The organism is Flavobacterium undicola (assembly GCF_009909155.2).
Lineage (GTDB): Bacteria > Bacteroidota > Bacteroidia > Flavobacteriales > Flavobacteriaceae > Flavobacterium > Flavobacterium undicola.
On the sequence record NZ_JAAAPM020000004.1, the window covers coordinates 1 to 57,671 of the forward strand.

The window sequence follows — 57,671 nt, forward strand, 5'->3', positions numbered from 1 at the left end:
AATAAGCTTTGCAAGCTTCATCATTTGGCAATTCTTTTATAAAGTTTAGTATGCTTTGTCCTTCAAATACTTCCATAACGACTGTTTTTAAAGACATAAAAATACAGAAACTAAATGACTAACTCAAAAAATTTAAATTGATTTAAGAAAGGTAAATTTCTTCAATAGCTTTTGGAGGTGTTGAATTTCTATATGACCTGATGTTGTTTATTGCTTTTACTACTTTATTAAATTCTTTAATATATCCTTGAACATCTAAAGTAGTTCTTACTTCAGGGGATGGTTCGTGAACAGTTCCTTCTCCAGAAATTTTATTATGAACTTCCATTAAGGAATTATAATCAGCTTCATCTATTTCTCTCATGTCTCTCCATTCTTTTATCAAGTCATTATTTTTGTAAACTTGTCTTTTGATGTCATTTAAAACAAATCTTTCAAAAAAGTCATTTATAGATGTTCTTAAATGTTTATCAACTTCATTAATATTTCCATTCAAAAGATTTTTTCGAATTATTTCAAATCTTTTTTCCCAATTAAGTGTAATAAATATTACCTCTCTATCTATATGTCCAGGTTGGAGAATACTATTAAGAGTATAGTAATTTGAACATTTGTGTAAACTATTTGTGGATTTATTAAGACCAATGCATTGATTGGTTTCAGTTTCATTATCGCATAATTCACATTTCCCTTTATCAATAGGAGAGCCTCCTAAAGACTGCTGTACTAGTCTATGATAAAATTCGAAATTGTGTGTAAAAACTATAACCTGATGTGTTTTACTTAATTCAATTATTTTTTCAACGACTTTATGTATATTAACTTGGTCAAGACTGGTAATTGGATCGTCAAATACTAGAATATTATTATCATCGTATTTTAATTCAGTCAGCCAATCGCAAAATGAGTAAACTTTTGCTTCTCCTTCACTTAAAATTGAGTTAATTGCAAAGTTCTCTCCACCACTTTTAATGTTGACATCTATTTTACTTTTACCATCAGGATTTGAAAATATCCTATTGATTTTGTCTCGTTTTGGAAGTTCGAAGAAATCTAAGTTTTGATTAAAAGTAACTAAGTAATCTGCTTGTATTAATCGTTTTTCGACATTTCCTTTTTCTCTGGATATTTTAGTTTTATAAGTTGAAAAGAATCCAGTTTGTGCTTTATACATTGAATGATTTACTAAATCGGCTAAAATCTTTTTTAGTAATTCTTTTTGGTTAAAACAAAACTCTAAATCTAAGAGTTCATTTAATTCTTTTAATGCCTTTGTTTTTGTTTGCTCAATATCTCCTAACGCTTTGTTGGCTAAATAAAGTTCTGTTTTTAGGTTGTTTTTATCTGATAATGCAATAATTGATAGTAGTTCAGTAAGTTCTATATTTATAGTAAAGTCAGTTGTGATATTTAAATCATCTAGTTCATTTTTTAAAGTAGATAAATCAGAGTTTTTCAAGACATTTTCGTGAACATCTTTGATATTGACAATTGTTTTAAGCAAAACGGAATAGATTTCACCAATATTTTTGTACTCAAAGTCAAAGAATTCAAAACTAATTCTATCTATTTTAGTTTTGAATAACTCAATTTCGTTTGATAATGCCTCGATTTCGGTATTAACTTCATTACCAACAATAGAATGAATTTCTTGAATAAGTTTTAGATTTTCTTCGGGTAAGACTTGATTACAATAAAAACATTTATCTATATCATTTGGATAATTTATATAATTAAAAGCAAGTGCTGTTTCAGTAATCTTTTTTATTAATTCAATAAACTTGTCGTTATTTTCATTGGGATTAAATACTAATTGATATTGTTCAAATTTTGAAAAATCTAAACTCTCTTTCAATAGTTTTAATCGAGTGATTTTTATTTTTATGGTTTCTATTTCATCCAGTAATATGTTTTTCGTTTGACAAAATGAAACGATTTTATCTAAACTAATGATTTTTGATTTTAGTAGTTCAATTTTTGTTGTAAAATCAATAACAGATGTTGTTGACTTTCTTTGAGCTGTTTCTTTTTTTTTCGTATGATTCACCGCTAATTCAAGAGAAATAAGCTCTCTTAATTTTGTAGTCAGTAATTCAGAATTATTTTGATTTATTGTAAAATATGTCTTAATTGAATTTGGCTCATTGGAAACTAAGCCATTCGAAATAGTGGTTAAATTGGAAGAATATGAAGTTAAGATACTGGCAATTTTAGCTGTTGTTTTTTCTTCTACTTTTATTACTCCGTCTCTTAAAATGTCAAAATATCCTAACCTATATCTATCAACACTCCATCCAGCTTCTTTTTTGGATAAGGAACTTTTTAAGACTTCACTATCACAGAATTTAATTTTTGAATTGTGTTGTGTACCAGCTATCCAATCTACAGTTTCAATGTCACCTGAATTAATATTTGTGCCTTTTTTTTGAAGTTTTAAATGCTCTCTTTTTTTAGTAAAATCAAACTTTGCTTTTGACTCAGCGCTACTACCGTTGTATATATTTCCTTTGATGTTCTGATTACTGTGAAAAGCATCTTTTAAAGCTTTATAATATGTTGATTTTCCACTACCATTTTTTCCGTAAATCAGAGTAAATAATGGACTGAAATCAATTTTTTTATTATCATATAATCCACCTATATTTTGATTTTCATAAATACTTAAGATCGTCTTTTCAACAATAGTGTTAGTAGAATCTGTAATTAATATTTCAATATTTTCTAATTCAATTTCTGAAAGTATTTTATCAAAAGCCGTTTGGATATCTTCAAGTTCAAGTTTACCATTTTGACAAACCTTGTTTTTAAGTTCAGTAATCCATTCTTTTTTATCAAAGGATAACTTAGATAGATCTTCAATTGCATTTGCCATTTTAATTAAGTTTTAAATTTTTTTATCCATAATACTAATTTCTCTCTCTTTAAATCACATCCCAATGACATCAATTTCTTTCATAATTCTATCTGTCTCCGATAAAGCCACAATTATCTTCTGATAATGCAAAATATCCTCATAACTTAATTCTCTTTCTTTGCGGTCTTTGAGCCACTTTTGAGCAGGTTGATAGCCGCCAATGTAAAAGTTCCATGCTACCTCAGGAACATTTTCGAAATATTGAGTATTGTTTATATAAACCCTTCCCATAGGTTCAGGTGTGTCGTTATGTGAAATGGTATCGTTTTCAACTACAAAATTGCGTTGCTCGTACTTGGGTCTTGTAACTATGTTGTCGCCATCCTCAGGATATTGCGTGATATACTTTTCTACGGTTGGACTTTCTAATAAATGGATTTGTCGCAATTCCCCGCCCAGTTTAACCAATTGCCAAAAGGTTTGTGCATCAGTTGGATACGGAACACGGGGAAAATCAATTTTTAAAAACTCTTTGTATTTTTCTCTATAAGTTGGGGAATGCAAAACCGCATAGATATAATCCAGTAAATCAATGGGAGTAAAACTTTGTTTGAACTCTGTTCGGACTTCATTACTATTAGCAAAACAAACATTGCTATCCGTTTCTTTTTCATTAGTAAAAGATAATCCCAAACCATCCGCAATTTGTTTTACAATTTCCGCATTCAGGTTGGGCGTTCTTTCGGTAGTTTCTAATAAGTTTTGTTGGTTGTTGGTTTCGGGGTAGAGGTAGAGCGGAAAAGTGAGTCCTGCTCCAAATTGCCCTGCAGTGCCTGTATAATTAATATCATTTAAACCTTTACAAATGAAAAAACCAAATAACCCTGTTATAGCTTGCCTAGGTAAGAGTAAAGATAAGTTCTCTTTCAACATATGTTTCATTACAGTAAATCTATGTCTCTGAACTTTTTTTAAATCATAATTTATTGACCTTAAATCAAACGGTCTATGATAATAAGGTTGATTATTGTCGATAAATTTTTCAAAGCTTACTAAGTTTGCATCATCATGGGTTTTTATTCCACTTGTATTTACTGTAAATAATTGATTGGTTTTGAATCCTGATTCATAATGTGTTGACAGTTCAAAATTTTTATTAATAAAAAAGAAATTAGGCTCTTTGTAGTTCAATTTATTCCATTTAAAAGATTTTAAAGAATTTTCATTTAAAAAATTATATTTGAATTCTCTTTTTCCTTGTAAGTCATAATGAAAAATTTCGCCTAATTCATTTTGCTTTTTCTTATCCGTTTTCACAAAAATATTTATCGAAACACCTTGCATAATATCGAATACATTTTGGTCAGGAGAGCCATCGGAACAAACTTCTTTTTTCTTGGCGTTTCCGTGTAAATCTAGAATATAAATTTTATCAAAACTTTCTAATAAATGTTTTCGCATTTGGCGGTGAATTATTCCATCAATAAAACTATTGTTAGAAATATAAGCTAAAACTCCGCTACCATTTTTATCAATAAAATGTTGCCCAAAACGAATGAATTTAATGTAATCGTCAGAAAGAGGTTGTATGTTTCGCTCTTTCATATCTTTTTTATAATCGGCTGTTAGTTTTTCAATCCAAGGACTTTTGTTAGTGCTACTAACGCTATATGGAGGATTTCCAATAACTACCATCACAGGCGCATCTCGCTTTATAGCATTTGCTTGGTCAGATTCGTCGGACAACCACGAACTAAAAAGAGTTTGAGTGTCAGGATGTGCTTCTTCTAAACTGTTGGTCAGGAAAATACGAAAACGTTGGTCATCAGTAGGTTTGTATCCTGTTTCAGTTAATAACATATCCATTTTAAGGTGTGCCATTGCATAAGATGCCATCAATAACTCAAATCCATTTAAGCGAGGAATTAAGTCTTTAGTAACATATTTACTCCAAATGCCTTGTTGTCCTTCAAATTTTTTATGAATGTGCTTTACTACTTCAGCTAAGAAAGTCCCTGTTCCTGTAGCTGGGTCTAGTATTTGTACTTTGTGTACTTCAACTTCTGTTTCAACTTCTTTTAGTTTAGAGCGTCTATCAGCAGTTGCTTGTGTAACTGCTTTTTTCTTGATTTTAATTTTGCTAGTATCAGCTAAACCTTGTGGTAAATCAAATTCAGTTTTTAGGATGTCATCAACAGCACGAACAATAAAATTTACTACAGGTTGTGGTGTGTACCACACGCCACGGGCTTTTCTTAAAGCAGGATTGTATTCTCCTAAGAAAGTTTCGTAAAAGTGAACCACAGGATCTTCCTGTTTAGTGCTTTTACCAAAATTCTTCATAATCTTTGCCACATCCGAAGCAAGGAAAATATTAACCAGTTCATCCACTATCCAGGTCAAACGGATGTCGAGATCAAAACCTGCAATATCATGAAATAATTTTCTAAGAAATGGATTTGATTTTGGAATCAACTCTGCTGCTTCCATTCGTGAGAATGTAGGTAAAGTTGGGTCGTGGTATCGAGCTGCAAACATTCCATAAGCAATGGTTTGAGAGTAAATGTCGGCAAAGGCTTTGTTGTCTATATCGTGAATCAACATTTGTTGAAACGAAAGCATCTGTGATTTTAACTGTGAACGTTGCTCTTGTTCATCATCATTATTCAAAGAATTTTCAATAACGCTAGCCATCAATTTTGCTTTTCCTGCCATCATTTGTGCCAATTTAGTCGGCGATTTGATGCTTTGCGATACAGTTAATGCGAAATTTTTAATCAGTTCAGTAAACTGTTCAAAATTTTCGGTTATTGGCATAATAGAACCATTTTCAATTTGAGCAATTGCAATTTTGGTGGTTAATTCTCCTTCTTTATAAAAATGAAAACCCATGTAATCGGTAAAAATCAAATTGGACAAACCTGATTTGTAGCGATCAAATTGTTCCTTTAATGTTTTACTGTTCAAATCAACGCCTATATCTTTTGCTTCAATATACCCAACGGGTATATCTTTACGTGTCAATACATAATCAGGCGCACCACAGGCTACTCGAGCGGGTTCATTAGTTACTAGAACATCAGGCAAAATTGCCATTATTAAGTTTTGTAAATCGCCACGATAGGAATGTTCTCGTGCATTTCCTGTTTGAAATAAAGTATTTAATTTAACAATGTACTGTTCAATAGTCATAATGCGTTTGTGTGATTAGCTGAGAATTCAAGTTAAAGAACTACAGCGGAAAGTATGTGTATTAATGTTGTAATTCTGATTGTTTATGATGCTAATTTATAGTTTATAAATGTAAGAAATTGTATTTAGGAATCAACAATTTGTTATAAACAATCAGGTTTTTTTCGGAAGAGATTTAGGAGATTGAACTTTGAATAAATTATTAAATTGTATTATTGATTTTTAAAGAAAGAATATTAGTGTTAATTTAGTAAAAACATTTCCCTTATGATTGAATTTAACGAAAATTACGAAGAGATTTTAATACACTCATCTTATTACAAAGTCCTTGTAAAGCATATTGAAGAATTGTATCCCTTAGTGTATCAAGGCTTGTGTTTGTATTCGTTTTTGGAACAATACGTAGAGCCTAAAATAGTTGAAGTTTTAAAATTAGAGTTTGAATACAGGAAGCAAAATTATCCTCTTAGCGGATGTACCGAATTAGCCTATAAAGACATTTGTGATTTAATCAATGATGAACTTGAGGAATATGAAAGAGAAGAATATTTGAAACAATTTGATTTAGATTTAAATCCTGTTATCGATACTGAGTGTATCTAGATTTAAGCTTGATTTAAAAGTAAAAGAGGCTTTCTTTTTGAGAGAGCCTCTTTATGCATTGGAAGGATTTTAAAGATTAATTTTTATCAATGATTTTCTTTGATTTCCTGATGCCACTTTTTATAAAATTTTAAGCTTTTGGGATTCTGCTGAAAAAAGGTACTTAAATCCGAAATCTTACTTTGGAGTTCGAAATTTTTGTTTTGCAGCTCTATCAACTCACTTGATTTGATGCTTTTTTTGATGGCTACGTAAATTGAAATTCCTGTAGTAACAAAGAAACAAAAGTTTAAAATCAATAGATAATGGAAGCTTCGGCTATTAAATTTTTGCAATGGTTTCTGAAAGTTTTTACAACTTTCGTCGATTAGCTGTATGTGTTTTTGAGATTGTAAATTTATTTTTTCAAAATACTGCTCCTGATTAATTATTATATCAGTTAAATCAGGTTTGATATTAATACTGCCTATCTTTTTTTCAAAGTTTTGTTGTACTTGAGTGTTTTTTTTAAGATTAGAATTTAAAGTGGCAGTAGCTTGAATATATAATTCTATCCACTCATCTAATGTAAGTTGTTTTTTTTCCATGATCTTATCTTTTAAAATTCTTTTTCTTTTTTCGTTTTTTTAAATTTTCATAATCATCATTGCTTACTGGAATAGTTGATACCGATGAGTTGGAAAATATGGAATCATTATCAGTATTACTTGAAATAGCCTGGGTCTCATTATGACTGAATTTATGTTCATTTCTATTTAAGAATAGTTCATTTAATTTGAGGTTACGATCCACTTCGCTTGCCTTCAAATTTGTTCCGGTAGAAAAATCTAAAAATCTGAATCCTTGTATTTGCCCTTGTTTGTTAATTGTTGGGATTAATTCTATTGATTTTGTGAGTAAAAGTCTTTTGTAGTCGTTTAAGGTTCTAGGGTTTTGTTTTAATACATCTAAATGGGCTGTTTTAATACGTTGTTTTATGTCTTTATTTAATACGGCATTCTTGGATTCGTTTTTATGTTTTAATTCTCGTGCAGACGTTATTCCGTTTTTAAGAGCAACCCGATGTGCTGCATGTTGTGCTCTTTTTCCAATAAAGTTATCTTGGATTAGTTTGCCGTTTTCTTGAACCCGATTTAATAGCACATGGATGTGTTTATGTTCTTTTTCATTGTGAACAAAAGCTATGTATTGTTGTCTATTCGGGTCAAGATCTAATTCAGTTAGAAAATCTTTAGTAATTGCTACTAACTCTGTATCAGATAGTTTTTTGCCATCATCTACTGTTGGTGAAAGTACAATTGAAATAGTGTTGTTACTACATTTTAAATTCTGTTTCTGAATGATGTTCATGTTTTCATATAACTCTTTTGGTGTAGAACCACTTATGCCGTTTCGGGTTAACTCATATCCCTTTTTATCGTTTATTACGTAATTAAACAATGCTGTCCCTCCTGGACAAGCTGAAGCTTTTCCAATCATATTATTTTAGTTTGTTTAAATGGGTTTGTATTAATTTTGTGGTTTCAACACATGCTTCTTTTACACCTGTTGTGTCTCCTAGTTTGAATAAGTTTCCAATTCTTCTAAAGTAATCGGCATATTGATTCAAGTGTTTGTAAACTAATATTTCGTCTTCTGTAAGTTTATAGGAGAGTTGATATCCCATTGCTGTGTTTCGTAGGAATTCAGAAATGGTGTTTCCGCTTTTTAATGCTTTATTTTGAATTATGAGGTACTCAGTATGAGTTACTCGGAATTCTATTTTCTTTATTCTTTTCATCGTTCTGTTTTTTTTCTTTTGCGACCATCGGGAGTAAAAGCGAGTAGTTATTGTCAGGACAGTCTTGGTGGACGTCCTGACAATGACACATCTCGATCAATTTAATCAATTTAATCAATTTATCTTCATTCGATTGAGTCTGGTTTTAGTAAATAATTAAGTAATATGATTTGAAATCATTTCAGATTACAAGTAAATAAGCTTGGGTTTTATTTCCCTTTTGTTATTTGTCAGTGTTGAACAAAAGGGAAGCAAAAAGAGATTTCAAAAATCAGTCAATAATTAAAATTGGGTTTAGTTTAGTTTATTATATATATACATGGACTAAACTAAACCAGTTTTTAGTAATGGAAGTTTGGGTTGTATTTATATGTAGTTCCTTCCTTGATAATCATTCTTTTGTTTTCGAGAAACGTTTTTAAATCCTTTGCTTTGTTTTCACCAAATACATATCCTATAGAAGCATATTTCTCACGAAGACCGTTTATCAGTTCTTTATATTTTAAAGTTTTTAATTCTAAAAACAATGATTCTAAAGCTTCTTTGTGTTTTTCTTGTGAAACTTCTAGATAGTCGAAACTTTTTCTGTCTGATTTTGTTGGACGATAATTTTCTACTAATACAGGTAGGCTGGTTTCGTCTATTGTAAAAGCAAAAGGTTCAAATTCTATATCGCGAATATTTGAAGCGGAAACATAGCTGGTATTGGTATCGTGTTCGTCCTTTGTTATCTTAAGAATAGTTTCTGCTTTGTTGTTAAGTTCTGTTCCTAAATGTCCTCTGGTATTGTCCTCGGTTTTGTTTAGATGTAGTACGGTGTGTATATGTAGTTTGTACTCATCAGTCCATTGCATAAATTTCGTTATTAAATTAGTTGCTTCACTTGGACTGTTAATGTCATAAGCTAAATCTCTAACGCCATCAATTACAACTAAACCTAATCCTTCAGTATTTCTAATTGCTTCTTCTATAATCGCAATTCTGGTTTCAGGAGTAAATCTTCTGAGAGAAAGAAATTCTAAATTTTCAGGATGAATTTTGTTTGATATTTCGGCTAATTCTACGATTCTATTGAGTACTAGCTGGCAATGAAATGGACTTTGTTCAGTATCTATATAAAGTATTTTGCTTTTGCCTTCTGGAAAAGAGGATTTATAATTTAGCACTAAATCATTAATTAAGGCTGAGGCTACAATTGCTGTGATATTAAAAGTTTTTTTACTTTTTGCTTTTCCAGTTGAAGCACTAAAGTTTCCTAAAGTTCCAATTATAGAATCGTTAATTTTTAGAATAACTGGAGGGTATTCGAAATCATCAGTTATTCTCAGTCTTGAAGAATGCCAAAGTTGAGTTACATTGGAATCCATTTTATTGTTTTTTTCCATGCCTTTACTTTTTGTCTTTAATTTTTCTACCAGCTAATTCAAGAGCAAGTTCAGCATCAACAATTATTTTACGGCCAATTTGAGTTATTGCTTTGTCAATTCTTTTGCTCTTTTTTATGCGATTTGCAGTTGGGATACTACAATTGAAAAGCTTTGCTATACCCAACATACCATAGACATATTTTTTAGGTTTGTCTATCGTTTCAAAAGGTTGCTTATTATTTTGTTGGGGATTATTCTGAAGAAATAAAAACTCTTCTCCAGTCATTTGCCAAAGCGGCTTTTGTTTTAAATCTGTGATTTCCATTTTCTAAAATGTTATGTGAAACAATAGCCTTGTACTTCGGCTTGTTATGTTCGAACATGACAAATTTAGAGATGGGTGATGGTGTAGTGTATGTGGAGGTTGATAAATAAAGTTGTTTAAAATGAGGTAGTTAGGATTTATTTTATGTGGAAAATGTGGAGTTTGTGTGGTCTTGATACTTTGTTATACTCTATTTGAAGATTTTATTAATTTGTTCAGTATATTCAATGTTAATTTTGTTTGTATCAGAGGAACAATATTTTGATTTTGAGTCATAGTTTCCCTTTTTGATTTCTAAATCGTGTAAGGTTCGTTTAAGCCAATGCTTTCTTTTGTTTTTATCGCAAATATTGTAAAGTTTATAGATCAAATAATAAACTCTTATTATTTCATCTTTTTTTATTTTCAAAGGTTTTGAATTTGAGTAAAGATTTATACTGAATATGAAATCTAATTCGGTTACATACTCAAATTGTTCATTATTGCAAACCTTATAGATTTTTGAAATTAGTTCTGTTTCAAAATAAGTTGTTTCGTCGTTGTTGATTGGTTTAATTGATCTTTTTTCTTTAACAGGAAAGTAATACTCTAGTGAATCAAGAAAGGCATTGCTTAGCTTATTGTTGATACCAAAAGTATTAGTATGGTATTTATATGTTTCTTTTTCCAGTTCTCGCTTTAAGTCTAACAGTCTGTAATGTTTGTTTTTTTCTTTTTCCCATATTTCCCGAAAATGATTGTATGTTGATTGATAATTCTTTTTATCTTCTTCATTAGCTTCTCGTAAAGCTTTTTCTGTCTTTAAATGTCTTTCATATGCCTCTTTATGAGTTGTTGCTTGGAAAGCAATATTTTGGTTATTCCTGTTGTAATACTCTTTACAAACTTCATATAGATCTATATTGTCAAAAAAAGACTTGTTTTCTTTATAAAGAGAATTGTTTTTATTTATTTCTTGATTAATCTTTCCTATTAATAACTCACGGTCTTCTTTTTGTGAATCGTTTATTAGTTCAATAATTATTGACTCAAATGATTGTATTTCGCAAAATCGTTCGTAAAAATCAAAAACAGCACGTTGTTCTTCATAGATTAGTTCTTGACGATATAATACATCCTCGTATATTTTGTTTAATTTTCTATAGCTTGGAATCAGATCTGTTACTTTATACATGATATTTTTAAGTTTTATAGCTGATTAAATTTAGTCATTGCGTCAGCTTTAATAGAATCGGCAATACCGATATAGGGTTTCATGGAGGCATAATCGCTATGTCCTGTCCATTTCATTACAACTTGCGCTGGAATCCCTAAGGCTAATGCGTTGCATACGAATGTTCTACGTCCTGCGTGTGTTCCTATTAATGAGTATTTTGGACTGTTAACTTCAATACGTTTGTTCCCTTTATAATGTATTTGATTAATTGATTCATTAATTTCTGCAAGTTCCGCGAGTTCTTTCAAATAATCATTCATGTTTTGATTACTAATTACTGGTAAAGCTTTGTTGTCCTCAAAGTTGATATTCTTGTACTTTTTAAGGATTGATTCACTATGTTTGTTTAATTCTACAATTAAGCGTTCACCAGTTTTTTTTGTTGTAAAATCTAAATGATCTTTTTTAACATTATTTCTTTTTAGGTTGTATATATCGGAGTGTCTAAGTCCTGTGTAACAGCTAAATAAGAAAACATCTCGTACCCTTTCAAGATATTGTTTTTTGTCTGGGATTTTACAATTAGTTAGTTTAGTCAATTCTTCCCAAGTTAAAAAGATTACTGTTTTGGGAGCGTTTTTCAATTTAGGTTTAAAAAAATCATAAGCTTTGTTTTTATTATAACCTTTTTTATCTGCCCATCTGAGAAACCATTTTAAAAAGCCCACTTGTTTTTCAATAGTTGAATTTCGCATGTCTTTTTCATCACGTAGAAAAATAATATAATCATTTAAACCTTTTTCGTCAAAATATTCAAAATTAAGGTTTGTCTTGAAGGAGTTTAAATGTCTTTTCATTGTTGTGAATTTCTGAAAAGTAGCATCAGTCCAGTTGTTTTGCCTCCCCGTTTCTTTAGTGAATTCATCAATCGAATCCATGAAATTTATTTTATTAGAATTAAATCCATTGGAATCATCAGATGTTATTGCGTTTTTGAATTCTTCTTTTAATTCTTTTGGAGTAGGGATAGTGTTTCTTGTTTCAAAAGTTTTAAAGATATTTTGTAGGTAGGTATAGTATTCCGAAAGACGAGTATTAATATCAGAAGAACTTTGTTTTAGTTTATTTGTACAGCCATTTTTTATGCGCTCTTTTTCATTATCCCATTTCGATGCGTCTATTCGAAAGCCAGTTGAAAAGTCAATACGATTATTTGCATAAATCACTCGCATACGTATTGGAACATTTTCTGTTATTAGAACGCCCTCTTTTTTTCTATTTTCTAGTGCAAAAATGATGTTTCTCTTAATGTTGCTCATAATTGGTTGTGATAATATTTACACCCAAATTTACACCCAGTTTTTGTGATATGCAATAATATTTTATGATATTTTATTTTATGCAAATTTCTTTATACTCTATATTTATTAGTATTTTGAGTCTTTTTGAAGTTTTAAGATATTATAGATTCGAATCCCTTTCTCTCTGCAAGAAAGCGCAACATTTGAATTAAATGTTGCGCTTTTTTTATTGAGTTTTTTACAAAGAACTCCTCACGATAAGACTGCTTTTATTTTCAATTTGTTCTTTTCTTTGGTTCAGAATCAACTCGGCTAGAATGCGTCCCATTTCTTTGAAATCGGTGGAGATGGTTGTGATCCCATCGGTTACTACTTTTTTAAGTGGGGTGTCGTTGTAAGAGATGATGCCTAAATCCTGTCCTATAATGAGTTTTTGTTTTTTAGATTGTTCGATAACATTTACCAAATGACGATCATCGGGAATGATATATAAATCTCCTGTTTGGATTTCGTTATTTTCAAAATTAGAGATGATGTCATAATGCAATTGATGTTTCTTGCAAAAAATGATAAAACCTTCTCTCATCCCTATGGGTTGTTTATAGCTGGAGAAAATTAAAATTAGTTTTTTATATTTTTCAATTTTACTTTTTCCAGATTCTAGGGCATTAAAGGTGTCTTTTGTGTGATTCTGATGTACTGAAGGATAATTTTTTAATTCAGCATTGGTTTGGTCCAGAATAAATACATCTTCTTCGGGTAAGGTTTTGATTATTGATGCAGCATTAACCAAATTGGTGGGCATGATAATATATTTGGAATAATTTCCATTATTGTCATGGATAAGTTTTTTAAAAACTTCGGGATTGAAATAATGGAAGAAGATGTCTATTTGTGCATTTCGATTGATGGTTTCCATAAACGAATTGTAAAGGTCTTCTTTAAAGGCATTTAATTCGTCGAATAATAAGAAAATGCGTTGTTCAAAACTGAAATCTTCACTTTTTACATAATAGCCTTTCCCTAAAATGGCATAGATAATTCCTCTTTTCTTGAGCTCATCATAGGCTAATAAAACCGTGTCTCTTGAAATTCCAAATTCAAGTGATACTTTATTAACCGAAGGTAGTTTGTCTCCTCTTTTTAAGCGTTTTTCGGCTATAGATATTTCTATAGACAATATTATTTGCTTGTATTTTGGGAGGTTCTGCCTTTTATTGATGGATATTATTTTCATGCTACAAAATATAAGGCGATAAATATATGCAAAATAACTGGTATATAGTGGTATGGTTTTGTGAATGAGTTTGTAAGAACAAGCTGTTAGTTTGGGGACTGCTAATTTGTTTATTATTCTATCTGAGATTTTTTACATAATAGTCTATATCTGGTAGAGAAATTCAAAAACTGGTTGGTGCTGGTTTGTAATTGTAATTGTTGTAGTTACATTTGTTAGTTATTCGATAAAAATAATATTGAAAAAAAACTGATTTGCTATTTTATTCTAAATTCTATTGAGTCGAAGTAAAGATTTTTAATAGAAAAAGTGGCAACTTTATAAAAAATAGCATGAATAGAAATTTAAGAATGTATTCAAATAAAATAGCTGTCGTTGTTAAGAGTTTGTCTTTAATGATGACTTTTTTTTCTTCTGTAGTCAATGCTCAGTTAAAAACCAGGGAAAGTGAAATTGGTTTAGGATGGAGCAACAATTCAGTCAATACTGTTATTTTTAGAAATAGCGCCCTCACTACTTTTAAGAATGTACAATATACGGCCTATTACAATCCAGAAGGGCAGCTAGTTTTAGCGAAACGCAAGTTGAATGCTAGAAAATGGGATGTAGTAATTACACCTTATAATGGTAATGTAAAAGACGCTCATAATGATATTAGCATTGCGATAGATGCTGCGGGTTATCTTCATGTGAGTTGGGATCATCATGATACCCGTTTGCGATATGCCAGAAGTAAAGTAGCTTTTAGTTTAGAACTGGGAGACGAACAAGCCATGACTGGCAAAGATGAGGCTAAAGTAACCTATCCGGAATTTCATAATTTGCCTAATGGGGAGCTGTTGTTTTGTTACCGTTCCGGAGCTTCAGGACGAGGGAATATGATTATGAAATCCTATGATGTGAAAACCCAGAAATGGACTTCATTACAAAATAATTTAATTGATGGCGAAAATCAACGAAGTGCCTATTGGCAAATTTGCGTAGGCAAAAAAGGAATTTATATTTCCTGGGTTTGGAGAGAAAGCTGGGATGTGTCAACCAATCATGATATTTGTTATGCTTTTTCTGCCGATGGAGGGAAAACCTGGGAGAAATCTACAGGAGAAAAATACAATTTACCGATTACGAAAGCTACAGCTGAACATGCTTGGGAAGTGCCACAAAATAGTAGTTTAATCAATCAAACAGCGATGACTGTTGATGATTCAGGAAACCCATATATTACAACTTATTGGAATAATGATGGTGTGCCACAATACAAAGTGGTTTATTTATTAAATGGAAAATGGAATTTACTCAATACTAATTTTCATCATAATTCATTTACTTTAGGAGGTGGCGGAACCAAAAGAATTCCGATTTCGCGCCCCGAAATTTTAGTAAACAAATCCATGTTGTACCTGCTTTTTAGAGATGAAGAAAGAGACAACAAAATAACATTGGGGTATACTAATTTGGATAAAAAACAATGGGAGTTGAAAGATGTTAGCCGTTTTACGGTAGGTCAATGGGAACCTAATTTGGATAAGGAACTTTGGGCAGAAAAAAAGCAGTTACACATATTTTCTCAAAATGTAAGTCAGGCCGATGGAGAAGGATTAGCAAAGGTAGCGCCTCAGCCTGTGAAAATTTTAGAACTAAAAAAGTTACCTTTATTGCAAGCTAAATAACTAAAAACACGTACACTAAAAACCACTAAAATAGATTGAGAATGAGAAGAAAATTAATTTTTGCGCTTTTGCTAGCCGTACAAGTCATCACGGCACAGCAACAACAAAATGAATGGGAGAATCCTAACATCGTAGAAAGGAACAAAGAAGCAGGGAGAGTTTCATTTGTTTTATATCAAAACGAGACTGTAGCGACTACTAATAAACCGGAAACTTCGGCTTATTATCAAAGTTTAAATGGCGATTGGAAATTTAACATCGTTAAAAAACCAGCCGATCGCCCTCAGGATTTTTATAAAGTGGATTTGGATGATAAAAAATGGTCTACTATTGCTGTACCATCCAACTGGGAAATGCAAGGATTTGATATTCCAATTTATACTAATATTACGTATCCTTTTCCACGAAATCCCCCTTTTATAGGAGGCGATTACAACCCAGTAGGGAGCTATAGAAAAACATTTACCGTGCCCGAAAATTGGAATGGAAAAGAAGTATTGCTTCACTTTGGATCTATTTCAGGTTATGCTCGTGTTTTCCTGAACGGAAAAGAAATAGGGATGACCAAAGCGTCAAAAACAGCAGCCGAATTTGATGTGACTTCGTTTTTACAAAAAGGAGAAAATGTATTGGCAGTGCAAGTTTTTCGTTGGCATGATGGAAGTTATTTAGAAGACCAGGATTACTGGAGATTGAGTGGTCTTGAAAGAGATGTGTATTTGCAAGCTACGCCTAAATTAACCGTTTGGGATTATTTTGTAAATGCCGATTTGGATGAAAATTATACCAATGGACTTTTTAAAACCACGGTTCAATTAAGAGCTTTTCAACTAAACAAAATTAAAAATGCCAATCTAACTTTAAGCTTGTTAGATGCTCAAGGCAAAAAAATATACAGCGAAACTAAAAAAGTAACCAATGCAACGAAGGAAGTTACTTTTAATTCAGTTGTTAATAATGTAAATAAATGGAGTTCAGAAACGCCTTATTTGTATCGTTATGTTCTAAAATTAGAAAGTGCTAATCCTGCTGAGAATTCGGTTGTTTATGGAAAAGCGGGTTTTAGAAAAGTCGAAATTAAAAATGCCCAACTTTTAGTAAATGGTAAGGCAATATTGGTGCGCGGTGTGAATACTCAAGATCATCACGAAACAAAAGGACGTACTCCTGATCGCCCAACAATGCGTAGGGATTTAGAATTGATGAAACAAAATAACATCAATGCCATTAGAATGAGTCATTATCCACACGATCCTTATTTGTATGAACTATGTGACGAATATGGAATGTATGTGGTAGATGAGGCTAATATAGAAAGCCATGGAATGGGAGTTGACGGACAAAATATTTCGGTTGAGTCTAAACATCCTTCTTATGTGCCAATGTGGTTTCCAGCACATTTGGATCGAATTGCTCGAATGTTAGAAACCGATAAAAATCATCCTTCGATTATTATCTGGTCTATGGGGAATGAATGTGGAAATGGACCTGTTTTTCATGAAGCCTATAAATGGTTGAAAAATAGAGATGCGTCTCGTCCTGTCCATTTTGAACAAGCCAAAGAAAATGCGAATACCGATATTGTGGCACCAATGTATCCAAGTATAAAATATATGAAAGAATATGCTGCTGCAACCGATAAGACAAGACCTTTTATCATGTGTGAGTATTCACATGCTATGGGAAATAGTAATGGTAATTTTCAGGAATATTTTGACATTATCAATAGTAGTCCGCACATGCAAGGTGGTTTTATTTGGGATTGGGTAGATCAGGGAATTAAAACCAAAGACAAAAACGGAAACTTTTTCTATGCTTACGGAGGTGATTTAGGAGGGAAAGACCTTCATAATGACGAAAATTTCTGTGATAACGGATTAATTAACGCGGGTAGAATTCCTCATCCAGGATTGGCTGAAGTTAAAAAAGTGTATCAGGATATTTTGTTTAGTCTAAAGGGAGAAAACCAATTGACGATTAAAAATATATTTCAGTATACCAATTTAAAACAATACCAATTCAAATTTGAATTAATTAAAAATGGTCAGTTAGTTCAGGAAAATACATTCAATGTCGATTGTGAACCTCAAGAAAGTGTAACTATCGATTTACCTCTTGAAGCTTTAAATGCAAAAGGAGAATATTTTCTGAATGTTTATGCCTATACTAAAACAGCGACCGATTTAGTTCCGGTAAACCACGAAGTGGCCAGAGAACAATTTGCTATTGGAAAAGGGAATTTCTTTGCTGAAAAAACAGTCGAAATTTCGAAAAAGGCAGCATTGAAAATCAAGAAAAAAGGCAGCATTTTATCATTCGAAACCAACACAATTGCTGGAACTTTTGACTTGGCTAAAGGAGAAATTAAAAGCTATAATTTTAAAAACGCAAGTACTGAGGTTATAACTAATTTTCCAACACCTTATTTCTGGAGAGCCCCAACGGACAATGATTTTGGAAGCAAAATGCAAATAAAATTAGCCGTTTGGAGAGAAGCACATTTAAATCCTGAAGTTAAATCGGTTACCGTAGGGAAACAAACGGATTTAGGTTTGCCAATTGCCGTTGAATATGCTTTGGCTGAAGCCAAAATACCTTATGTTGTAAATTATCTTATTCAAAATAATGGCGAAATCAAAGTAACAGCAAGTATTGATATTACCGATAAAAAAATGCCAGAAATGCCGCGTTTTGGAATGCGTTTGCAACTTCCGGGAGCTTATGAAAATTTGAGTTACTACGGTCGTGGGCCATTAGAAAATTATTCTGATAGAAAAACAGCTTCATTTTTGGGGACTTATCAGGACAAGGTGGCAAACCAATTTATTTGGGAATACATTCGTCCACAGGAATGTGGCTATAAAACCGATACGCGTTGGTTTAGCTTACAAAACAGCAATGGGTTAGGATTGAAAATTACAGGAGAGCAGACTTTAGGTTTCAGTACGCTAAATGTTTCAACAGAATCTATAGATCCGGGAACTACTAAGAATCAACGTCACACCACTGATGTGAAACCACAAGATATTGTTTTTGTTAGTGTAGATTTAGCTCAACGTGGTGTGGGTGGAGATAACAGTTGGGGTGCTCTTCCGCATGCCGAATATTTGCTTAGCACTCCAAAATACAGCTACAGTTATACCTTGAGTTTGATGGCTCCAAATAATTAATAAAAAATATGAAATCGCCATGATTCAATTATCATAAATATGAATGAAGAATGGCGATACCATATTCCTTTAAAAAACAAATATTATCTCCATATGAAACGAATACAATCTGCATTTTTAACGATTTCGATAAGTCTGGTTTTAGTCTTGTTCTCTTCTTGTAGCGTGACTAAAAAAGTAGCAGAGAATAATAGTGCTTACTTATTTGTGTATTTCACTGGGAATGCAAAAGCAGAAGAAGCCATCCGTTTTGGATTAAGCAAAGATGGCTATAATTATTACGCTTTAAATGATAACAAACCCGTTATTGCTTCTGAAACCATAAGTACAACAGGAGGTGTTCGTGATCCTCATATTTTAAGAGCTGCCGATGGCAAGACTTTTTATATGACCGTTACCGATTTGCAAACTGCCAATGGCTGGGATAACCAAGCCATGATACTTTTAAAATCGACTGATTTGGTGAATTGGACTTCTTCGAAAGTAGATATTTCAAAAGTGTTTTCTGGTTTTAAAGATGTAACTCGTGTGTGGGCACCACAAACTATTTATGATGCTAAGGCTAAGAAATACATGGTGTACTTCTCGATGTTACAGCCAGAAGGGAAAGATATTATTTATTATTCGTATGCCAATAAAGATTTTACAGCCTTGGAAACAGTTCCAAAACAGCTGTTTTTTAGTCCAACAAAAGGTTCTTGTATCGATGCTGATATTATAGAAAAAGACGGAAAATTTCATTTGTTCTTAAAAACGGAAGACACTGCCGATAAAGGAATTAAAGTAGCTATTTCGGACAAGTTGACTTCAGGATATGTGTTGAAAGAAGAGTATGTTGATCAAACTAATGAATCAGTTGAAGGTTCAGGTGTTTTCAAATTAAACAATTCGGATACTTATATTTTGATGTATGATATGTACAGAAAAGGAAAGTATCAATTTACTTCTTCGACTGATTTGAAAAACTTTAAGGTAATTGACCAAAATGTTTCGATGAATTTCCATCCAAGACATGGTACGGTTTTACCAATTACAAAATCGGAAGCACAAGCATTAATCAATAAATTCGGTTGGTTTCCAAACAGTGAAATTGTAGGGGCTCAATCAACAGCAATTAAGCAAAACAACGTTATTGTTGATGTTCAAAATAAAAAGATGTTGCTTCCCGTAAAGAATGGAACCGACTTAAAACATTTCGATCCAGAATTCAAAGTAAATCAAGAAGCAACAGTAAGTCCTACAGGAGCTCAGGATTTTTCAAATCAAGCGGTAAAGTATGATTTTGAGATGGGCGATTTAGGAAAAACGGCCTTTGATGTAGAAGCAGTAGTTAGAAATAATCCTTCATTAACAGGTTATTATGCCGATCCTGAAATTTTGTATTCGAATAAGGACAATCGTTTTCATTTGTATCCTACCAGCGATGGTTTTGATGACTGGAGTGGCGATTATTTCAAGAGTTTTTCATCAACTAATTTAGTGGATTGGGTTGATGATGGTGTGTTATTAGATTTGAAAAAAGATGTGTCCTGGACTGATGTAAAAGCTTGGGCTCCTACAGCTGCTGAGAAAAAAATAAATGGTCAATACCGTTATTTCTTTTATTATACTGGCGATGCCAAAATAGGTGTGGCGGTAAGTGATAATCCTCAAGGACCATTTACTGATATTGGAAAACCATTAGTGGCAACAAAACCTAACGGAATTACAAGAGGACAAATTATTGATCCGGATGCATTCACTGATCCAGTTTCCGGAAAAAGTTATTTGTATTATGGAAACGGATTTATGGTGGGAGTCGAATTGAATGACGACATGATTTCGGTGAATGAAAAAACACTTACGGTGTTAAATCCTGATAAAACTTTTAGAGAAGGAACTGAGGTTTTCTATAGAAAAGGGAAATATTATTTTTTATGGTCAGAAGATGATACGCGAAGCGAGAATTACAGAGTGCGTTATGCTACAACAACTTCTCCGTTGGGATCATTAAGTATTCCTAAAGATAATTTGATATTGGCTAAAGATTCTTCTCAGGGAATCTACGGAACAGGTCATAACTCGGTAATTCAAATTCCGGGTACTGACGAATGGTATATTGTGTACCACCGTTTTACCATTCCTAAAGGAATAACGATGGGACGTGCGGCAGGATTCAATAGAGAGGTTTGTATCGACCGACTTTATTTTGACGAAGAAGGAAATATCATTGCTGTTAAACCTACATTAGATGGAATTCAGCCTGTTAAGAAATAATGGATAAGACACGAATTACACGAAATAACACAAATTAGGATGTTGTAACATTGCACGAATCTGCCAAAGGTAGATAAATTGGTGTAATTTTTAGAATCACTAAAATTGGTGTAAATTAGTGTAATTTGTGTCAAAAATATAATTATGAATTTGCCAAGGTTTTGAAGGAGTTAAGAAATAAATTATATTGAAATAATCATTTGCAGTATATTGAAGTTTGAAATAAAATTTCGGTATGCTGCAAATTAATTTTATAAATAATGAGAAATTACAATTCGATATTTAAGTGTTCGTTGGTGTTTTTTTTGTTTTCAATATCGGCTAATGCCCAAAACAAATCAGCGAAAATTTCGGTGAAAAACAATCTCGATTTCTCGCGTCAAGAAGTAGTTTCTATTTCGGGAAAACAACTTTCGAATTTGATAAAAGGAAAACAAGAAAAGGAACTTCGAATTAAAAAAGAAGGAACATCTGAATTTGTTGTTTTGCAATGGATTGATTTCGATCAGGACGGAATTTCCGATGAATTGTTGTTTCAAGCTGAGGTTGCGGCTAAAGCCAAAGCAAATTATCAAGTGGTTTTTGATGGAATAATTCCGTTGACCGAAAGCACAATTACAACCTATTCCCGTTTTGTGCCGGAACGAACGGATGATTATGCCTGGGAAAATGATAAAGTAGCATTTAGAACGTATGGGCCTGATGCGCAAAAAAGAGTAGAAGAAAATCGTTCGGAAGGAACACTTAGCAGCGGAATTGATCTTTGGTTAAAAAGAACCGATAAATCCATCATCAATAAATGGTATGCCGAAAATGTGAAGAAATCAGGCTATTACCATATCGATCACGGCGAAGGTTATGACCCGTATCATGTGGGTGCGAGTCGTGGTACAGGAGGAACGGGAGTTTGGGAAGATAATAAACTGGCAGTCTCTAAAAATTTTGTGAGTTATAAAACCATTGCTGTTGGGCCATTGCGTACGGTTTTCGAATTGACGTATGCGCCTTGGAGTTCGTATCAGGTTAAGGAAATAAAAAGGATTTCGTTAGATTTAGGTTCGAATTTTTCTAAGTTCGAAATTTCGATTGATGCCAATAAACCGCTTCCAAATTATGCCACAGGAATTTCTTTGCATGAAAATAAAGGCGAAGTAAAAATAAATAAAAAAGAAGGTTGGTTTCGTCACGGAGAGACAATCGATGGAGTTTTCTTAGGCGAAGGAATCGTTTTGAACCCGAAGTTAGTTGCTGATGCTTTTTCGAATGTTTCCAAAGAAAAAGACCAAAGTAATTTGTTGGTAATAACACATCCAAAAGAAAATACGTTAATATATTATGCCGGTTTTGTCTGGCAAAAAAGCGGTCAGATTAATAACGTAGCCGATTGGGATACTTTATTACAAAAGCAAGCCAAAATAATTGCTAACCCCCTTAAAGTAACGATAAAAGGAAATAAATAAATCTTTTTTTGTAGTTTCGCTAAAACTTACAAAAAAATAGAATGGATATAATTGCAGGACTAAAAGATAAAGTAGTCGTAATAACTGGAGGTGCAGGAGTATTAGGTGCCGGATTTACAAACGTATTAGCAAAACAAGGAGCTAAAGTTGCCATATTAGGAAGAGACTTAGTAAAAGCACAGAAATTAGCTGATGAAATTAATAGTGCAGGTGGAAAAGCCTTAGGCGTTTCTGCTGATGTTTGTGATGAAGCGAGCTTAAGAAAAGCACATCAGGAAATTAATGAGCAATTAGGATTAGTTGATATTCTAATTAACGGAGCGGGAGGAAATCACCCAAAAGGAACTAGTGCTGATGTTTCTTTTGACAGAGAAAATAAAACTACAGGATTACAAACTTTCTTTGGTTTAGATACCGAAGGTTTACGTTTTGTATTCGACCTTAATTTTATTGGTACTTTGTTGCCAACTCAGGTTTTTGCTGCTGATATGATAGGAAGAGAAGGATGTAGTATCCTGAATATTTCTTCGGTAAGTGCTTTTCATCCTTTGACAAAAGTGGTTGCCTACAGCGCTGCTAAAGCGGCTATTAGTAATTTAACAGAATGGTTGTCGGTTTATTTTGCTAAAGAAGGAATCCGAGTAAATGCCCTTTCGCCAGGTTTTTTCTTAACCGAACAAAACAGAACTTTATTGACTAACGAAGACGGAAGTTTGACTGAAAGAGGGAATAAAATTCTGTCACAAACACCAATGGGACGATTTGGTGAACCAAATGATTTAGACAGTACGCTACTTTGGCTTTGTAATCCTGCTTCTCGTTTTGTAACAGGAATTGTTGTTGCTGTAGATGGTGGATTTTTAGCGTATTCAGGAGTTTAAACACACACACATAATCAAAATACAATGGGAATAGAACAAACTTGGAGATGGTACGGGCCAAAAGATACTGTGCCGCTTTCTCATATTAAAATGGCAGGAGCTACAGGAATTGTAACTGCATTACACCATATTCCAAATGGAACCGCGTGGACAGTGGAAGAGATTCAAAAAAGGAAAGATGAAATTGAAGCGGCTGGATTGACCTGGTCAGTTGTCGAAAGTATTCCTGTTCATGAAAACATTAAAACCAGAAAAGGAGATTATAAAAAATACATTGAAAACTACTGTCAAAGTATCCTAAATCTGGGAGCTTGTGGAATCGATACAGTTTGTTATAATTTCATGCCGGTTTTAGACTGGACAAGAACTGATTTGGCTTTTGAAGTGGAAGATGGTTCTAAAGCCTTGCGTTTTGACCGAATGGAATTTGCAGCTTTCGAATTGTTTTTGCTAAAAAGAAAAGGTGCTGAAAACGATTATACAGCTGAAGAAATAGCTAAAGCGACTCGCGTTTTTGAAGCGATGACTGAGGAGCAAAAAAAGCTATTGGTTAAAAATATTATTGCAGGATTACCAGGTGCTGAAGAAGGTTATACTGTAGAGCAATTGCAAGTAGCTTTAGATGATTATGCTGAAATTGGTGATGCTGAATTGAGAAATAATTTATACGAATTCTTGAAAGCAATTATTCCGGCAGCTGAAAAAGCAGGAATCGTAATGGCTATTCATCCTGATGATCCACCTTATGCTATTTTAGGTTTGCCAAGAGTGGTAAGTACTGAGGCAGACGCAAAACAACTGATTGAAGTTGTGGATAGCAAAAGTAATGGTTTGTGTTTTTGTACCGGTTCTTACGGTGTAAGAGAAGATAACGATTTAGTAGGTATGGTACAACGATTAGGTCACCGTATTAACTTTATTCACCTAAGAGCTACTAAACGTGATGCAGAAGGTAATTTCTACGAAGCAGATCATTTAGATGGCGATGTAGATATGTACGGAGTGATGAAAGCAATTGTGGAAGAACAACAAAAACGTATTACTAATGGTCGTCCGGATTATAGATTGCCAATGCGTCCTGACCACGGTCACCAGATGCTTGACGATTTAGACAAGAAAATGAATCCGGGTTATTCTGCTATTGGTCGATTAAGAGGTCTTGCTGAGTTAAGAGGTCTTGAAAGAGGAATTAGAGGAAATCAAAATTAAATAATATGAAAAGGAGCAATTTTTTTGCTCCTTTTTTGTTTAAATAGTTTAATAGATATATTCTAAAACAACTAATTTTACCATTAAGAAATTAAGTGGATTTAGACTCAATGAATCTTAATTTCTTAATGGTTGAAAAAAGTATTAATAGTGCAATTTAAAAGAAAACAGCGAACAATGAATCTACTTCAAAATCAATTTAGAGGAAAAATATTTTTTAGTGTTTTGCTATTGCTGTCTTTTTTTAGTGTGTTTGCACAGGGAACAAAACCTAAAGAAGTATTCGAAGTAAAAATAGATTCTCTATATAGAGAAGATCAGTTTTATTTTGGGTTCAATTATAATACTTTACAACAAATGCCAGAAGATGCTTCTCAACAAAAATTCTCAATTGGGATTTCAGGAGGTTTTCTTAGAGATATGCCTATTAATAAAACCAGAACCAAAGCTTTTGCTACGGGTTTAGGTGTTAGTTATAATAATTACAATCAAAATATAGGAATTAGCGGAACCGCTCAAGACGCAATTTATACTGTTTTGGGTTCCCAATCTAATTTCGATAAAAATAAATTTACACAGTTATTAGTCGATGTCCCTCTGGAATTCAGATGGAGAACATCTACTTATGAGAGTTATAAATTTTGGAGAATTTATGGCGGAATGAAATTTAGTTATTTAGTTTATAGTAAATCGGTTCTACAAGATGATCAGGGAAAAATAGTGATTACTAATAATGCCGATTTTAACAAATTTCTTTATGGTCTTTATCTTTCGGCAGGATATAATACATTAAATGTCTATGCTTATTACGGTTTGAATCCCCTTTTTAAATCGGCTGAGATTGACGGTAAAAAGATCAATATGAAGGCAGTTAGTGTAGGCTTGATTTTCTATATTTTATAACCATACAAATAGTAAAAGTATTTGTGGAATACTTCCTAAAAGTACTCCAAAAATCAATTCTTTAGGCGTGTGCGCTTTCATGATTAATCTTGATGAGGCGACAAAGCCATTCATTAAAACCAGGAAAACGATTAGAGCGATATTTTGCGTATTATGATGCAGGCTCAAGCCAAAGACAAAAAAAGTCAAAGCACTTAATCCCATCATGTGCAAGCTTGCTTTTTTGTTTGCAAATAAAAGAATGAGAGCAATGAGCGTACTAATTAAAGCGCCTAATAAGAAAAAATGTAATTCGGGATAACGGTCTAGAGTAATGCTTTTTCGAACCAAAAGAATAAGTAGAAAACATTGGATAACCAAAGGAAATTTTCGTTCCGATAATTCGGGGACCATGACAGAAGTAATTTTTCCAGTTAATCGCAACAGGAAAAAGAACATAATCGGTATTAAAAATGTGATGATGCTTACCTGAAGTAAGACAAGGTATTTTTCGTTATTTACAAAATAAGAATGGTTTGAAAAAAGATAAAAAAGAGTAGCGTATATCGGAATGAATACCGGATGAAAAAGATAGGAAAAAAAAGGAAAGATTCTTTGTTGCATTTTTTAAAAATAACTTAGACTCACAAATATAGCGAATCTGGTAAAAAGTCTTTTTCTAAATTAAAAGATTGAATTATATTTAACATTCTTTTAAATTCTTATACAAGGCTTCAGTTTCAAAAGAAGTCTTATTTTTGATGAAGTATAGTTTGTCTTAACTTCTTTCCATTCGATGAGTATAATAATAAAAAATAGTATTCCAATCCTTGATGCAAAATGGTTTGGAATCAATCCCGAAGCAACAATAGATAATATTTCGATTGATAGCCGTTCGTTACAAAATAGTGAACATACGCTGTTTTTTGCTTTGGTAGGACCTAATAATGATGCGCATCATTACATTAAAGATTTAATTGCTATTGGGGTACAAAATTTTGTTGTGACTCATATTCCGGAAGAATGTAACAATCAGGCTAATTTTCTGGTTGTCAAAAATACCTTAGTTGGCTTGCAACAATTTGCGGCCTATTACCGCAGTCTTTTTCATTTTCCTATTATTGGTTTAACGGGGAGCAACGGAAAAACCATTGTCAAAGAGTGGCTTAATTTCCTGTTGAGTCCGGATTATAATGTGATTCGAAGTCCTAAAAGTTACAATTCCCAAGTAGGTGTTCCCTTGTCGGTAATTGCCATTAATGAGAAACACAATCTGGGCATTTTTGAAGCGGGAATTTCTACCGTTGCTGAAATGGATAAATTAGAGAAAATCATAAAACCTACCATTGGTGTTTTGACCAATATTGGTTCTTCTCATGACGAAGGTTTTGCTGATTTAGAAGAAAAAATCCAACAAAAAATGCTGTTGTTTCAAGATGCTGAAGTTTTGATTTATCAAAAAAACAGTCAGGTTGAAAAATATATAAATTCTAAAACAAAAGCTTTTTCTTGGAGTTTTAAAGAAGAGAATGCTGATGTTTTTGTGTTTAGCAAAGAGATTGCCAATCATGAAACTACATTGTCTTATAAATACAAAGGGAATTCTTATGAGTTGAAAATCCCTTTTGTGGATAAGGCTTCGATTGAAAATGCGATTTCCAGTTTGATGGTGTTGTTGTATTTTGATTATGAAAGTGCTGTAATCCAATCCCGAATGGAAATGCTTTTTCCTGTCGAAATGCGTTTAGAAGTAAAAAACGGAATTAATAATTGCAGTATTATTGATGATAGTTACAGTTCGGATTTTCAGTCTTTGAAGATTGCCTTGGATGTTTTGGAAAGTCAGAACCAGTTTCAAAAGAAAACGGTAATCCTTTCAGATATTTTTCAAAGTGGTTTTCCTAATGAGCAATTGTATGCTAAAGTGGCGCAGTTAATTGTTTCGAACAAAATTAATCGTGTTATCGGAATTGGAGAAACCATCTCGGAGTTTAAAGATCAATTTTCGAATTGTATCACGTTTAAAACGACAGCCGATTTTATTTCGAATTTTGAAAAACTGGATTTCTCCAATGAAAGTATTTTGATAAAAGGAGCGCGTTCGTTTCAATTTGAGGAAATCGTGGCTTTGTTAGAAGAGAAAACACATGAAACGGTTTTGGAAATTAACCTGAATGCCATTAGTTACAACCTGAATTTCTTTAAATCGAAATTGAAGCCCAAGGTGAAAATCATGGTGATGGTCAAAGCTTTTGGCTATGGAAATGGCGGACTCGAAATTGCCAAATTGTTAGAACATCACAAAGTGGATTATTTGGGTGTGGCTTTTGCCGATGAAGGAATTTCGTTGAAAAATGGTGGAATCAAATTGCCTATTATGGTGTTGAATCCTGAAAGTACGAGTTTCTCTGCAATTATTCAACATCGTTTGGAACCTGAAATTTATAGTTTGAAAGGATTGCACGCCTTTCTTAAAATTGCAAAGCAAAAGAATCTGCAACATTTCCCTATTCATATTAAACTCGATACGGGAATGCACCGTCTGGGTTTTGAAGAAAATACGATTGAAGAGTTGATTTCGACTTTAAAAGGAAATTCAACAGTAAAAGTTCAAAGTATTTTGTCGCATATGGCTACCAGCGATGATGTAAAATATTATGATTTTGCGCTTTCGCAAATTCAGTTGTTCGATAGATTGTCTTCTAAGATAATTTCTGAATTAGATATAAAACCCATTCGTCACATTTTGAATACTTCGGGAATAAGCAATTTTCAAGAGGCACAATTTGATATGGTGCGTTTAGGGATTGGACTTTATGGGGTTTCTAATGATGCCAATGAACAGAAGTATTTAGAGAATGTAGGTACGTTGAAATCTATTATTTCGCAAATTAGAACTATTGGCGCAGGAGAAAGCGTGGGTTATGGGCGAAGATTTATGGCCAAAAAACAAACTAAAGTCGCTACAATTCCTATTGGTTATGCCGATGGAATTTCAAGAGCCTGGGGTAATGGTGTAGGCTATGTGATGGTTAATGGAAAAAATGCTGCTATTTTAGGAAGTGTTTGTATGGATATGTTGATGGTGGATGTAACCGAAATTGATTGTGCCGAAGGTGATGATGTGATTATTTTTGGCGAAAATCCAAATGTTTCTTTTATTGCCGAAAAGTTAAATACCATTCCGTATGAAATACTAACGAGTATTTCTCAGCGAGTGAAACGGGTGTTTTATCGCTAATGTATTTTTTAGCTTTGAATTGTTATTCTTGTTAAAAAAAATGTTAATTTTAAGAATCGTAAAGAAGTCTAATTTAAAAACAAACAAATATGGGATTTTTCAGTGATTTTAAAGCCTCTCTAATGAAAGGTGACGTATTGAGTTTAGCAACTGCCGTTGTAATAGGTGGTGCATTTGGTAAAATTGTTGGTTCAGCTGTAGACGATGTCATTATGCCAATTGTTGGTCTAATAACAGGTGGGGTTGATTTTACAACAAAATTTATCACTTTAGACGGAAACAGTTATCCTGATTTAGCTGCTGCAAAAACAGCTGGAGCTGCTGTAATTACTTATGGTAACTTAGTACAGGCGATTATCAATTTCGTAATCATTTCCTTTTTTATCTTTGTGGTTTTGAGGGCTGCTGAGAAGGCTAAAAAGAAAGAAGAAGTTGCTGCTCCTGCTGCACCAGCCGGGCCAACTCAAGAAGAATTGCTTACTCAAATTAGAGATTTATTGAAAAAGTAATACCGCTTCACTATATGTTCAACTAAACCATCCGCAAACGGGTGGTTTTTCTTTTATGTTATATTTATAACTTTTTGTTACTTTTTGTGAACGTCATTGTTTTGGGTTCAATATTAATTACTTTTGCAGTTCAAATTTAATATTCAATAATAAAAATATACTATGAAAATAGCAGTTGTAGGTGCAACCGGAATGGTTGGAGAAGTAATGTTACAAGTATTGGCAGAAAGAAATTTTGTTACTGCTAATGACGAATTAATCCTTGTAGCTTCTGAGAGATCAGTAGGGAAAGAAATGGAATTTCAAGGTAAAACATACAAAGTGGTAGGATTAGCTACTGCTGTGGATATGAAACCAGAAATTGCTTTATTCTCTGCAGGTGGAGATACTTCATTAGAATGGGCACCAAAATTTGCTGCAGCTGGAACTACGGTAATTGATAACTCTTCAGCTTGGAGAATGGATCCTACTAAAAAATTAGTAGTTCCTGAAATCAACGCCGGCGAATTAACAAAAGAAGATAAAATTATTGCTAACCCAAACTGTTCTACTATTCAAATGGTTTTGGCTTTAGCGCCTTTGCATAAAAAATACAACGTTAAGAGAGTTATCGTTTCTACTTACCAATCGATCACTGGAACTGGTGTAAAAGCGGTAAAACAATTAGAAAACGAGTATGCTGGAATTGACGGAGAGATGGCTTACAAATACCAAATCCACCGTAATGCAATTCCTCAATGTGATGTTTTTGAAGAAAACGGATACACTAAAGAAGAGATGAAATTAGTTCGCGAAACTAAAAAAATCTTAAGTGATAATACTATTGCAGTTACTGCTACTGCTGTTCGTGTGCCTATCGTAGGTGGACATAGTGAGGCAATCAATGTAGAGTTCTCAAATGATTTTGATATCAACGAAGTAAGAAGCATCCTTGAAAATACTGACGGAGTAATTGTTCAGGATAACTTGAAAGAGTTTGAATACCCAATGCCTCTTTTTGCTCAAGGTAAAAACGAAGTATTCGTAGGTAGATTAAGAAGAGATGAGTCTCAACCAAACACTCTAAACATGTGGGTTGTTGCTGATAACCTAAGAAAAGGAGCTGCTACAAACACAATTCAAATTGCTGAATATTTAGTGGCTAACAACTTAGTATAATACTAAATACTTTTTATAAACAGAAAGCTTCTCAATCGAGAAGCTTTTTTTATGGGTGATGTTTAGATTAATTAAAAAACTACGCAAACGGTTTTGTAGGTGTCGAATTTTATTTGGTGCCGGAGCGAAAAAAGTTTTTAGATTAGGCTTCCAAAAATTTTTTGGTCGTAATCATAACCAGGCTCATTTGGGAAATGGCCATTTAAGCCTGGAAATATTAATTGCAAGTATTTGTATTCTTTATTGTCATAATATTTTATTGAACTTAAGACATATTCTGTTAGAGATTCATTTTTAACTTCAATAAAATAAACAGGGAATCTATCAATTAAATCATCAATTTTTTGGTTGATAGGTATTATTCCGAACTTATATTTTTTGGTGTAATTTTCAATTAATTCTGTAGTTAAACCGTTAGGTAATCCGGATATAAATAATTCAGGAATTTTAAAATTTTTGTAAATTCCAGTTGAATAACCAAAAGGAGTAAATCCTATGTTTTCCATTACATAAGTCGTATGAAATCCATTTTCATCTATGTTCTTATGAACCATTTTAAAATATTTTTCTTTTTTATCTTCGTTCATTTTGGTTTTTAATATTTGGTTTTTCTTCTTTTTGTGAGCACAAACGGGACGATTGAGTAGCGGGTGTAGTAATCTTATCTTAGTGGGCACGGATTACAAATCTACCCTATCAAGGCACTTACGAGATTATGAATTAGTTCCACGAACTTGTGAAAGAAAGAAATCCTTTGAAGTGACCTTTTATTATTTTGCCTTTAGCATCAAAATAGTAATTAATTTCATATTCTCCACTGGGTAATTTATCGATTGTGACTTCGGCTGCTTCAAAATTTTCTGGTTGTGAAATTATAAGATCAGAATAAAATAAACTTGAATTTCCATTAGGAGAATAAAGACTAGCATTTTTAGCGACACTAAACAAAGTCACAATATCTAATGTTGAAGGGTCATCATTATTTTCCCTGTGTAGATAAGTGCCTTCAGGTAATTTTTTTAAAGAATAATATGAAGAGGGAATAGAAAGCCAAATATTTACAGCATTAATATTTTTGTCTCCTTCTTTAAAAATGAAATCGCTATATTCTGAATTAACCAATTCTAACATGCAGGATGTAGTTTGAAATTGGGTTGTATAATTTATATTCATTCTGCCGGCTTCTGTTTTATAAGTTTTACATTGGTACATAAATTCATTATTTAATTTAGCACTATTAATGCAGTCAGAGTAATTTTCGTTACTATCATTGGAACATGAAATAATAATAAAGAAGATAAGAAGGAGAAGAATTTTTTTCATGCTTTATTTTTTTACTCACTGTTATGGGCACAGAATGTAATTCTGCGCTAACGTTTGTTTATATTCGAGTGATCGGGTTAGCCGTTATTATCTGCAGTTTTTCTAATTATTTGATTGAGAGAATCAACAATTTCATCTGAACGTTTAGAATATTCTTCAACCAAATCTTTTACACTATTTGTTTTAAGTTGTCCGCTAGAATTCATTACCTCTAAATGAGAAGTTAGACTTTCAACTTCAAATTTTATTTCGCCTCCCACGTTTTCTATTTTTACAACTGCATTATTGGTCATTGCGCTATGTGCAAATGCATTTCTGATTGAGACAATGCGTTGGAAATTGTTAATCAATTTATTATCGAACTCTGGAAGATTGTTTAAGATTTTAGCTTTCGCTCCGGAATTTATAATAGAAGAATTCAATATTATACTCCTGAATTCTGCTTCTTTTTCCGGTTTAAAATAAAGAATTATTAATTGATTAATTGCTTCTTCAATTTCATTTAGTTTGTCAATCGTCCAACCTCGTATTTCTTGAATATTGTATTCAGATATATTTTGCTTAACGTTAAGTGGAATGTCTGAATTCTTAGGATCTATTGTTACTCCAATTGCATGCATTCCCATCGGGATTAGTTTTTTCATAAATTTTGAGCTATTACTGCTAACTTTTATATATGTGTGACAAACGTTACACAATATTTTAATTCAAATATATTAAAATATTCTTACAAATTTTTAAAAAGTTATATAGTTGTTAAGGCAATTGAACGCATTAGGATTTCTTAATTACACAGCTTAACTTTGCAACCAATGAAAAGAAAACAGCTCCTATATAGTTTTACTTTGGCAGCGGCGGTATTGTTCTCAATACTGTTTCAGTCTTTTCATAGTTATGAGCATTTAGAAAAACAACTTTCGCATAAATTCTGTGTTCACAATCATACACAGAATAAGGCCGAACTCACTCACCAGCACAAGACATTTGAGCATTGTGCCATTTGCCAATTTGCATTTGGAAGTTGTCTTTATCCCAAATTTATAAGTTACCATTTCTTTTCTGATTTTAGGGCAATCCCTTTTTTCAGTAAAGAACAAAAAGAGATTATTCCTTTCTCGGGAAGTTTGTATGCACACCGGGGTCCTCCTGTGAGTATTGTTTAATACCACTTTACTTTTTTAGCTTATCATTAAAATATTTCAATTTCACCATTAAGAAGTTAAGGGAATTTAGTTTTAATTCTTAATGCATCTAAATTTCTTAATGGTTTAAAAGAATAATGTTTTCTATTCAGATAAATCTAAAAAGTAAATAGTGTAATTCTTTTTTAGCTCACTAACAAATTGTGTTAAGTGTCTTTATTCTAATTTCACTTTCTCCTGTTTTACATCAAATATGGGAAAGTAAACAATACAATCATTTTCAATGAAAAAATATATAATTGCCCTATTCTTGGGGTTTTCAGCTATGTTGCAGGCTCAAAATGCAGTTTCAGGAATTGTCACTGACAATACAAAACAGCCTTTAATAGGCGTTTCGGTTTATGTCCCGGAATTACATAAAGGAACCATAACCGATGCCAGTGGGAAATACACTTTAAAAAATCTTCCCAATGGAACATTAAAACTCCGTTTTGAATATGTAGGTTATGCCAGCCAGAATCAGGCTATCGATAAATTACAGAAGACAAACACCTTAAATATTCAAATGATCACATCGACTTTTGAAATGGATGAGGTAATTGTTTCTACTGCTTTCAGCAAAATTCAATCTCAAAACGTGATGAAAGTCGAGCACGCCAGTATGCGTGATTTAGAGAAAAAAGGAACGGCAACCCTTATTGAAGGATTGGCAACCATTCCGGGAGTTTCTCAGGTTTCTACGGGAACTTCTATTGGTAAACCCGTAATTCGGGGATTGAGCGGCAATAGGGTTTTAGTGTATTCGCAAGGCGTTAGAATAGAAAATCAGCAATTTGGTGACGAGCATGGTTTAGGATTAAATGGCGCTGGTGTGGAAAGTGTCGAAGTAATTAAAGGACCTGCTTCTTTGTTGTATGGTTCGGATGCATTGGGTGGTGTTTTGTATTTTAACCCCGAAAAATTTGCCGAAGCCCATACTTTAAAAGCCGATTTTAGTCAAAAATTATTCTCGAATACTCTGGGAAGTAATTCCAGTCTGGGAGTAAAAACGTCAACGGAGAACTGGAAATTTTTAGCTCGAGGAAGTTACAATACACATTCGGATTACCAAATTTCAGGTGGAGATCGTGTAACCAATAGCCGTTATAATGAAACCGATTTCAAAACCGGAATTGGATATAGCAACGCTGCTTTTTCTACGGTTTTACGATACAATTTCAATAAATTGGATTTAGGAATTCCCGAAGAAGGAATAGCAGAGCAGTCTAAAAGTAAAAACACTATTTTTCCAAGACAGGGAGTGGATAATCATTTGTTGAGTTGGAACTCGGTGATTTATTTAAAAAACTCTAAACTGGACGTCGATTTAGGATATATTGCTAATGATAGAAGCGAATTTGAAGACAGCAATGAGGCTATTTTGCAAATGAAATTAAAGACTTTCAATTATGATGCAAAATATTATTTACCAAAAATAGGAAATCTGGAATCCATATTTGGAATTCAGGGAATGCATCAGACCAATACTAATTTTGGTGAAGAATATTTAATTCCTGATGCTTCTACGAATGATTTTGGTGTTTTTGGAACGGCTAATTACGAATGGAAAAGCAACGTAATTCAAGGAGGATTGCGATTTGATAACCGAAAAATTACTACTATAGCTCATGGAATTGCTGGCGAAGAAGGTTCTTTTGAATCAATCGATAAATCTTTTGATAGTTTTAATGCTTCTTTGGGTTACAAAACCAATCTGGCTGATAATTTAACGATGCGATTGAATGTGGCTTCCGGTTTTAGAGCACCCAATTTAGCCGAATTAAGTTCGAATGGTGTTCATGAAGGCACCAATCGTTACGAAATAGGAAACAGCGATTTAAAAACCGAACAAAACCTGCAAACCGATTTGAATTTGGAATACGGGAACACACATTTTGAGTTTTTCGTAAACGGATTTTACAATCACATCAATAATTATATTTATACTTCGCCTACAGGAACGCAGTTAGAAGACAATGATGTTTTCGAATACATTCAGAACAACGCCAAATTGTATGGAGGCGAAGTAGGCTTGCATTTTCACCCGCATCCGTTGGATTGGTTGCATTACGAAACCAGTTTTGAAACGGTTACTGGTAAAAAGCAAAACGGCGAATATTTACCTTTAATTCCGGCTAACAATTGGAACAATACTATTAGAACCGAATTCAAAATTAAAAACTGGTTCGAAGAAGGATTCGCCACTTTGAATGTTAATACTACTTTCAATCAGGACAATGTAAGCGGTTTCGAAACGAGTTCAAACGGTTATACTTTGATGAACTTAGGTTTTGGAGGAAAAGTAAAATGGGGAAAAACGGCGTTTAATGTTAATTTGAACGGGAATAACTTATTCGATAAAAAATACATTGCCCATCTTTCGAGATTAAAAAACGATGGAATTCCAAATATTGGACGAAATATTGTTCTGGGAGTGAATTTTAATTTGTAAGCCTCTCGCTTTGGCAAAATAATAAAACAAAAACGCTATTCGAAAGAGTAGCGTTTTTGTTTTTTAGTTTAGTCTTTTAACGAAACACATTATTACCATATTTTAACTCTTTTTTCAGGAGCTAAATACAAGGAATCAGAAGGTTTTATATTGAAAGCGGTATAAAATTCAGGAATGTTTCTTACCACTCCATTGATTCTGAACTTTTGTGGAGAATGTGGGTCACTTGCCACTTGCCTTCTCAATACTTCTTCACGAGTTTTGCCTAACCAACTTTGTCCATAACCAATAAAAACTCTTTGTTCTCCTGTAAATCCATCTAATATGGGAGACTCTTTGTTGTCGAGGCTCAATTTGTAGGCTTTTAAAGCAATTGATAGACCTCCCAAATCTCCTATGTTTTCGCCTTGGGTAAATTCTCCATTCACATTCAGATCAGGAAATACTTTGAACTCATTGTATTGAGCTACTAAAGCTCTTGTTTTTTGTTTGAAGGAATTTAAATCTTTTTGTGTCCACCAGTTGCGCATCATGCCGTCCCCATCAAAAGTACTTCCTTGGTCATCAAAACCATGTCCTATTTCATGTCCAATTATAGCGCCGATTCCACCATAGTTTAAGGCATCTTCGACTGACATGTCAAAGAAAGGAGGTTGTAAAATGGCTGCTGGAAATACAATTTCATTAAGAGATGGTTCGTAATATGCATTTACAGTTTGTGGAGTCATATCCCACTCCGTTCTATCAACAGCTTTTCCTAATTTGTTTATTTGTCTGTTGTATTCAAAGATGTTGGCTCTTTGTATATTGCCATAGAGGTCTCCTTTAATGACTTTTAAAGTGGAATAATCTCTCCATTTGTCAGGATATCCAATTTTTATAGTGAATTTAGATAATTTTTCTAAAGCCTGTTTTTTAGTTTTAGAACTCATCCAATCTAAATTTTGAATACTCTCTCCATATGCCTTAAGAAGATTTTTAACAATTATTGTTATGTGTTCTTTGGCTTCAGGGGAGAAGTGTTTTTCAATATATACTTTGCCTACAATTTCGCCAAGGTTTTTGTTTACATTATCAACGCCTCTTCTCCATAACGGTTGTTGTTTTTCGATGCCAGAAAGAGTTTTGCCGTAAAAGTTAAAATTTTCGTCTGCTAAAGCAAGGTTTAAGGATCTAGCAGCTCCGTGAATGACACTCCATTTTAAGTAGGCTTTCCATGTTTCCAATGGGGTTGTTTTTATGATGCTGTTGAGCGATTTGATGTAGTCTACTTGTGTAACTACAATGGTTTTTTGGTTAGTGATATTTGCATTTTTTAACATTGAGGTCCAGTCAAAATCAGGCATCAGTTGGTTTAAATCTTTTATATTGTATTTGTTATAAAGTTTGACCATATTTCGGGTTTGTTCTTTTTTCATGTGTTTCGAAGCCAAAGCGGTTTCTAAAGTCATGATTTTTGAGGCAAGTACAGTTACGTTTTTTACACCACCCAGATGAAGCATTTTTTCAATATGACTTACGTATTTCTTGCGGATTTCCTCTGATTTACTATCTTTAAGAAAATAGTATTCTCTTTCGGGTAAGCCTATGCCACTCTGCCAGGTATAAAGCATATATTGAGTTGGTTTTTTAAAGTCTTTTTCAACTCCCACGATAAAAGGGATTTGGTTACCGGATTTATTGGCATAACCAAAATAAGCAGCTAAATCAGTATAGTTGGCAATGGCATCTATTTTTTTGAATTCGGGAATCAATGGTGTAATTCCTTTTTGGTCTCTTGTCTTGTTATTCATGAAGGCTTCGTAAAAGTCTCCAATTTTTTGTTCATTTGAACCATTCGTAAAATCGCCTTTTGAGGAATTTTCGATAATCTTTTTTATGTCTTCTTGCGCTTTATTATTAAGGATTATAGCTGTTCCGTAAGAAGCTTTGTCTGCAGGTATTTGAGTTTTTTTTATCCAAGTTCCGTTGACATAGGCTTCAAAATTATCACCGGGTTTTATCAATGTATCCATGTTTTTTAGAATAACTCCGGAAAGCAACGCTGTTTTTTTGTCACAGGCTAGAAGCAAGAACAGAGTTACCAATAGAAACGAAAATTTGATTTTCATGATTGTCATATTTAGATTACCAAATATAATTAAAATCGAGAAGCTTCTTATTCATTGTGGTGATAGTTTTTGTTTAAAATTAGCTATAATTCAGTATTTTAGTAATAATGGGGCTTGGTTGAAGTTGTAATACAAATCTTCTTCAAAAGAAAAACTAGAATTAAGACTTTCTCTTTTCATAAGGACGCAAACTATTTTTCTATTTTTGTCTAAATCAATAGTTCCATTACTATGCGAAAAACAATTATCATAACCACAATTATCAGCTCTATAATGACATCATTTGCCCAGACTTCAAAAGCCATTTTATATCCGGAAACCAGAAAAGATGCAACGGTAGATGATTATTTTGGAACAAAAGTCAAAGATCCCTATCGCTGGCTCGAAGACGACCGTTCGGCTGAAACTGCTGCCTGGGTAAAGGCTGAAAATAAAGTTACGAATGTCTATCTAGACCAAATTCCGTTTCGAAATCAACTGAAAGAAAGACTGGAAAAACTGTGGAATTATGAAAAAACAGGAGCGCCTTTTATAGAAGCTAATTTTACCTATTATTTCAAAAACAATGGTTTGCAAAATCAGTCGGTTTTGTACCGTAAAGATGTTGCGGGCAAAGAAAGTGTTTTTCTGGATCCGAATACTTTTTCTAAGGATGGAACGACATCGTTAGGAGAATTTGCCTTTTCTAAAGATGGTTCAAAATTAGCCTATTCCATTTCCGAAGGTGGCAGCGATTGGCGAAAAGTAATCATTATGGATGCTCTGACTAAGGAAGTTTTAGGGGATACTTTGGTTGATGTAAAATTCAGCGGCTTGTCCTGGAAGAGAAATGAAGGATTTTATTATTCCAGTTATGAAAAACCTAAAGGCAGCGAATTATCGGCTAAAACCGACCAACATAAATTGTATTTCCATAAACTGGGAACTGCCCAAAAAGAAGACAAAATCATCTTTGGCGAAGACCAAAAACGACGCTATGTTGGCGGCAGCGTTACTGAAGATGATCGCTTTTTGGTCATTACTGCGGCTACTTCAACCTATGGAAATGAGTTGTACATTCAGGATTTGTCAACGCCGGAAAGTCCCATCGTGACTATTGTGGCTGATTTTAATAGCGACAATACCGTTATGGATAATGATGGAAATCAGTTGTTCATAGTGACCGACAGGAATGCGCCCAACAAGCGAATTGTAACAGTAGATGTCAATAATCCAACGCCGGAAAACTGGAAAGATTTAATTGCCGAAACCACTCAGGTTTTAGAACCTGCCACTTGCAGCGGATACATTTTTGCACATTATATGAAAGATGCAGTTTCGGTGGTGAAACAATATGATTATTCAGGAAAAGTATTGCGCGAAATTCAGCTTCCGGGATTAGGCTCGGCGGATGGTTTTAGCGGAAAGAAGAAAGACAAAATGGTCTATTATTCGTTTACCAATTATATTACGCCGGCAACTATTTGTGCTTTTGAACCGCATTCGGGAAAATCAACAGTGTATCAAAAATCAAAAGCCGAATTTAAAACAGAAGAGTACGAATCCAAACAAGTATTCTACACTTCGAAAGATGGAACCCGAATTCCGATGCTCATTACCCATAAAAAAGGATTGCAATTAAACGGCAAAAATCCAACTATTTTGTACGGTTACGGCGGATTCAATATTAGTCTGACGCCTAGTTTTAGTATTGCTAATGCGGTGTGGTTGGAAAACGGAGGCATATTGGCAGTGCCTAATTTACGTGGTGGTGGTGAATACGGAAAAGAATGGCATGATGCAGGAACCAAGTTGCAAAAGCAAAACGTTTTTGACGATTTCATTGCCGCAGCCGAATACCTAATTGCCGAAAAATATACCTCTTCTAATTTTCTGGCCATCCGCGGAGGTTCAAATGGCGGTTTGCTGGTAGGAGCCGTAATGACGCAGCGCCCTGATTTGGCTAAGGTGGCTTTGCCCGCAGTTGGCGTTTTGGATATGTTGCGTTACCATACTTTTACCGCAGGTGCGGGTTGGGCTTACGATTATGGAACCGCTCAGGATAGCAAAGAAATGTTTGAATATCTCAAGGGCTATTCGCCATTGCATACTATTAAAAACGGAGTGCAATATCCCGCAACCCTGGTTACCACGGGCGATCATGACGATAGAGTAGTGCCGGCACACAGTTTTAAATTTGCCGCCGAATTGCAATCCAAACAATCCGGTTTTAATCCGGTTTTAATCCGAATCGATGTCAAAGCCGGTCACGGTGCCGGAAAATCAGTCGCGGCAACCATACAGGAAAATGTCGATATTCAGGCTTTTACGTTGTTCAACATGGGAATTACCCAATTACCGAAATAATTTCTAGGAGCAGAACGAGACCGTTTTTAATAACGTTTTGTCCCGCTTTCCGTTATATCTCTTGTTCCGCAAGCTCCACAAGAGGATGCCACTTCAATCGGGGCTATTTAGAAAGTACTTTTTTTATAACAACATTTCACACCGTCAGTCGAGAGATTGCTTTCAGCCAGTTCGGCTAAAGCCTCGAGTGGCGGTTTTTTTATGTTTTTATTTTGTTGAAAACTAAAAAACGAAGCGGCCAATTGTAGGCGGGCCAATTGGTTTGTTAATTGTAATTTTATTAGATAGATTTTGTTTAATCTAATTTTTAAATTATGAAGATAAAAGAAATTGCTCAGAAACTTAGTGAAGAAGGAACTTCGGGTTTTGAAATAACTAAAAGAAGAGGAGTGTTAACTAGTACATGGTTAATTTATAAAAAGGGAAATAATTATTATTACTTTGATATTAACGAAAAAATAAATTTTGATGAAAAAAATAAATATTCTTTGGAAGAACTTGAAGTGGAATTCCAGAATTTATATTTCGAAATTAATTGTAAAATTTATTAATACTAGTCTAGTAATTAATTGTTAATAGTTTCGATTTTATTTAGTTCAGATATTAAAATTTTTTTCACATCAAAAATGTGCTCTTTCTTAAGAGGGATGCCAAATATGAAAATGTTATTTGTTGATTGGTTAATATTGTTCTTGTAGCTGATTTTTTTTATTTCGACTTTATCTGAAGGATAACATAAGAATCCATATTTAATATCAGTTTTGCTAAATGATGAATATGCCATAATTTGATGTAAATCATGTCGGTGGTCATCTTTTAAATTTTCGCTTTTGTCAAATTTGTTGTAAAGGTTCGATTTGTATTTAGCATCAATAAATATAATAAGCTTGTCTTTTTGGTAAATAGCATCTGGTTCAATATGTTTTAATTCCCAAGAATATCGATTAGAAGTTTTAGAATGAAATTTATAATTTGAAAATAAATGTCCTCCAGTTTCTTTTGAAATTTCTTTGAAAATATATTGAACAAACTTCTCGAAAACATCAGAAAAGTCAACTCTCCATGCAGTACTGTCTGTGAAATTGAAATTTAATATCCGATTAGCTTGGTTTTTGCAATTCTTAACTTTTAGAATGTCAGCTGATTTTATAACGATATTATTTGTTGAAATAGGTTTGTGTAAATAGAGTTTTTCATCAATAAATGCTAACTTAGTTCTGATTGAACTTTTTATTCTTTGCGGTGTATTTGATGATAAAAGTTCCAATTTGCATAAGTCAAAAACATAACGAATTTCAGAATATTCTTTATGGAACTCACTTAGAATGTTTTTTCTTATTGGGAATTTTAACCGATTTTCGATTTTATACTCTTCATTTATATATTTATTCCAATTTACTTGGCCTGTTGGTTGAGAAGTTATCTTTTCAATATTGTCAAATTTTCTCCAAGGAGTTTTAATTAATTCTTCAAGAGAATCAATGAATTTTAAAGCTTCTAAATATAATGGAGGGCGGAAATTTTCCCCTGAAGCTAATGGTAGACTGTCTATTACTTGAGGGCTAATTTCGGTTCCTAAAAGATTAAGAATTTCGATATAGTCTTCAAACCTATCCCGTCCAGTAAATCTGGGCATTACAACAAAATCGCCAATTTGTTTACCTGTATCTGACGCTCTTAAAGGAATGGTTCCGATAAATTCTGAAGTACGGAAAGCCAAAGAAGTGTTTTGGTCTGTGCCAATAATGAATGGCTGAACACCTAAAAAACTGAAATTATTTGAATTGTAATCGATAAATTTTTGTAAATATTGACCTAAATATCGCTTATCTGCTTTTGTAAACCATTTCTTTCGCAAAGCGAAGCCACTTAACAAAATTGATTTTTCTGTTAAGCAAGGTATTTCACAAAAAACGTCTAATGGCTTACTCATTCAAAAAGTGATTGATTAATTCTAGTTGTGAAATAATTATTGAACTCTTCTTTGGCATTTGTAACTAGACCTTCTTGTAGATATTCCTTTATTAATGGAAATATTTCATACTTGATTCTATTATTCATTTCTTCATCCGATGATGAAATGAAATAACCTTGTCCTGGTTGTAATGAAAGTTCATTACTTGTTGCATACCAATCAAATATTTCTTGTATTCTGCTAAAATCTTCTTTGTAAAATTGTTTCGAATTAATTTGTTTTGGTTTTAAAGTGTACCATGCAAATCTTCTTCTTAAAGCAAAGTCTACAACGGCTAAACTTCTGTCTGCAGTGTTCATTGTGGCGATTACATTAAAATTCTGTGGAAGTTGATTAATCTTAAAGCCAGGATAAATTTCTATTTCAATATCAGAATCTTCCATCTTGTGTTCGAATAGATAAAATATTGGCCCCAAAACATTTGATAAATTAGCTCTGTTTATTTCGTCAATTATTAAAACAGTTTTCTCTGTTTTATGCTCCATGGCATATTTTAAAGCTTCTACAAAACTTCCTAGATTCTCGATATAACTAAGTTCTTTGCTTTTTACATCTGGTCTAATTCCATAAATGAAATCAGAGAAACTTGTCTCAGCGTGAAATTGTGTAAAAAATGTTTTTGCTTTTATTTTAGCTGATACTAATTTAGCTGTTCTTGTCTTTCCTGTACCAGGAGGACCTTGAAGCACAATGAATCTTCTTTCGTTGAGTAAATTTTCGATTTCTTCAGCTTCATCAATTTCCTCTTTTTTCAAAAAAGGTTCAAGGGCTTCGGTAATTGCTTTTCTATGTTCTTTGTTTGATGGCCATTCTCTTAATTTTGCATAACCCGCAACAAAAGCTGCAATTATTTTCTTACCTTCTTTGCTTTCGGGATTGTCTACTATTTGACAAACAGGTAATACTTTACTGTACGTTTTTATAGTGTTTTTTATATGTTGCAAATCACTATTTCCAGTTATTGTTTTTGGTAAACTTGTTTCAATATCTGAAAAATCAGACTTATAAAAACCTCTTTCGTTAATTAAGTTTGAAAACAATCTTCTAAGTCCTGGATAAGTTGCTAATTCATAGTCATTTTTAAAACCGCTTGAGCCAATGCCTAAACAAATTAACCATGGTTTATTAATTTCGTTGGGGAAAATAGTTAATGAAAAATCATGAAATGGTCCTGAAGGATCTTCCTCAGGATGAATAAAACCAAAATATGCACCGTTATCTTTTAATGCTTCTTGTTTGGTGTTATTGCGCTCTATGTACGGTTTGTTAAATTCATTTTCGACTTTGGCACCAAATTGTTCAGCTTTTTCCTTTATAAATTGTCTAATGTTATCTATAATCATTTTTTTGTTTTAAGTATTTGTTATTATTATAGTCTAGACTATACAATTGAATGTGAATAATAAGCTCTATTCATCGAATAAATCTTTAATTTTCACATCAAGTGCTTTTGCTAACTTTTCAACCACTTCAATGGAAACATTTCTTTCTCCCTTTTCAATAGTTGGTAAATAAGTTCTGTCAATATCTGCAAGATGAGCAAGCTTTTCTTGAGAGAGTCCTTTTGCTTTTCTGAGTTCTTTGATTTTTAATCCGAATTTTTGCTTGATATCCATAATTAACAAAAATTGAAAAATGTTGCCTATAATACAACGGAGTATAGTCCGGTTTTTTTATATTTGATAAATATTATAAATTAGATGAGCTATCACACTAAAATAATTTTCGGAAAGGAACAAGTAAAGAAGTATCATAATAATGAAGCTTTTAATGATTGTGAAAAAAGTGTCAATTTTAAAGTTTTTGTTTTTGAGACTAAAGCAGAAAGAAGTGCTTTTTATAAGGGTATTGCAGAATCGATGGGTCGACTAGAATTTGAGGTAATTAATGAATTCGAAGATAAAATTAATAATGAAAAAGAGGAGGAAAACAAATTTGATTATTGGGCATTCATCGAAAAGTATTATCCGAAATATCATTCTTGTGATAGTATTTTACTCAGTGATATCTTAACGAGAAAACTTCAAGGAGAAGAAATCTGTGATAAAGACGAAGAATATATAAAAGATTGGGATATTAAAAAGGAATTATTTGAACTTGATAAAGACCTACTTTGTGTAGCTTTTGAAAATTACTTTAATAGTATTTACGCTGAAGAGATTCATTGAAAGGTATTGCGGAGTTCCTTCCTTCGTCAGGAAGACAATAATGGGGAGTTTCTTTGTCAAATGGTCTAGCATGACAAGTTTTTGCATAAATTATAATCATAATGTTTTACTAATTCATTCGTTTTTTGGTTTGTTGTTGGTTAATTTAGGGAAATAATTATAAATAAAGCAGACTATGAAAATCCAATTTAATACAGACAAAAACGTAGAAGGTCACGAGAGAGCAGAAGCTTATTTTTCTGCAGAATTAGAAACAGCATTAGCCCGTTTTGAAGAAAAAATTACCCGTATTGAAGTACATGTAGGGGATGAGAACAGTGCCAAATTTGGAGTTAACGACAAGCGTTGTTTAATTGAAGTGCGTCCTGCAAAATTGCAGCCTATTGTAGTTACGGAACATGCCGATAGTGTAGAGAAAGCATTTAGAGGTGCGCTGGATAAAATCAAGAAAACCCTGGCTACTACGTTTGAAAAACAAAAAGCCTTTTAAATAAATTCAGTTAAGGATTAAATACAAAAGACAGTTACTTTTTAAATAGTAACTGTCTTTTTTTATGCTGAAATTTTAGTAAAGTTTATTGCTCAAATAATAAAGCAGCAAGTATTTCGTCTCTTTTGTAAATGTCATTATAAAAATGAATCGTTCCATCGTTGTCTACCCAGGCAGTGAAATAACCTATGTAAACTGGAATCCGGTTTTTCAGCGTGTACCAGTTTTCTTTGCCACTGTTCATGGCCGAATCAATTTTTTCGGAATTCCATTTTGGGTCGTTTTTTAGGATTTCAATGGCCAGTTCTTTGGGTTTGGCCACACGAATACAACCGTGGCTAAATGCTCTGGCTTCTCTTTCAAACAGACTTTTAGAAGGCGTGTCGTGCAGGTAAATGTCATTCGAATTTGGGAATAAAAACTTGATTAATCCAAGTGAGTTTTTAGGTCCCGGTTTTTGTCTGACTGTATTTTCAAACCATTCCATGTCGTGTTCGGCTAAATAATTCGGATTTTTAGCAATGTCTGGAAGAATTTCTTTTTTTAGAATACTCGTAGGCACATTCCAGTACGGACTAAAAACAATGTATTTCATAGGAGCGCTAAAAATAACGGTTTTGTTCATGGTTTTACCCACTACGACTTTAGAGCGCAACACTACTTCCTGGTTTTTGAAATACGATAATTGGAAAGAAGGAATGTTGATGGCAATTAATTCTTTTGCCTTTGGAATATCACTGGAAACCCATCGGCAGCGTTCCATGTTGATTATGATGGTTTTGATGCGTTGGCTAATAGGAACGTTTAAATCCTGGATCAATTCTTTTGAAATAATACTACTAGGAAGAAAGCCTCTTCGGAGTTTGTAATTTAAAACTGCCTTTGACAATTTCTTGTCATAGATGGGACTTCCCGAATTTGTTTTGAGATCTTCAGAGAGAAATAATCGCTTTCTGATTTCGGCAATGGCTTTAGCACTGTCGCCTATTTTATAAGAAGTAACGGCGGTGTCAATAGTAATGGTATTCCATCCCCCTTTTTTCTCCATTTCACGGTAATGTTGAAGTGCTTTTTTGAGTAGAGAATATTGACCAATTAAGTTTTTCTCGTCTTTGTTAATTAAAGAAGGATTGCTTAAAAGAGAATCTAAATAACTAATGTAAGATTGTTTTTTTCGGGGAATATACCATTCTATCTCTGTCGATTTTTTAGCATCTAAGCCGTGGTACACATTCATGGCATAAAAAAAGTACAAGGATGAATTTAAGAGTTCGGTTTCAATATTTGGTTTTAGATTGTTTTCGGAACTGCTGTAAAGTTCTACTAATTTGTCTTTGTAAGGAACTTTGATTTGGATTCCTTCTTCGTCCAGATTATTGATTTTGTCATATAATAAACTTGCAAATTCATTCATGCCGTTTTTGTCAAACCAAACATAATGGTATTGGTGTTTTTGGTACAGTTTCTTTACATCTGCCTGATATTTTTTTAACAGAGGATAGGTTTCGAAAAATGAATCGACGGCAGTGCTGTCAAAAATGGTTGTGTCTTTTTCAATTGTATCAGAAGCAAGAGCATTTACATCATTTTTTTTACAAGAGAAAAGGGAGCTTAAAGTGAGTAGGCTAATAATAGAAAAAATGAAAAATATTTTCTTCATACAGTAGTTTTTTGGGTTTACAGATTGTGCTACGTTTATTTCTGAAATTTGAATCTAATGGGGTGAAATAAAGCAAAATGACAATCTTTGATTTATGAAAAATTACAACTTTTTTTTCGATTTTTGGCGTTTAGGCTATTTTTTGTTTGATTTTTTTGGATTGCGGAAAATATTTTTCTCATTGAAAGGATTGAAAATCTTTAAAATTGATAATTTTTTTAAACGAAATTGTCTTTGGTGTGTTAAAATAAGGTTATTTGTTATGAACTTGTTTATTTTAGGGGTGTAGATGTTAGAAATGTAAATTATTTTTAAATTTGCCCCCAAAATTAATGGGTTAAAGTAAGAAAGTATGAAAATCGAGAAACGTTGGATCATTTCTTTTGTTATTATTAGTATTGTTTGTATTTCCGGACTTTTTTGGGAGGCACCTTTAGAATCTAAAGCTGTTCATTCTCAATTTGGAACTGCAGATCAAATTGTAGCTGCTGATGTTGCCTGGATGCTTACTTCTTGTTGTTTGGTGCTAATTATGACACCAGGATTGGCCTTTTTTTATGGAGGAATGGTAGGAAAGAAAAACGTAATTTCTACGATGTTGCAAAGTTTTATCTGTATGGGTGTGGTTACTTTAATATGGGTTGTAGTTGGGTTTAGTCTGGCTTTTGGAGAACCTATGGGAATTCATATTGGAGATGGCTTTTATAGTTTTGTGGGTGATCCTACTACCTTTACTTTTATGGATTTTGTGGGTGTTCTGCCTCATAAAGAAATTGCAAAAACAGTTCCGTTTATGCTTTTTGCTTTGTTTCAAATGAAGTTTGCTGTTATTGCTCCGGCTATAATTACAGGTTCATTTGCGGAGCGTGTTCGTTTTATTTCGTATTTACTTTTTATCTGTTTGTTCAGCATATTTATTTATTCTCCTTTGTGTCATGCGGTTTGGTACCCAACAGGAATTTTAGGTTCTTTCTTTGGTGTTAAGGATTTTGCCGGAGGAACGGTAGTACACATGAGTGCCGGATTTGCGGCATTAGCAGGTGTTATTGTTTTAGGAAAGAGAAAAAACAGCAATCATGTACCAACGAATATTCCGTTTGTTTTATTAGGAACAGGGATGCTTTGGTTTGGATGGATTGGTTTTAACGCCGGTTCTTCTATGGAAGCTAATGGTGTTGCTGCAATGGCTTTTGGAACAACTACTACATCTTCGGCAGCTGCAATGTTGACTTGGATCTTTTTTGACAGAATTAATGGCCGAAAAGTTTCTGCTCTTGGAGCTTGTATTGGTGCTGTGGTAGGATTGGTAGCTATTACACCTGCGGCTGGTTATGTAACGGTTCCGGAAAGTATGTTTTTTGGTTTCATTGCGGCTTTAGTGTCTAATAATGTAGTGTATTCTAAATATTTAAAAGGAATTGATGATACTTTAGACGTTTTTGCCTGTCATGGTGTAGGCGGAATTATGGGAATGATTTTGACGGCTATTTTTGCTCATGGAGAAGACGCCAGTTTGTTACACGGTGGTTGGAGTGTTTTTGGACATCACATGACGGCATTGCTATTAGTTTCTATCTATACTTTTTTTGGTGCTTATTTGTTGTTTAAAATTACCAATAGAATCATTCCAATGCGTGTTTCGGAAGAATCAGAAATTATGGGATTGGATTTGTCACAACATGATGAAACGTTGTTTCCTATTGAGTGTGCAGAGGAGGTATATTAAAATTTGTAATCTAAATAGCTGTTTTTATTTTCCAAAAGGGTGCCCTTGGTCTTAATATATTTGCTTAATTTTGCGCAAATATTTAAAAAACAGTGGGAAGTAAAAATAAATTAAAAAGATTCAAGGAGAACGAAACATTCAATAACGTTTTTCAACCAACAAGAGAAGAAGTAGTAGGTAATTTGTTTCCTTTGAGAGGAAAATGGAATACTGATTTTTTCAAAAATGACAATCCTTTAGTATTGGAATTAGGTTGTGGAAAAGGAGAATATTCAGTAGGATTAGCCGAAAGATATCCTGATAAAAACTTTGTTGGAATTGATATCAAAGGAGCTCGTTTTTGGCGAGGTGCTAAAACGGCTGTAGAAACGGGTTTGCATAATGTAGCCTTTATTCGTACTCAAATCGAATTGATTAATCATATTTTTGCTGAAAACGAAGTGGATGAAATTTGGATTACTTTTCCAGATCCTCAAATAAAATACAAGCGTACTAAACACCGAATGACCAATTCAGAGTTTTTACAATTGTATAAAAAAATCCTTAAAAAAGACGGTGTTGTTAATCTTAAAACCGATAGTGAGTTTATGCACGGTTATACATTAGGATTGCTTCATGGTGAAGGGCATGAGGTTTTATACGCCAATCATAATGTTTATGTAAATGAAGGAAGTCCTGAAGAAGTGACTGCTTTTCAAACTTTTTACGAAAAACAATATTTAGAAATTAACAAAGCAATCACCTATATTCGTTTTAAAATTAAAGATTAATTGCGCTGATTTTAGAACTTTTTTCGGGTATTTCTATAAGATAATAGGCCTATGAATTTAATTATATCCTTGTTTTCTGGTTTTATTTCGGCTTTTATAGGAATCACTCCTCCAGGTTTGTTAAACATGACCGCTGCTAAGGTAAGTTTGAAAGAAGGAAGGCGTAATGCTTTTTGGTTTGTTTCAGGTGCGGTAGTGGTTATTTTTATTCAGGTGTATCTGGCTGTTTTGTTTGCCCGAATTATAAATGCCCGTCCGGATATTATTTTATTATTACGCGAAGTGGGATTTGGCATCTTTGGTAGTTTGACTGTGTATTTTTTATGGATTGCCAAACAGCCTAAAATCAAGCAGCCAAAGATTAAAAAGCAGAGTAAAAAGAAGCGTTTTTTTCTTGGAATGTTGCTGTCTGCACTGAATTTTTTTCCTATTCCGTACTATGTTTTTGTGAGTATTTCGTTGTATTCCTATACTGTTTTTTCTTTTGATGTTACTTCGGTTTTTACCTTTGTTAGTGGAGCGGTTTTAGGTTCTGTTCTTGTTTTTTATTTTTATATTGCCTTTTTTCAGAAAATAGAAAAAAAGGCCGACTATCTTCTTAGAAATATGAATAAGATAATTGGTGGTATTACAGGATTGGTTGCAGTAATAACTTTAGTCAATATTTTAGAGCATTATTTAAAATAATTGTTTTAGGGATTTATGTATTTAAAATGACATAAATAATTATCCTATTGTCGGTTTTTGGAGCTATGTGTCGAATGTTTTTTTCTGGTTGGGTTGCGATTGTTGTTCACTCTTTTTCTGGGTATTTGGGTTGTGTTTTTTTCTTCTTAGGATCCTTTTTTGATTAGTTTTAAGGAGGTTACAGGAGTAGTTCCGCAGGAATATGAAAAAATGATGAAATGATTATAATGGATTCAAATAATGCTAATTTTTTTGAGAGAGTTTATGAGGTTGCAAGACAAATTCCTTATGGTAGAGTGACTTCTTATGGTGCTATAGCTAAATTTCTTGGCGCTGCCCGTTCTGCGCGAATGGTGGGTTGGGCTATGAATGCATCGCATACAATGGAGGATGTTCCTGCGCATCGGGTGGTGAATAGAAAAGGCTTACTTACGGGTAAATTTCATTTTGACGGAACCAATTTGATGCAGCAATTGTTAGAAAACGAAGGCATAAGAGTAGTCGATAATCAAATTGTTGATTTCGAAAAATATTTTTGGAAACCTGAAATGGATTTGTAATTATTTCCTAATTTTTGAAAAATTTACAAATAATTACAAAAACAAACCTCATTAATCTATAATAGGCAAAGTAACATCTCTTAAATACCAATATCCATATTCTGATTTAAAGCTAAGGCTTCCGTCTCCTGAATAGTTGATTTTAGTATCTGTTCCTTTTATTTTTGCCCAGAAATCAATGTTGAATCTTACGATAGCATCTTGCTCGTCAAAAGTAATTTCTTGAAATTCAAAAAATGTCATTTCAAATTCTTTAAACAAAGAACGGAAGTTGTTTAATGTAATATGATTTGTAGCTTCCTCGCTGTGACTTCTATGGTAATAATCATCTTTTGTATTGAAGAACATTCTCAGAAAATCTTCGGTATCACGTTTTAAATCGTATTCGTGATTGGGATAGAATTCCTCATAAATAAAGCAAGTTTGTAATCCTGGTATATGCATATCCGTTATTTCGTGTTCGAATAATTCTTCGGTTATGAATTTGTAAATCAGACGTTCTTCGTTAATATAATCAGCTAAAACATCCAAGTTTATATGGTGATTTTGCATTAAAAGTTGGGTTTTTCCCAGTTCAATTATTATTTCATCATTGGTTAATGTTGATTCGGGTTTGTATTCTGGCTTGCCTAATTTTTCGAAAATAGTAATTTGATTTGCATTTTTAGCAGCATTTTCGAAATTTGTAATATTATCCAAAAACTGCCCCTCAATTTCGGGAGGTACATTTGTATTGCCTTCGCTGAAATAACTCGCTCCATGTTCAATAGAAAGTTTTAATTTTTTGAATTCATTTTCATCATGAATGTCTAATTTAGGAAGTTCTTCTTCCTCGCTATTATTATCTTTAATAGAATTGTTTTTTTGGACAAATTCTGCCATTCGCAGTACATAATCTTCGGCGGATTCTCCGTCGTTCATTGGAATGTTTTCTAATGTACTTTGAAAACTATCTATCAAATTGGTGTAGCGATCGAAAATAGTTTTCAATACTTTTTCATTTCTAGTTTCCCAAAAGCGTCCTTCGTCATGAAGTTCGAATTTTTCAAAATAAGTGGTGTTCAAGTAATCGAAAAGGAAAATTATCTTTTTATGAATTTCAATTCCTGCATATTGCGTTTTGGTATGCAAATAATATAAATTTTTATCTTCTTCTTCTTCTTCTTCTAGGTTTTTTAAATGCTTGTTGATTTGAAGTTTTTCGACGCCACACATTTTTCCATTAGAAAGAAAGCTAAAACTGACCATTTCGCATTCTGGAGGCGAAATACAAATGCCATATAAATTCTCTTTATCTGGGTTTTGTGTAAAGGTGAGATTTGGGAATTCGTTTTCAAAGATAAAATACTCCCAATGGTTTGTTTTTGCAATAGCAACGACTTCTTCAATCATCAAAGCTAAATCGGCTGGGTTTTTAAAATTGCCTCGGTAATGAATACTTAATCCCATATTTTTTGACTTTAGATTATAAAAATACTATTTTCTCGAAAAAAAAACATATTTCAACTAAATATAAGTACTCTATTTCACTATCAATAAATCCGATCTAAAAACTTTATAATAAGAACTTAATCCGTTATCTTTGCAATCTCAAATCAGTTTAAATAAAAATATTGTTTTGACTGAGATTAGCAATTGAAAAACAGTAAACTTAGTAATGAAATTAGATAGAAAAGAAATTCTGAAAGCCTTAGAGACAATTACTATTGCAGGAGAAGGAAAAAATATGGTAGAAAGTGGAGCTGTTACCAATGTAATCACTTTTGGAGATGAGGTAGTGGTTGATTTGGTTTTGCATACGCCAGCAATGCACATTAAAAAACGTGCCGAAGACGATATTAAAAAAACAATCCACGACTTAGTTTCTGCCGAAGCCAAGATTAAAGTTAATATAAAAGTAGAAGTTCCGGAAAAACCTGAAATTAAAGGAAAGTCAATTCCGGGAATTAAAAATATTATTGCTGTTGCTTCTGGAAAAGGAGGAGTAGGAAAGTCTACTGTTACGGCTAATTTAGCAGTAACATTGGCTAAAATGGGATTCAGCGTTGGTATTCTTGATGCTGACATTTACGGTCCATCTATGCCAATTATGTTTGATGTAGAAAATGAGAAACCAGTTTCGATTCTTGTTGATGGAAAATCAAAAATGAAACCTATTGAGAGTTATGAGATAAAATTACTTTCAATTGGATTTTTTACTTCGCCAAGTCAAGCGGTAATCTGGAGAGGACCGATGGCTTCTAAGGCATTAAACCAAATGATTTTTGATGCTGATTGGGGAGAATTAGATTTTATGTTAATCGATTTACCTCCGGGAACAGGTGATATTCATTTGTCAATCATGCAATCACTTCCGGTTACCGGAGCAGTAGTGGTAAGTACACCTCAGGCTGTGGCTTTGGCTGATGCCAAAAAAGGAGTTTCTATGTTCATGTCAGAAGCGATTAACGTACCGGTACTTGGAATTATCGAAAATATGGCTTACTTCACACCTGAAGAATTGCCTAACAATAAGTATTATATCTTTGGTCAGGAAGGAGCAAAAAATCTTGCAGAAGATTTAGGAGTGCCATTTTTAGGTGAAGTTCCAATTGTTCAATCTATTCGTGAAGCGGGTGATTATGGTCGTCCTGCGGCTATGCAAACAGGATCAGTAATTGAAACTGTTTTTGAAAATATTACACGTAAAGTGGTTGAAGAAACGGTAAACAGAAATGAAAGTTTACCTGCTACCGAAGCAATAAAAATTACTACTATGGCTGGTTGTTCAGCAGTAAAAAAATAATTTAATAAAAGAAAATGACAACAGAAGAATTAACAATTGAAGTTCAAAAAGCACTTTCTGAAATCAGACCTTTTTTAGAGTCTGATGGCGGTAACATTAGTCTTGTTTCTATTGAAGATGATAAGCATGTAAAAGTGCGTCTTGAAGGGGCTTGTACTAATTGTAGTGTGAACCAAATGACACTTAAAGCTGGTGTTGAGACAACTATTAAAAAGTTTGCTCCGCAAATAGAAACTGTTGTGAATATTCTATAGACAATCTATTCGTTTGTCTGATATTATTATTTACTAAAACTGTTATATTCTTAAATCAATCAATTCCAAATAGTAAAAAATGGATGTATTAATAAAAATTAAAGATAGAGAAGGTGTTATTCATGAATTGCAAGCCCCTACAGATATGGCTATGAATATCATGGAACTTTGTAAAGCATATGAATTACCTGTTGAAGGTACATGCGGAGGAATGGCTATGTGTGCTTCTTGTCAATGTTATGTTTTAAATGATGTAGGCTTGCCAGAAATGGGAGAAGATGAAGAAGCAATGCTTTCTGAAGCTTTCTATGTGAAGTCGAATAGTCGTTTGGGTTGCCAAATTCCAATCACCGTTGACTTAGAAGGTCTTGAATTAGAATTAGCTCCTGAGAGTTAATATCTCTCATCTAAATAAATATTAAAAGCGGCTGTTTTTCAAATCGAAAAACAGCCGCTTTTAGTTTTGTAATATAGCAACTGCTTTAGGAAGCAGGCGTTGTACAAATAAGGCGTAAGCATCTGTTGACGGATGTAATCCGTCACTGGCAACTAAATTGCTGTTGCTTAGTCCTTGGCGTGTTATATCGGTAATGTTGATGTAGCTAATTGCATTTGCTTCGCAATAGGATTTTGCAAAGGCATTATAGCGGTCAATTTCGGCTGAAATAAAAGAGGGATTGCCATAACTTTGTCCAAAAGGAGTAAAAGCATAATCAGGAATCGAAATTACAATCAATTTATTTTTATCGCCTTTGGCAAGATTAATGGCTTTGACAACTAATTCAGGAAATTCTTTTTCGTATAACGAAAAGGCTTTGTTTTGATATTGATTGTTAACGCCTATTAAAAGTGTTACTAAATCGTATTTGGTGTTTGTATTTTTGGTTTCAATTGCCGAAATCAAATTAGACGTTGTCCAGCCTGTTTGAGCAATTATTTCGAGAGAGAAATTATTCTGCTCATTTAAATTTTTTAAAGCTTTCTTAAGTTGTTCAGGAAATCGGCAGGTTTCGCATACACTTTCGCCAATGGTGTAGCTATCGCCAAGAGCCAAATAGTTAATGGTTCCTGATTTGGTAGGAAGTTGTAGTGAAGAATCTGTTGATGGTGGCTTTGTTTCAGATTGCATAATTGGATCTTCGCTGCTACAGCTTGTGGTTATAACAAAGGTAAAAAACGTAACTAGTATTTTTATTGTTGTTCTCATTATTATGAAATTAAGGTTTTCCTTTCTCTAATAATAGTTACGTTTTTTATCTAATCTTGGATTGAAATTTAAGCCATTTCAACCTTCATTGTGATAATTTCTTCGATGGCATCCCAAAGTTCAATTCTTTTTTCGAGTGCTAAAATAGATATTTCTTTTACTTCTGTCCATTTTTGAGCGTCGTCTTCGCAAAGTTCGTTAATCATTTGCATTGCCATAGGGCCGTGTTCGTCGGCATCTAATTCGATATGTCTTTCGAAATAATAAATCAATTTGCTTAAATCCGTTTCCGGGAATTGCTCTTGGAAATTTTTTAGAATAGCATAAAACATACTCGGAATTAAATCTTCTCTACCAAAAGTAAATGCCGCGGCAATTTCATGCGGTTTCCCTTCTTCGATTACCCGGAAAGTGAAATCCAGAAATGCTTTAATATTGGGGTGTAAGTCGCTCTTTCTTATAGCGACAAATATGTTTTGTAAAGATTGAATTTCAGATAAGAAAATGTTGATCTTGGTAGTGTCAGCTCCACAGGCTTCCATCGCTTCAATGTACATTTCGTAATGACTTTGATGTCTGCCGTCAAGTGTTAAATCGGTTTCTTCAGCAAGAACAATTTCGTTTATCAAATATCTTGTCTCTGGGTTTGTAGTGGCAAACCAAGGTGTAGTAGTACAAGTTAATCTTGATTGTAGGGCTTTTAATAAAGACATAAAGTCCCAAACGGCATACACGTGATTTTCTAAGAAGATATGTAAGTCTTCTATAGTTTTTACTTTGCTGTAAAGAGGGTGCTGTAACAGCGTGCTTTTTTGAGCTTTAATGCTGTTGTTAATATGTTGAATGTTCATTGTAAAATAATTTGACGTAAAGATAAAAAAGCTAGCATTTTTCAAGAGAATTTGATATCAATTTTATCAATACTTTAATAAGTATTTCTTTTTCTAAACTCTAAAACTCTTGTATTTATATTTACGAATTTACACTGTATGTGGTTTTAATTATTTACGAAAAAGAGATTATTTAAAAGCAGAAAGTCCGGTGATGTCCATTCCGGTAATCAATAAATGAATATCATGTGTGCCTTCGTAAGTAATCACCGATTCGAGATTCATCATGTGACGCATAATCGAATAGTCTCCTGTAATTCCCATAGCTCCTAAAATTTGACGTGCTTCGCGAGCGATGGTAATGGCCATGTTTACATTGTTTCTTTTTGCCATCGAAATTTGGGCAGTGGTCGCTTTATTTTTGGTTTTTAAAACTCCTAATCTCCAGGTTAATAATTGTGCCTTAGTGATTTCGGTTATCATTTCGGCTAATTTTTTCTGTTGTAATTGCGTTCCGGCAATAGGTTTGTCAAATTGGATTCTCTCCTTGGCATAACGCAAGGCAGTATCGTAGCAATCCATGGCTGCGCCAATAGCACCCCAGGCAATTCCATAACGCGCAGAATCTAAACAACCCAACGGTGCGCTCAATCCCGATTTATTGGGTAATATGTTTTCTTTTGGCACTTTGACATTATCAAAAATTAACTCTCCTGTTGCTGATGCGCGTAATGACCATTTATTGTGGGTTTCAGGTGTTGAAAAGCCTTCCATGCCACGTTCTACAATCAATCCATGGATTCTTCCTTCTTCGTTTTTTGCCCACACTACCGCAATATCAGCAAATGGAGCGTTAGAAATCCACATCTTGGCTCCGTTTAGTAAATAGTAGTCTCCACTGTCTTTGAAATTGGTGGTCATACTTCCGGGATCCGAGCCATGATTAGGTTCGGTCAATCCAAAGCATCCCATTAATTCACCAGTAGCTAATTTTGGTAGAAATTTTAATTTTTGTTCTTCGCTGCCGTATTTCCAAATGGGATACATCACCAACGAAGACTGAACCGAAGCTGTAGATCGAACACCAGAGTCGCCTCTTTCGATTTCCTGCATAATCAAACCGTATGAAATTTGGTCTAATCCAGCTCCTCCATATTCGGTGGGAATGTATGGGCCGAAAGCGCCAATTTCAGCTAAACCTTTAATGATTTGCGTTGGAAATTCTGCTTTTTGAGCATAGTCTTCAATGATGGGGGAAACTTCACGTTTGACCCATTCGCGTGCGGCATCACGAACCAATTTATGTTCGTCCGTCAATAGTTCGTCAAGGTTGTAATAATCTGGAGCTTGAAATAAGTCTGGTTTCATGATTTGGGAATTGAGTGTCTAACAAAGCTACTAAAGAAATAGAACAAAAAGGAAAGTTGATGGAGTTTTGTAATGAAGTCATCTTGACTTTTTAGTTTTTAATTTTTTAAGCGCAATAATTATAAAAGCAAGGAAATTAAATCCTATCCAACTTGTAAGGGTAGTGTCGAACCGATTAAGGATTTAGCGATAGCTGTCCATCCATGCATTAGTTCTTTCGATAGAATATGTTCTTTGTAAAGTTCTTCATCTAACAAGCGATCCGAATTCTGACTGCTATTTCTTTTATTGTAGGCCATATTAGCAATTATTTCTTTCTGTTGGCAGGCCAAAAGCAAATTATCCGAATCAAATCCAGCATCTGCATTAATAAAGAGTCCTTTTACTGAAATATCTGCTGATTCAAGTGTTGCGGTTATGTCTTCAAACTGAACCTCAATATTATACAGGTCATTATGATTGCCAGATATAGGTGTGGGTATTGCTAAAGTAATGACCTGACTGTCAGTGATATAAAGAGTATTAGTTGTTTTTTTTCTTCCCTGATAACCGACCTCTTCGTCACCTCGTAAAACTGTAGTATGGCTACCATCCAAATCAGCACTTGACAGGTCTATTAAAGATTTATATTTTTTCAGCAATTTTATCCAACAATCTTTCCAGCTACCTTGCCTGCGCCAGTTTCTATAATGTCCAAAAACAGTTTTATAACTAAGCAAATAATGACATTTGGATTTATTTACAAAAAAAATACAACCTATGACACTTTGTTCAAAGGTTGTATTTTGAATATCTCTAGTATTTGAGAATTTTGGTTTGAAATATTTTGGATTTATATTTTAAAAACAAGTAATGGTTTGGTTGCGTGATTAGCGAGGTCTTCGCTAATGCTTCCTGTGAAAAAATGGGAAAGACCGGTTCGACCATGAGTGCAAAGACTTATCAGGTCGGCGTTTATATCTTTAGAGAAATGAATAATGCCTTTTTCTATGTTTAAATCATTGTAAATGTGGCTGGAGAAATTTTTTATTTCAAATCCACTAATAAATTGCTGAAATATTTTTTTTGTGATGGCTGTGGTTTTAAAACTGTTTGGTGTGCAGATGGTTACTAAGTTGAGTTTGGCGTCGAATAAATTTGCAAAATCAAGTATTTTTTGGAACGGTTTTTTTATTTCTTCTGAAAAGTCAGAGGCAAAAACGATGTTTTTAGGGTTGAAATCGGTGGTTTCTTCTTTGATAACTATAACAGGAACAGTGGATAGACGAACTACTTTTTCGGTATTGGAGCCGATAATTATTTCTTCGATTCCTGAAACACCATTGGAGCCCATTACTACTAGATCGATGTTGTTTTCTTTGCTATAAGAAAGGATGCCGTGTGAAGCTTTTTCCAGTTTAATAGATTCGACAATAGGGATGTCTTTTAGGTAGTGTTGCTCTTTTATATACTGCATTGTCTCTTTTGCTTTTTGTATAAATAGCATGATTTCAGGTATTGCAGCTCCGCCTGTGATGGCATCATTCA

General features: G+C 33.3%; 48 protein-coding genes and 1 pseudogene (1 of these 49 running past the window's edge). 24 read left to right on the top strand and 25 right to left on the bottom strand.

The window, feature by feature from the left end; all coding sequences use genetic code 11:
- Nucleotides 1-142: 142 nt before the first annotated feature.
- Together GTZ96_RS03330 and GTZ96_RS03335 are read right to left on the bottom strand one after the other, a co-directional pair.
- Nucleotides 143-2,665 (bottom strand): annotated as a pseudogene (locus tag GTZ96_RS03330) (AAA family ATPase); the annotation flags it as partial.
- A 261-nt stretch (nucleotides 2,666-2,926) separates the two neighbouring features.
- Nucleotides 2,927-6,046 carry a type ISP restriction/modification enzyme gene (locus tag GTZ96_RS03335; RefSeq protein ID WP_161641179.1) on the bottom strand — a complete coding sequence of 1,040 codons (3,120 nt, stop codon included), beginning with the start codon at nucleotides 6,044-6,046 and terminating at the stop codon, nucleotides 2,927-2,929.
- Between the two features lie 267 nt (nucleotides 6,047-6,313).
- On the opposite strand from GTZ96_RS03335, the gene GTZ96_RS03340 reads away from it, so the two are divergent.
- Nucleotides 6,314-6,649, top strand: coding sequence for a hypothetical protein (locus tag GTZ96_RS03340; RefSeq protein WP_161641180.1), 336 nt, complete (start codon nucleotides 6,314-6,316; stop codon nucleotides 6,647-6,649).
- 86 nt (nucleotides 6,650-6,735) lie between these two features.
- Here the strand turns inward: GTZ96_RS03340 and GTZ96_RS03345 are convergent, their stop codons facing one another.
- From GTZ96_RS03345 to GTZ96_RS03380, 8 genes are all read right to left on the bottom strand, one after another.
- Nucleotides 6,736-7,236, bottom strand: coding sequence for a hypothetical protein (locus GTZ96_RS03345; protein ID WP_161641181.1), 501 nt, complete (start codon nucleotides 7,234-7,236; stop codon nucleotides 6,736-6,738).
- Nucleotides 7,237-7,240: 4 nt separating this feature from the next.
- A complete protein-coding gene (locus tag GTZ96_RS03350) occupies nucleotides 7,241-8,128 on the bottom strand; it encodes a relaxase/mobilization nuclease domain-containing protein (RefSeq protein WP_161641182.1) in 888 nt (295 codons plus the stop codon).
- 1 nt (nucleotide 8,129) lies between these two features.
- Nucleotides 8,130-8,429, bottom strand: coding sequence for a plasmid mobilization protein (locus GTZ96_RS03355; RefSeq protein WP_161641183.1), 300 nt, complete (start codon nucleotides 8,427-8,429; stop codon nucleotides 8,130-8,132).
- A 341-nt stretch (nucleotides 8,430-8,770) separates the two neighbouring features.
- Entirely contained in the window at nucleotides 8,771-9,814 is a 1,044-nt protein-coding gene (locus GTZ96_RS03360; RefSeq protein WP_161641184.1) for an AAA family ATPase, read from the bottom strand.
- Between the two features lie 4 nt (nucleotides 9,815-9,818).
- Nucleotides 9,819-10,121: a DUF3853 family protein gene (locus tag GTZ96_RS03365; RefSeq protein ID WP_161641185.1), complete on the bottom strand. Its 303-nt coding sequence runs from the start codon at nucleotides 10,119-10,121 to the stop codon at nucleotides 9,819-9,821.
- 190 nt (nucleotides 10,122-10,311) lie between these two features.
- Nucleotides 10,312-11,295 (bottom strand): type 1 periplasmic-binding domain-containing protein, encoded by a 984-nt coding sequence (locus GTZ96_RS03370; protein WP_161641186.1) that lies wholly within the window; start codon nucleotides 11,293-11,295, stop codon nucleotides 10,312-10,314.
- A 14-nt stretch (nucleotides 11,296-11,309) separates the two neighbouring features.
- Complete coding sequence (locus tag GTZ96_RS03375; RefSeq protein ID WP_161641187.1) at nucleotides 11,310-12,596, bottom strand: site-specific integrase; 1,287 nt, start codon at nucleotides 12,594-12,596, stop codon at nucleotides 11,310-11,312.
- A 220-nt stretch (nucleotides 12,597-12,816) separates the two neighbouring features.
- Nucleotides 12,817-13,815: a GntR family transcriptional regulator gene (locus tag GTZ96_RS03380; protein ID WP_161641188.1), complete on the bottom strand. Its 999-nt coding sequence runs from the start codon at nucleotides 13,813-13,815 to the stop codon at nucleotides 12,817-12,819.
- A gap of 332 nt (nucleotides 13,816-14,147) precedes the next feature.
- On the opposite strand from GTZ96_RS03380, the gene GTZ96_RS03385 reads away from it, so the two are divergent.
- The 7 genes from GTZ96_RS03385 to GTZ96_RS03415 all read left to right on the top strand — a co-directional run bounded on the left by GTZ96_RS03385 (nucleotide 14,148) and on the right by GTZ96_RS03415 (nucleotide 25,364).
- Entirely contained in the window at nucleotides 14,148-15,485 is a 1,338-nt protein-coding gene (locus GTZ96_RS03385) for a BNR repeat-containing protein (RefSeq protein ID WP_161641189.1), read from the top strand.
- 41 nt (nucleotides 15,486-15,526) lie between these two features.
- Nucleotides 15,527-18,655, top strand: coding sequence for a glycoside hydrolase family 2 TIM barrel-domain containing protein (locus GTZ96_RS03390; RefSeq protein ID WP_161641190.1), 3,129 nt, complete (start codon nucleotides 15,527-15,529; stop codon nucleotides 18,653-18,655).
- 93 nt (nucleotides 18,656-18,748) lie between these two features.
- Complete coding sequence (locus GTZ96_RS03395; RefSeq protein WP_161641365.1) at nucleotides 18,749-20,911, top strand: family 43 glycosylhydrolase; 2,163 nt, start codon at nucleotides 18,749-18,751, stop codon at nucleotides 20,909-20,911.
- 260 nt (nucleotides 20,912-21,171) lie between these two features.
- Nucleotides 21,172-22,371, top strand: coding sequence for a DUF4861 family protein (locus GTZ96_RS03400; RefSeq protein WP_161641191.1), 1,200 nt, complete (start codon nucleotides 21,172-21,174; stop codon nucleotides 22,369-22,371).
- A 41-nt stretch (nucleotides 22,372-22,412) separates the two neighbouring features.
- Nucleotides 22,413-23,252 (top strand): SDR family oxidoreductase, encoded by an 840-nt coding sequence (locus GTZ96_RS03405; RefSeq protein ID WP_161641192.1) that lies wholly within the window; start codon nucleotides 22,413-22,415, stop codon nucleotides 23,250-23,252.
- 30 nt (nucleotides 23,253-23,282) lie between these two features.
- A complete protein-coding gene (gene uxuA, locus GTZ96_RS03410) occupies nucleotides 23,283-24,461 on the top strand; it encodes a mannonate dehydratase (RefSeq protein WP_317168875.1) in 1,179 nt (392 codons plus the stop codon).
- Between the two features lie 177 nt (nucleotides 24,462-24,638).
- A complete protein-coding gene (locus tag GTZ96_RS03415) occupies nucleotides 24,639-25,364 on the top strand; it encodes a porin family protein (protein WP_161641366.1) in 726 nt (241 codons plus the stop codon).
- Here GTZ96_RS03415 and GTZ96_RS03420 read toward each other — a convergent pair.
- Complete coding sequence (locus GTZ96_RS03420; protein WP_161641194.1) at nucleotides 25,359-25,967, bottom strand: hypothetical protein; 609 nt, start codon at nucleotides 25,965-25,967, stop codon at nucleotides 25,359-25,361. The genes GTZ96_RS03415 and GTZ96_RS03420 overlap by 6 nt on opposite strands.
- Nucleotides 25,968-26,139: 172 nt before the next feature.
- On the opposite strand from GTZ96_RS03420, the gene GTZ96_RS03425 reads away from it, so the two are divergent.
- The 3 genes from GTZ96_RS03425 (at nucleotide 26,140) to GTZ96_RS03435 (ending at nucleotide 30,251) form a co-directional block, all read left to right on the top strand.
- Entirely contained in the window at nucleotides 26,140-28,584 is a 2,445-nt protein-coding gene (locus tag GTZ96_RS03425) for a bifunctional UDP-N-acetylmuramoyl-tripeptide:D-alanyl-D-alanine ligase/alanine racemase (protein ID WP_161641195.1), read from the top strand.
- A gap of 89 nt (nucleotides 28,585-28,673) precedes the next feature.
- Nucleotides 28,674-29,093: a large conductance mechanosensitive channel protein MscL gene (mscL, locus tag GTZ96_RS03430; protein ID WP_161641196.1), complete on the top strand. Its 420-nt coding sequence runs from the start codon at nucleotides 28,674-28,676 to the stop codon at nucleotides 29,091-29,093.
- A gap of 162 nt (nucleotides 29,094-29,255) precedes the next feature.
- Complete coding sequence (locus tag GTZ96_RS03435; RefSeq protein WP_161641197.1) at nucleotides 29,256-30,251, top strand: aspartate-semialdehyde dehydrogenase; 996 nt, start codon at nucleotides 29,256-29,258, stop codon at nucleotides 30,249-30,251.
- Between the two features lie 137 nt (nucleotides 30,252-30,388).
- Here GTZ96_RS03435 and GTZ96_RS03440 read toward each other — a convergent pair whose 3' ends face one another.
- The 3 genes from GTZ96_RS03440 to GTZ96_RS03450 form a co-directional block, all read right to left on the bottom strand.
- Entirely contained in the window at nucleotides 30,389-30,838 is a 450-nt protein-coding gene (locus GTZ96_RS03440; protein WP_161641198.1) for a DUF4262 domain-containing protein, read from the bottom strand.
- A gap of 133 nt (nucleotides 30,839-30,971) precedes the next feature.
- Nucleotides 30,972-31,574, bottom strand: a complete 603-nt coding sequence (locus tag GTZ96_RS03445) for a hypothetical protein (protein ID WP_161641199.1) — start codon at nucleotides 31,572-31,574, stop codon at nucleotides 30,972-30,974.
- A gap of 77 nt (nucleotides 31,575-31,651) precedes the next feature.
- Nucleotides 31,652-32,218: a hypothetical protein gene (locus GTZ96_RS03450; RefSeq protein WP_161641200.1), complete on the bottom strand. Its 567-nt coding sequence runs from the start codon at nucleotides 32,216-32,218 to the stop codon at nucleotides 31,652-31,654.
- A 168-nt stretch (nucleotides 32,219-32,386) separates the two neighbouring features.
- On the opposite strand from GTZ96_RS03450, the gene GTZ96_RS03455 reads away from it, so the two are divergent.
- Both GTZ96_RS03455 and GTZ96_RS03460 read left to right on the top strand, forming a co-directional pair.
- Nucleotides 32,387-32,737: a hypothetical protein gene (locus GTZ96_RS03455; RefSeq protein ID WP_181033133.1), complete on the top strand. Its 351-nt coding sequence runs from the start codon at nucleotides 32,387-32,389 to the stop codon at nucleotides 32,735-32,737.
- 262 nt (nucleotides 32,738-32,999) lie between these two features.
- Complete coding sequence (locus GTZ96_RS03460; RefSeq protein ID WP_161641201.1) at nucleotides 33,000-35,207, top strand: TonB-dependent receptor; 2,208 nt, start codon at nucleotides 33,000-33,002, stop codon at nucleotides 35,205-35,207.
- Between the two features lie 92 nt (nucleotides 35,208-35,299).
- Here GTZ96_RS03460 and GTZ96_RS03465 read toward each other — a convergent pair whose 3' ends face one another.
- Nucleotides 35,300-37,318, bottom strand: a complete 2,019-nt coding sequence (locus GTZ96_RS03465; protein WP_207720136.1) for a M13 family metallopeptidase — start codon at nucleotides 37,316-37,318, stop codon at nucleotides 35,300-35,302.
- A 231-nt stretch (nucleotides 37,319-37,549) separates the two neighbouring features.
- Between GTZ96_RS03465 and GTZ96_RS03470 the strand changes: the two genes are divergently transcribed.
- Nucleotides 37,550-39,664 (top strand): prolyl oligopeptidase family serine peptidase, encoded by a 2,115-nt coding sequence (locus GTZ96_RS03470; RefSeq protein ID WP_161641203.1) that lies wholly within the window; start codon nucleotides 37,550-37,552, stop codon nucleotides 39,662-39,664.
- A 314-nt stretch (nucleotides 39,665-39,978) separates the two neighbouring features.
- A complete protein-coding gene (locus GTZ96_RS03475; RefSeq protein ID WP_161641204.1) occupies nucleotides 39,979-40,215 on the top strand; it encodes a hypothetical protein in 237 nt (78 codons plus the stop codon).
- 14 nt (nucleotides 40,216-40,229) lie between these two features.
- Here GTZ96_RS03475 and GTZ96_RS03480 read toward each other — a convergent pair whose 3' ends face one another.
- From GTZ96_RS03480 to GTZ96_RS03490, 3 genes are all read right to left on the bottom strand, one after another.
- Entirely contained in the window at nucleotides 40,230-41,597 is a 1,368-nt protein-coding gene (locus GTZ96_RS03480; protein WP_161641205.1) for an McrC family protein, read from the bottom strand.
- Nucleotides 41,594-42,982 (bottom strand): McrB family protein, encoded by a 1,389-nt coding sequence (locus tag GTZ96_RS03485; protein ID WP_161641206.1) that lies wholly within the window; start codon nucleotides 42,980-42,982, stop codon nucleotides 41,594-41,596. Before GTZ96_RS03485 ends, GTZ96_RS03480 begins: the two co-directional genes overlap by 4 nt.
- 66 nt (nucleotides 42,983-43,048) lie before the next feature.
- On the bottom strand, nucleotides 43,049-43,255 hold the full coding sequence (locus GTZ96_RS03490; RefSeq protein ID WP_161641207.1) for a helix-turn-helix domain-containing protein: 207 nt from the start codon (nucleotides 43,253-43,255) through the stop codon (nucleotides 43,049-43,051).
- Between the two features lie 84 nt (nucleotides 43,256-43,339).
- Here GTZ96_RS03490 and GTZ96_RS03495 point away from each other — a divergent pair, with 84 nt between their 5' ends.
- Both GTZ96_RS03495 and GTZ96_RS03500 read left to right on the top strand, forming a co-directional pair.
- Nucleotides 43,340-43,807, top strand: coding sequence for a hypothetical protein (locus GTZ96_RS03495; protein ID WP_161641208.1), 468 nt, complete (start codon nucleotides 43,340-43,342; stop codon nucleotides 43,805-43,807).
- A gap of 175 nt (nucleotides 43,808-43,982) precedes the next feature.
- A complete protein-coding gene (locus GTZ96_RS03500) occupies nucleotides 43,983-44,297 on the top strand; it encodes an HPF/RaiA family ribosome-associated protein (RefSeq protein WP_161641209.1) in 315 nt (104 codons plus the stop codon).
- A gap of 85 nt (nucleotides 44,298-44,382) precedes the next feature.
- On the opposite strand, the gene GTZ96_RS03505 is transcribed toward GTZ96_RS03500, so the two are convergent.
- Nucleotides 44,383-45,957, bottom strand: coding sequence for a L,D-transpeptidase family protein (locus GTZ96_RS03505; protein ID WP_161641210.1), 1,575 nt, complete (start codon nucleotides 45,955-45,957; stop codon nucleotides 44,383-44,385).
- 352 nt (nucleotides 45,958-46,309) lie between these two features.
- Here GTZ96_RS03505 and GTZ96_RS03510 point away from each other — a divergent pair, with 352 nt between their 5' ends.
- The 4 genes from GTZ96_RS03510 (at nucleotide 46,310) to GTZ96_RS03525 (ending at nucleotide 49,700) form a co-directional block, all read left to right on the top strand.
- A complete protein-coding gene (locus GTZ96_RS03510) occupies nucleotides 46,310-47,683 on the top strand; it encodes an ammonium transporter (protein ID WP_161641211.1) in 1,374 nt (457 codons plus the stop codon).
- A 92-nt stretch (nucleotides 47,684-47,775) separates the two neighbouring features.
- The gene (gene trmB, locus GTZ96_RS03515; protein ID WP_161641212.1) at nucleotides 47,776-48,453 is read left to right on the top strand and encodes a tRNA (guanosine(46)-N7)-methyltransferase TrmB; all 678 of its coding nucleotides are present in this window, start codon (nucleotides 47,776-47,778) and stop codon (nucleotides 48,451-48,453) included.
- Between the two features lie 51 nt (nucleotides 48,454-48,504).
- Entirely contained in the window at nucleotides 48,505-49,140 is a 636-nt protein-coding gene (locus tag GTZ96_RS03520; RefSeq protein WP_161641213.1) for a LysE family transporter, read from the top strand.
- 227 nt (nucleotides 49,141-49,367) lie between these two features.
- On the top strand, nucleotides 49,368-49,700 hold the full coding sequence (locus tag GTZ96_RS03525) for an MGMT family protein (RefSeq protein WP_161641214.1): 333 nt from the start codon (nucleotides 49,368-49,370) through the stop codon (nucleotides 49,698-49,700).
- Nucleotides 49,701-49,751: 51 nt separating this feature from the next.
- On the opposite strand, the gene GTZ96_RS03530 is transcribed toward GTZ96_RS03525, so the two are convergent.
- Complete coding sequence (locus GTZ96_RS03530; RefSeq protein ID WP_161641215.1) at nucleotides 49,752-51,149, bottom strand: hypothetical protein; 1,398 nt, start codon at nucleotides 51,147-51,149, stop codon at nucleotides 49,752-49,754.
- A 208-nt stretch (nucleotides 51,150-51,357) separates the two neighbouring features.
- Here GTZ96_RS03530 and GTZ96_RS03535 point away from each other — a divergent pair, with 208 nt between their 5' ends.
- The 3 genes from GTZ96_RS03535 to GTZ96_RS03545 all read left to right on the top strand — a co-directional run bounded on the left by GTZ96_RS03535 (nucleotide 51,358) and on the right by GTZ96_RS03545 (nucleotide 53,136).
- On the top strand, nucleotides 51,358-52,485 hold the full coding sequence (locus GTZ96_RS03535) for an Mrp/NBP35 family ATP-binding protein (protein WP_161641216.1): 1,128 nt from the start codon (nucleotides 51,358-51,360) through the stop codon (nucleotides 52,483-52,485).
- A 14-nt stretch (nucleotides 52,486-52,499) separates the two neighbouring features.
- Nucleotides 52,500-52,739, top strand: a complete 240-nt coding sequence (locus tag GTZ96_RS03540; RefSeq protein ID WP_161641217.1) for a NifU family protein — start codon at nucleotides 52,500-52,502, stop codon at nucleotides 52,737-52,739.
- A 79-nt stretch (nucleotides 52,740-52,818) separates the two neighbouring features.
- Nucleotides 52,819-53,136 (top strand): 2Fe-2S iron-sulfur cluster-binding family protein, encoded by a 318-nt coding sequence (locus tag GTZ96_RS03545; protein WP_128192920.1) that lies wholly within the window; start codon nucleotides 52,819-52,821, stop codon nucleotides 53,134-53,136.
- Nucleotides 53,137-53,196: 60 nt separating this feature from the next.
- Here the strand turns inward: GTZ96_RS03545 and GTZ96_RS03550 are convergent, their stop codons facing one another.
- From GTZ96_RS03550 to GTZ96_RS03570, 5 genes are all read right to left on the bottom strand, one after another.
- Entirely contained in the window at nucleotides 53,197-53,946 is a 750-nt protein-coding gene (locus tag GTZ96_RS03550) for an SGNH/GDSL hydrolase family protein (protein ID WP_161641218.1), read from the bottom strand.
- 68 nt (nucleotides 53,947-54,014) lie between these two features.
- Nucleotides 54,015-54,797 carry a DUF3050 domain-containing protein gene (locus tag GTZ96_RS03555; RefSeq protein ID WP_161641219.1) on the bottom strand — a complete coding sequence of 261 codons (783 nt, stop codon included), beginning with the start codon at nucleotides 54,795-54,797 and terminating at the stop codon, nucleotides 54,015-54,017.
- 168 nt (nucleotides 54,798-54,965) lie between these two features.
- Nucleotides 54,966-56,144, bottom strand: coding sequence for an acyl-CoA dehydrogenase family protein (locus GTZ96_RS03560; protein WP_161641220.1), 1,179 nt, complete (start codon nucleotides 56,142-56,144; stop codon nucleotides 54,966-54,968).
- Nucleotides 56,145-56,287: 143 nt separating this feature from the next.
- A complete protein-coding gene (locus tag GTZ96_RS03565) occupies nucleotides 56,288-56,863 on the bottom strand; it encodes a hypothetical protein (protein ID WP_161641221.1) in 576 nt (191 codons plus the stop codon).
- A 113-nt stretch (nucleotides 56,864-56,976) separates the two neighbouring features.
- Nucleotides 56,977-57,671: the 3' portion of a universal stress protein gene (locus tag GTZ96_RS03570; RefSeq protein WP_161641222.1), read on the bottom strand. 130 nt of this gene lie beyond the right edge of the window; the window shows 695 of its 825 coding nt (coding positions 131-825); its start codon lies off the right edge, out of view; the stop codon is at nucleotides 56,977-56,979.

Coding starts and splice junctions, on each gene's coding strand:
- GTZ96_RS03555 (WP_161641219.1), bottom strand. CDS start 54,797: ATGAACATTCAACATATTAACAACAGCATTAAAGCTCAAAAAAGCACG.
- GTZ96_RS03545 (WP_128192920.1), top strand. CDS start 52,819: ATGGATGTATTAATAAAAATTAAAGATAGAGAAGGTGTTATTCATGAA.
- GTZ96_RS03415 (WP_161641366.1), top strand. CDS start 24,639: ATGAATCTACTTCAAAATCAATTTAGAGGAAAAATATTTTTTAGTGTT.
- GTZ96_RS03350 (WP_161641182.1), bottom strand. CDS start 8,128: ATGATTGGAAAAGCTTCAGCTTGTCCAGGAGGGACAGCATTGTTTAAT.
- GTZ96_RS03375 (WP_161641187.1), bottom strand. CDS start 12,596: ATGAGCAACATTAAGAGAAACATCATTTTTGCACTAGAAAATAGAAAA.
- GTZ96_RS03390 (WP_161641190.1), top strand. CDS start 15,527: ATGAGAAGAAAATTAATTTTTGCGCTTTTGCTAGCCGTACAAGTCATC.
- GTZ96_RS03400 (WP_161641191.1), top strand. CDS start 21,172: ATGAGAAATTACAATTCGATATTTAAGTGTTCGTTGGTGTTTTTTTTG.
- GTZ96_RS03435 (WP_161641197.1), top strand. CDS start 29,256: ATGAAAATAGCAGTTGTAGGTGCAACCGGAATGGTTGGAGAAGTAATG.
- GTZ96_RS03550 (WP_161641218.1), bottom strand. CDS start 53,946: ATGAGAACAACAATAAAAATACTAGTTACGTTTTTTACCTTTGTTATA.
- GTZ96_RS03530 (WP_161641215.1), bottom strand. CDS start 51,149: ATGGGATTAAGTATTCATTACCGAGGCAATTTTAAAAACCCAGCCGAT.
- GTZ96_RS03340 (WP_161641180.1), top strand. CDS start 6,314: ATGATTGAATTTAACGAAAATTACGAAGAGATTTTAATACACTCATCT.
- GTZ96_RS03365 (WP_161641185.1), bottom strand. CDS start 10,121: ATGGAAATCACAGATTTAAAACAAAAGCCGCTTTGGCAAATGACTGGA.
- GTZ96_RS03485 (WP_161641206.1), bottom strand. CDS start 42,982: ATGATTATAGATAACATTAGACAATTTATAAAGGAAAAAGCTGAACAA.
- GTZ96_RS03510 (WP_161641211.1), top strand. CDS start 46,310: ATGAAAATCGAGAAACGTTGGATCATTTCTTTTGTTATTATTAGTATT.
- GTZ96_RS03560 (WP_161641220.1), bottom strand. CDS start 56,144: ATGAAACCAGACTTATTTCAAGCTCCAGATTATTACAACCTTGACGAA.
- GTZ96_RS03440 (WP_161641198.1), bottom strand. CDS start 30,838: ATGAACGAAGATAAAAAAGAAAAATATTTTAAAATGGTTCATAAGAAC.
- GTZ96_RS03500 (WP_161641209.1), top strand. CDS start 43,983: ATGAAAATCCAATTTAATACAGACAAAAACGTAGAAGGTCACGAGAGA.
- GTZ96_RS03335 (WP_161641179.1), bottom strand. CDS start 6,046: ATGACTATTGAACAGTACATTGTTAAATTAAATACTTTATTTCAAACA.
- GTZ96_RS03360 (WP_161641184.1), bottom strand. CDS start 9,814: ATGGAAAAAAACAATAAAATGGATTCCAATGTAACTCAACTTTGGCAT.
- GTZ96_RS03520 (WP_161641213.1), top strand. CDS start 48,505: ATGAATTTAATTATATCCTTGTTTTCTGGTTTTATTTCGGCTTTTATA.
- GTZ96_RS03355 (WP_161641183.1), bottom strand. CDS start 8,429: ATGAAAAGAATAAAGAAAATAGAATTCCGAGTAACTCATACTGAGTAC.
- GTZ96_RS03420 (WP_161641194.1), bottom strand. CDS start 25,967: ATGCAACAAAGAATCTTTCCTTTTTTTTCCTATCTTTTTCATCCGGTA.
- GTZ96_RS03450 (WP_161641200.1), bottom strand. CDS start 32,218: ATGAAAAAACTAATCCCGATGGGAATGCATGCAATTGGAGTAACAATA.
- GTZ96_RS03460 (WP_161641201.1), top strand. CDS start 33,000: ATGAAAAAATATATAATTGCCCTATTCTTGGGGTTTTCAGCTATGTTG.
- GTZ96_RS03385 (WP_161641189.1), top strand. CDS start 14,148: ATGAATAGAAATTTAAGAATGTATTCAAATAAAATAGCTGTCGTTGTT.
- GTZ96_RS03475 (WP_161641204.1), top strand. CDS start 39,979: ATGAAGATAAAAGAAATTGCTCAGAAACTTAGTGAAGAAGGAACTTCG.
- GTZ96_RS03470 (WP_161641203.1), top strand. CDS start 37,550: ATGCGAAAAACAATTATCATAACCACAATTATCAGCTCTATAATGACA.
- GTZ96_RS03535 (WP_161641216.1), top strand. CDS start 51,358: ATGAAATTAGATAGAAAAGAAATTCTGAAAGCCTTAGAGACAATTACT.
- GTZ96_RS03525 (WP_161641214.1), top strand. CDS start 49,368: ATGGATTCAAATAATGCTAATTTTTTTGAGAGAGTTTATGAGGTTGCA.
- GTZ96_RS03480 (WP_161641205.1), bottom strand. CDS start 41,597: ATGAGTAAGCCATTAGACGTTTTTTGTGAAATACCTTGCTTAACAGAA.
- GTZ96_RS03505 (WP_161641210.1), bottom strand. CDS start 45,957: ATGAAGAAAATATTTTTCATTTTTTCTATTATTAGCCTACTCACTTTA.
- GTZ96_RS03370 (WP_161641186.1), bottom strand. CDS start 11,295: ATGTATAAAGTAACAGATCTGATTCCAAGCTATAGAAAATTAAACAAA.
- GTZ96_RS03445 (WP_161641199.1), bottom strand. CDS start 31,574: ATGAAAAAAATTCTTCTCCTTCTTATCTTCTTTATTATTATTTCATGT.
- GTZ96_RS03540 (WP_161641217.1), top strand. CDS start 52,500: ATGACAACAGAAGAATTAACAATTGAAGTTCAAAAAGCACTTTCTGAA.
- GTZ96_RS03395 (WP_161641365.1), top strand. CDS start 18,749: ATGAAACGAATACAATCTGCATTTTTAACGATTTCGATAAGTCTGGTT.
- GTZ96_RS03495 (WP_161641208.1), top strand. CDS start 43,340: ATGAGCTATCACACTAAAATAATTTTCGGAAAGGAACAAGTAAAGAAG.
- GTZ96_RS03345 (WP_161641181.1), bottom strand. CDS start 7,236: ATGGAAAAAAAACAACTTACATTAGATGAGTGGATAGAATTATATATT.
- GTZ96_RS03455 (WP_181033133.1), top strand. CDS start 32,387: ATGAAAAGAAAACAGCTCCTATATAGTTTTACTTTGGCAGCGGCGGTA.
- GTZ96_RS03490 (WP_161641207.1), bottom strand. CDS start 43,255: ATGGATATCAAGCAAAAATTCGGATTAAAAATCAAAGAACTCAGAAAA.
- mscL (WP_161641196.1), top strand. CDS start 28,674: ATGGGATTTTTCAGTGATTTTAAAGCCTCTCTAATGAAAGGTGACGTA.
- GTZ96_RS03405 (WP_161641192.1), top strand. CDS start 22,413: ATGGATATAATTGCAGGACTAAAAGATAAAGTAGTCGTAATAACTGGA.
- GTZ96_RS03425 (WP_161641195.1), top strand. CDS start 26,140: ATGAGTATAATAATAAAAAATAGTATTCCAATCCTTGATGCAAAATGG.
- GTZ96_RS03380 (WP_161641188.1), bottom strand. CDS start 13,815: ATGAAAATAATATCCATCAATAAAAGGCAGAACCTCCCAAAATACAAG.
- GTZ96_RS03465 (WP_207720136.1), bottom strand. CDS start 37,318: ATGAAAATCAAATTTTCGTTTCTATTGGTAACTCTGTTCTTGCTTCTA.